Below are 56,894 nucleotides of genomic sequence, written 5' to 3' on the forward strand. Positions count from 1 at the left end.
ATGACCGATGAATGAATTCTGGCAGTCCTGCGTTCAGAAATTGGAGCAGGAGCTTCCCCCCCAACAAATAAGTGCGTGGATACGTCCACTGGTTCCCCTGGACTTCGACAGTGAAGCCGGGGTGTTGCGCGTTTCTGCTCCTAATCGTTTCAAACTGGATTGGGTCCGCAAGAATTTCGCCACTCGTATCGAGGAACTGGCTTCGGATTTCTACGAATGTCCCGTTACGGTTCAGTTCGAGCTGCCTTCGGCCAGCGCGGCGCCACGTCGCGCCCTGGCCGATCGTGCCGCTCCTGTGCCTGCAGGCAGCCCGGCCGGTGAAAACCTGGCCCCGCCCGTTGCCAACCCGGCCATGACGGCGGTGGTGGATGCGGTACAGGATCGTTCGCGCCTGAATGCCGAACTGACCTTCGACAATTTCGTGACGGGTAAAGCCAACCAGCTGGCACGCGCAGCGGCCTTGCAGGTGGCCGAGAACCCCGGTGTCTCCTATAACCCACTCTTTCTGTATGGCGGCGTGGGTTTGGGCAAGACCCACCTGATTCATGCGATCGGCAATGCGCTGGTCGCCAATGGCAATGGTGTGCGGGTCCGCTATGTCCATGCCGACCAATACGTGTCGGACGTGGTCAAGGCTTACCAGCGCAAGGCGTTTGACGAGTTCAAGCGCTACTACCATTCGCTGGACTTGCTGCTGATTGACGATATTCAGTTTTTCGCTGGCAAGAACCGTACGCAGGAAGAGTTTTTCTACGCCTTTGAAGCGATGGTGGCTCAGCGCAAGCAGATCATCATCACCTCGGATACCTATCCCAAAGAGCTGGCCAATATTGATAGCCGCCTGATCTCGCGCTTTGACTCCGGCCTGACTGTGGCGATCGAGCCGCCCGAGCTGGAAATGCGCGTGGCGATCTTGCTGCGCAAAGCCCAGGCTGAAGGCATTGCCATGCCCGAAGAAGTGGCCTTCTTTATTGCCAAGCATCTGCGCAGCAACGTGCGCGAGCTGGAAGGGGCGCTGCGCAAGGTTTCGGCCTACGCGCGTTTCCATGGCCGCGACGTCCTGACGGTGGAAGTGTGCAAGGACGCACTGAAGGATTTACTGTCGGTCTCCAATGGGCAGATCACAGTGGAAAATATTCAGAAAACCGTGGCCGATTTTTATAAAATCAAGGTCGCGGATATGTACTCCAAGCGCCGCCCCGCCAATATCGCCATGCCGCGCCAGGTGGCCATGTATCTGGCCAAGGAACTGACCCAAAAGAGTTTGCCGGAAATTGGCGATCTTTTCGGTGGTAGGGACCACACTACGGTGCTGCACGCGGTGCGCAAAATCTCGGATGCACGCACCAAGCAAGCCGAACTGAATCACGCATTACACGTACTGGAACAAACTCTCAAAGGATGACCATGCAACTCGTTCAAGCTACCCGCGACGCATTGCTAAAGCCCTTATCCACAGTAGTTGGCATTGTGGAGCGCCGCCATACTTTGCCGATTCTGGCCAACATCCTGCTGCGTAAAAACGGCTCTGATGTCTCTTTCCTGGCAACTGACCTGGAAGTGCAGATCACCACCAATGCCGATTTTGGCGTGGGTGAGGACAATGCAGCCACCACCGTGGCGGCCCGCAAGCTGCTGGACATTCTGAAAGCCCTGCCCGACTTTGGCGATGTGCGCCTGGGCCTGGATAGCGGCAAGCTGACCATCCAGTCCGGCAAGAGCCGCTTTCAGTTGCAGACTCTGGAAGCCGCTGATTTTCCAGTGCTGAACCTGCCCGAGCAATGGGACGTGTCCCTGAGCCTGCCTCAGCGCACGCTCAAGCACCTGTTCAACACGGTGCATTTTGCCATGGCCCAGCAAGACATCCGCTACTACCTGAACGGTATGTTGCTGGTGTTTGAGCCCGGTCTGGTACGTACGGTTACCACGGACGGTCACCGTCTGGCCCATAATGCCACCGCGATTGAAGGTGTGCAGGAACGTCACGACATCATCGTGCCCCGCAAGACCGTGCTGGAAATGCAGCGCCTGCTGGGTGATACCGACGATCTGGTCAATATTGACGTGTCCAGCCGTCAGATCCGTTTCCGTTTTGGCGATGTGGAGCTGGTCTCCAAACTGGTTGAAGGCAAATTCCCCGACTTTGCGCGTGTGATTCCTTCCAACTACACCCGCCACTTTGATGTGAGCCGTGAAGTGCTGCAAGGCAGCCTGCAACGTGCTGCCATTCTGACCACCGACAAACTGCGTGGCGTGCGACTGCAACTGTCGCAAAACCAGCTGAAGATTTCTGCTTCCAACGCTGAACAGGAAGAAGCCGTCGAAGAGCTGGATATTGATTATGAACACGAAAGTCTGGACGTTGGCTTTAACGTCAGCTACCTGCTCGATGTGTTGGCCAGCATCAAGGACGAAACTGTCCGCTGGTCTGTGCAGCCCGATGCCAACGCTTCTGTGTTGATGACGCTGCCCGAGCAAGAAGACTTCAAGTACGTGGTCATGCCGATGCGCATTTAATGCGGCATGTTCGACCGGTATGGCCCGCCGGGCCATACCCGCTTGAAGCAGACAGGCTATTACAAGGTTTTATGCTATGACCGATCAAACCACGACCACCCAGCCAGCCGATTACGGCGCTGATTCCATCAAAATGCTCAAAGGCCTGGAGGCCGTGCGCAAGCGTCCAGGCATGTACATCGGGGATACCTCCGACGGTACCGGCCTGCACCACATGGTTTTCGAGGTGGTGGATAACGCGATTGATGAGGCGCTGGCCGGTCATTGCGACGATATCGTCGTCACCATCCACTCCGACAACAGCATTTCGGTGTGCGATAACGGCCGCGGTATTCCAACCGATATCCACAAGGACGACGAACACCAGCGCAGCGCCGCTGAAATCGTCATGACCGAACTGCACGCCGGCGGTAAATTCGACCAGAACTCCTACAAGGTGTCTGGCGGTTTGCACGGTGTGGGTGTGTCTTGTGTGAACGCCCTGTCCGAATGGCTGTTGCTGACCATCTGGCGCAATGGCAACGAACACCAGGTCGAGTTCCGCCGTGGCGAGCGCACTGCGCCCCTGGCCGTGACTGGCAAGGCAGAAGGTCGCACCGGCACCTGCGTGCGTTACCTGGCTGACCTGGAGATTTTCAATAATATTGAATATCACCACGAGATCCTGGCCAAGCGCCTGCGTGAGCTGTCCTTCCTGAACAATGGCGTGAAGATCCGTCTGGTTGACGAAATTCAGGGCAAGGAAGAAGACTTTGCCTTCCTGGGTGGCGTCAAAGGCTTTGTGGATTTCATTAACCGCAACAAGACTCCGCTGCACCCTAACGTGTTTAGCGTGGCGACCGAGTCCAGTGCCGGTGGCACCCCCGTGTCGGTTGAAGTAGCCATGCAATGGAACGACAGCTACGCCGAAACCGTGCTGTGTTTCACCAACAATATTCCCCAACGTGACGGTGGCTCCCACCTGACCGGTCTGCGTGCGGCCATGACCCGCGTGCTGAACAAATACATCGCCGACAACGAACTGGCCAAAAAAGCCAAAGTCGATACGTCCGGTGATGACATGCGCGAAGGTCTGGTCTGCGTCTTGTCGGTCAAGGTGCCTGAGCCCAAGTTCAGCAGCCAGACCAAAGACAAGCTGGTTTCCAGCGAAGTTCGCCCTGCGGTTGAAGACGCCGTCGCCCGTACGCTGGAAACCTGGTTGCTGGAGAACCCGAACGACGCCAAAGCGCTGTGCGGCAAGATCGTGGAAGCAGCTCGTGCCCGTGAAGCGGCTCGTAAAGCCCGCGAAATGACACGTCGCAAGAGCGTGCTGGAAGGCGCTGGCCTGCCCGGCAAGCTGGCCGACTGCCAGGAAAAAGATCCCGCCCTGTGCGAACTGTACATTGTGGAGGGTGACTCCGCAGGCGGCTCGGCCAAGCAAGGCCGAGACCGTAAGTTCCAGGCCATCCTGCCGCTGCGCGGCAAGGTGCTGAACGTAGAAAAAGCCCGTTTCGACCGTCTGATTTCCAGCGAGCAGATCACGACCCTGATCACCGCCCTGGGTACCAGCATCGGCCCGGATTTCGATATCGACAAACTGCGCTACCACCGCATCATCATCATGACTGACGCGGACGTGGACGGTGCTCACATTCGTACCCTGCTGCTGACGCTGTTGTACCGTCAGATGCCCGAGCTGATTGAGCGTGGCTATGTCTACATTGCTCAGCCGCCTTTGTTCAAGGTTAAGGTTGGGCGTGAAGAGATGTACCTGAAGGACGAGGCCGAGGAAGCGGAATTCATGTTGAAGCTGGCATTGCGCGATGCAGTGCTGACACCCTCTGAAGGCGGTGCTCCTATCACTGGCGAAGCCCTGTCCGACTACGCCCATCGCTACGTGAAGGCCAAGGCCGTGATCGAGCGTCTGTCGCGTCATATGGACGGTGATGCCCTGTCAGCGTTGGCTGAAGGCGTGAAGCTGAACCTGGACACCCAGGAAGCAGCCGAGAAAAGCGCGCAAGAACTGCAAGACGTGCTGTTTGACGAAGCAGCTCCCAATGCTGTGAAGGTCTTTGCGGCTTACGACGAAACCAGCGAATCCTGGCGCGTTGTGGTGCAGCGTCTGCATCACGGCAATATCCGCGTAACCGTGTTCGACCGCAACTTCATGCGTGGCGGCGATCACCAAACCCTGGCCCGCGCTGGCGAGACCTTTGCCGGTTTGATCGGTGATGGTGCCATGATTGCCCGCGGTGAAGGCGAGAAGCGTCGTGAAACCGCCGTGGATGACTTCCGTGAAGTCATGCAATGGCTGTTGACTGAAGCCGAACGCGGGCTTAGCAAGCAGCGCTACAAAGGTCTGGGTGAGATGAACCCCAGCCAGCTGTGGGAAACCACCATGGACCCCACAGTACGTCGCCTGCTGCGTGTGCAGATCGCTGATGCTATCGATGCGGATCAGATCTTCACCACGCTGATGGGTGATCATGTTGAGCCACGTCGTGCCTTTATCGAATCCCATGCCTTGCAGGCGGGGAACCTGGATATTTAAGGCTGTCGGTGTTCACAATTCCTGAAAGCTTTTCGGGCTGATGAAAACCGATTTCAGGAATTCGTGAAAGACCTTGCAGTGATGTGGATACACAAAATGGGCTCCGGCGTTCTTGCTGGGGCTCATTTTTTTGATGATGACTGATGCGCTTTGAGCCCTAAAGATTCAGCGTTTTCGGGCAGGCTCAATTAATCTTTGACAGCAAACACTGGCTGATCAATTACTAGGTAGGTTAGTGGCTATGAAGTCACGCGCTCTAGGAATGGAAAGGCGTGGAATCAAGCTGATGTGGTCTACTTGCAGTAATTCACCCCGCTTCAGAATGAACTAAAAGAAGGGGCGTGGGGATCTGGTGGTGAAACGAGGCCTTGGTCTTGCAAGGCACCTTGATCGATAGCAATGACGCTGTAAATTGTTCAATAACTCTTTGTTTGGAAATGAAATGCGACTGGACAAGTTTCTTGGTGAGAGTACGGATCTGAGTCGCTCAGACGCACGTAAAGTCCTTAAAAGCGGGGAAATCACGGTTAACGGCGAGGTGGTGACCAAGGGCACCCACGTTATACAAGAGGGCGACGTAGTGTGCTGGGACGACGAGCCGCTTGCCCTGGTTGGTCTGCGTTACATCATGCTCAATAAGCCTGCTGGTTACGAGTGCAGCCTTAAAAATAGCGCCTACCCGTCCGTGATGATGCTGATTGATGTGGACAAGCGTGAGCGTTTGCACACCGTCGGTCGCTTGGACGTGGATACCACCGGCCTGATTTTGATTACAGATGATGGCCAGTGGACGCATCGTATTATCTCGCCCCGCCATCAGTGCGATAAGGTCTACGTGGCCACACTGGCAGAGCCTTTGCCTGACAATGCAGAAGAACTGTTCAAGGCCGGTATCTTGTTGAATGGCGAGGACAAGCCAACGTTGCCAGCTGTGCTGGAACGCATTGATGAACGCACCGCAAGGCTGACCATTCAGGAAGGGAAATACCATCAGGTGAAGCGTATGTTTGCCTCCTTGGGGAATCTGGTTCAGACCTTGCATCGTGAGCGCATAGGCTCGCTTTCCCTGGACGATAGTCTGGAGCCGGGAGAGTCGCGCTACTTAACTCCTGCCGAGGTGCAGCAGTTTGTAGAAGAAGGCTAAACTCCTGGCCCTTGGTTCTGGCTTTGATAAGTCAAAGGTGTATCAAACCCAAGGCTTTGAGGTCCTGACTTTGGAAACCAGCCAAAAAAAGCGCTCAAACAGAATGTTTTTGAGCGCTTTTTTGTACCTGCATCAATCGTCAAAGGGGCTGGTGGCGCGGTGTCCTGCCTTATGTCAGCGTCTTGCGCATGATGCTGGTGTTGTGTTCATAGCCCAGCTGCTCATACAGAGCGATAGCGCCCAGATTATTGCTCAAGACTCCCAGCTCGATGTAGTCCAGTCCACGCACTTGTGCCCACTCCTGGGCGGTCTGCATCAGCAGTTTGCCCAGCCCCATGCCTCGTGCCGATTCTGTCACGACAAGGTCAATCACATAAGCAAAGTCATGCGGCGTGATGCAGTTGTACGGCGGGGTCTTTTGCTGCTGAACAATAATGAAACCCAGCGCCTGATCGTTCTTCTCGGCCACAAACAAGGCTGCCTGATCCGACTCGATCATGGACTGAATAAAGCCTTCGTCCTGCCGTGCTTGCAGGTAGTAGTGCGGCTGCAAATGATGCATGTGGGCGAATAGCTCGGCGTACATATCTCCAATCGTGCCAATGTCAGCAAGTTGGGCGGGACGTAGGGTGGGCATGGTTCGGGCTCTTGGTCAGTAATAAAGCGGAAGCGAAAACAGAAGCGTCTTGATGGTAGGCCGGGCACGGGGAGGAGGCAAATCTTCTGTTCAGAATATTCCTTCAATAACAAGGGGTAATCCACTTTCATGCACGCCTGAAGCCTGGGTCCGGCGTCGTTCTCTGTACACCTTTTCCCCCTGAAAGCCGCTTCTGTACATTTATCCCTGTTTTTGTAAAGTATTTGTGCACGTACTTTACGACCGTCTTTTTCCTGCAAGCTCTTTCCCTCTGTTTCGTCTTGAGGCTCTGAAACCCTTATGTTTTCAGGTTTTTTGTGGATATTTAATGGAAAACCCCAAGCTTATTTTTTTCAAAAAAATAGAGGTTTAAAGTAATATCACACTGTTTTTGGGCAAATTTTGTGTACATTTAATGCACGAAATTTACACGAGGCGCTGAAATTTACACGCAATGCCTATAGAGGGGAGGAGATTGATGCAGACCCGTTTCTTGCGTCATGTTTGTAGTTGGATGTTCGGGCTGTCCGCACTGGCCATTCTGGCCTTGATGGCGGTGGCCTTTGCCGATGTCATGATGCGCAGTTTTGTGCGGCCGCTGTCTGGCGCTTTTGAATTAACCGAGGTGCTGGTCGGGGTGATGGTGTTTGCTGCCCTGCCCTTTGTCACCTTGAGTGGCAAGCACGTCAAAGTGTCCTTGCTGCGCTCCCTGGTGGGCAAGAACGTGCTGGTGCAAGGTTTGTTGCGCTGGTGCAGCCGTGTGGCGACGGGCGTGCTGATGGGCTTTCTGGCTTATCACCTGTGGGCCCTGGGTGTGCAGTTTGCACAGACCAATTCCCGCGCTGTTTTTGCGGACCTGCCCCTGGCGCCTTTTGCCTACTTTGCAGCGGCAATGTGCGCCCTGTCCACGCTGGCCGCACTGTTCAGTGCCGACGGCGACGAGCTCGCTGAGGAAAAATAATGACTGTCGTTGTCACTGGCATGATCATCCTGATCGTGCTCATGATTCTGGAAGTACCCATCGCTGTGGCGATGGCTCTGGTTGGTATTGGTGGCTTTGCCTATGTGGTCGATTGGGGCCCGGCCGCCTATATGGCTGCGGAAACCTCGTATCGCCTGGTTCATAACTACAACTTGTCCGTTATCCCGCTGTTCATCCTGATGGGCAATCTGGTGACACGGGCGGATGTCTCTAAAGATCTGTTCGATCTGGCCTATCGCTTTGTCGGTCATCGTCGCGGCGGTCTGGCCATTGCAACGGTGCTGTCAGGCGGCATGTTCTCGGCTGTATGCGGCTCCAGCTTTGCGACGACGGCCACCATGGCTCGGGTCGCTTACCCCTCCATGAAGCGCTATGGCTATGCCGATTCCCTGGCAGGTGGAGCTATTGCATCGGCCGGCACCCTGGGTGCCATGATCCCGCCCAGCGTGCCCCTGATTGTCTATGGCGTGCTGACCAGCAATGACATCGGCAAGCTGTTCATTGCAGCCGTCTTGCCCGGCATTCTGGGCATGGTGCTGTACATAGCTGCGGTCATGGTGGCCACTCGCATGACACCCGGTTTGGCCGGTGCGGGCGAGCGCAGCTCCTGGATGGAACGAATCCGCGGTTTGAAGAGTGTTGGCTCGGTCTTGCTGCTGTTCCTGCTGGTCATCGGCGGGATTTACGGCAACTTGTTCACGCCAACTGAAGCGGCTGGTATCGGTGCGGTCGGTGCCCTGCTCATCATGATCGCGCGCCGCAAGTTCTCCTGGCAGAGCTTGATGGGTGCCCTGCGTGAAACCGCCATGACCAGTGCCGCCATCTTCGTGATTATGGTGGGCGCACAAATCTTCACCACCTTTGTAAACGTGGCCGGCTTTACCGCCATGTTGTCTGACGCGGTCCAGCAATGGGACTTGCCGGGTTGGGGGATTTTGCTGGGCATCGTGGTGCTGTACCTGGTCCTGGGCTGCATGCTGGAAGGCATGTCCATGCTCTTGCTGACACTGCCCATTGTTTACCCGCTGATCATCAACCAGGGTCTGGACCCGATCTGGTTCGGCATTCTGGTGGTGACCTTGATCGAAGTGGGCCTGATCACACCGCCCTTGGGGATGAACGTGTTTGTGCTCAATTCAGTGGTGCCGTCCATGTCGCTGGGCACCATTTACCGAGGCGTTATCTATTTTGTATTGGCTGATCTGTTGCGCCTGGCGCTCTTGATTGGCATCCCTGGCATTGCTTTGTTTCTGCCCTCATTGATGTAAGCCATTTTTATTGAATCTGATTTTCTCGAAGGAATAAGCATGATTAAGCAAGTTAGCAAATGGGTGGGGGTAGCTGCAGTCGCCCTGGCAGCCAGCACCAGCGTGCAGGCACAAAACGTCACGCTGCGTTTTTCCAACTGGTTGCCACCTACCCATCCCATGGTGACCGAGATGTTGAACCCCTGGGCCAAGGATGTGGAACAGGCCACGGAAGGACGGGTGAAGATTCAGGTTCTGCCACCCCTGGGCACCCCTGCTTCGCACTACGATCTGGTGCGCAATGGCGTGGCGGACATGACGATTGGCGTGCACTCCTATACCCCGGAGCGTTTCAAGCTGACGGAAATGGTTGAACTGCCCATGACGGCCGAGAACGCTCAGGTGAATTCGCTGGCCTACTGGCGCACCTACCAGAAGTACTTCATGGGCAAGAACGAGCACGCTGGCACCAAGTTGCTGGGCGCGTGGGTTCCCGGTTCTTACCAGTTGTGGACGGCTGCCAAGGTGGACAGCCTGGACAAGCTGGATGGCACCAAGATCCGTATTCCCGGCGTGCTGGTGGAGCGTATCGCCAAGCTGCTGGGTCTGGTGTCGATTTCCTCGACGCTGACCGAAGCCTATGACCAGATTTCGCGCGGCATTATTGATGGCATGTTCCAGAACTACACCACGGTGATCGACTTCAATCTGGCGCGCTTCATGCCGAATCTGTTTGTCCTGCCCGGTGGTTTCTCCGCTTCCAGCCAGTTCATGGTGGTTAACGAGCGCAGCTGGCAGCGTATCAGCGAGGCCGACCGTGCCGCGATTGATGCCTTGTCGGGTGAAGCACTGGTCAAGCGTTTCTCGGGTATCTGGCAAAAGAACAATATGGCGGCTTTTGATCGCTTGAGCGCTGAAGGCATCAAGGTGCATCGCATTGAAGGCGAGCAGCTGGAAGCCATGAAGACCAAGCTGGCGGTGATTGAGCAGCAATGGTTGAGCGAAGCCAAGGGTGTGGAGGCTCAGGAAGCGCTGAACTTCTACCGTGCCGAACTGGATCGCGTGGCTGCTGAACTGGGCGTTTCCAAGGACTAAGCCCGTCATGACACAGCATCTGGAAAGTGAATACAACGCCAGTTGGCATGTGCCCGATCATAAGGAGATTGTGGCCTCGTGGTCGGGGCTGGCCGAGCAGTTTCGGGCTGGTTCACGCCATGAAGCCAATCAGCCCTATGGCCCGGAAACGCGTAATGTCATGGACATTCACTTTCCGGCTGTGGAGCGTCCGGATGCGGCGGTGCTGATGTTTATTCATGGTGGCTATTGGCAATCCATGGACCAGCGTCGTTTCAGCCATCTGGCACAAGGCAGCGTGGATAACGGCCTGATTACGGTCTTGCCCACTTATACCTTGTGTCCCCAGGCCAGCATGGCGCAGATCATTGATGAACTGCGCCTGGCTTGTGCGACGGTCTGGCGACGTTTCAAGCGCCCGATCGTGGTGGCAGGACACTCGGCAGGAGGGCATTTGGCAGCCTGCCTGCTAGCCACCGACTGGCCCGGTTTTGCCCCGGACCTGCCCGGCGATATGTTGCAGGCGGGCCTGGGCTTGTCCGGCCTGTATGACTTGGAACCGCTGACGCATATCGGCATTAATGATGCCTTGCAGCTCAATGCCGAAACCGCCCGAGCCTCCAGCCCCTTGTTTTGGCCTGCCCCTGCACATGGCCAGCCTTTCGAGGCCTGGGTAGGGGGGGATGAAACCTCGGAGTTTCATCGTCAAAGCCAGGAACTGGCCAAGGCCTGGTCCAGGCAAGGAGTGGATGCGGTGTACCGCAGCTTGCCGGGAACGAATCACTACAACGTGATCGCGGCCTTGGCCGATAAAGAATCCGTACTGTCAGCGCGTCTGGTTGCGCTGGCAAGGAATTGAGTTATCTCTGTCTTTCATTAGACACACCACTTTTACCGGGCCTTTGGCCCGGTTTTTTTGTGCCTCCTGCTTAACAGTCTTTAGTTGAGCCTTGTTGTTCAGTGCTGTGTTCCAGCTTAGGGGGGACATTCATGTCACGCTGAGCCGTGACACACCACGTATTTGGCGAAGATACTGATGTTTCGGATATGGGGAGTGTGCAGAGGCATCATGGTCTTTGTACAAGTGCCCAAGTTTTTGCCTTCTTCTACTATTGCTTTGTATTCGTCTATAAACGAAAATGACTCAATATCGTATTGAACATTACTTGACGGCTGGTACGCAGGAAGATGTGTACATGAAGTGGCTTGGCCGTTTACGTGATCGGAAAACGCAGGTGGCCTTGATCCGACGTGTGAACCGGATGGAACATGGCAATTTTGGCGATCACAGGTTTTGTCGGGACGGTGTTTGGGAGCTTCGCCTGGATGTAGGGCCAGGGCTGCGTGTCTATTACGCTCAAGCCGGACAGCGGATTGTGCTGTTGCTGTGTGGTGGCAGCAAACGAACGCAGCAGGCGGATATTGATCGGGCGCTTATTTATTGGCAGGACTGGCAGGAGAGAAAAGACCATGAGAAGCAGATCACATGATGAGGCTATGGCCGATCTGTATCGCAGTGATCCGGCCTTGGCATTAGAGACTATCAATCAGATTTTGGAGGACGGGGATCAGGCCGAACTCCTGATCGTGTTGCGTCAATTGGCACAGGCTTTTGGTGGTGTGCAGGCAGTTGCCGAGCAGGCGCAGTTAAATCCGACGCAGCTTTACAGGACCTTGTCACCCAAGGGGAATCCGGCCTTGAGCAGCCTGACGGCCATTTTGAAGGCAATGGGCCTGCGTCTTGCGGTGCAGCCTTTGTAGGCTTCTGGCGGATCATGATTTAGCATGACATTTCCCGCCCTGGACTTATTGTGATTCAAAGCCATTCATGACTGAAAACACCCCTGATACTCGCCCTGTGCATAAAGCGGCCTGCCATTGCGGAGCCGTTCGTTTCAATGTGAAGCTGACAGACGGCCTGCGTTCGGCGCGCCGTTGCAATTGCTCGTATTGCCGCATGCGCGGGGCGGTGGCGGTGTCGGCCAACCTGGCAGATATTCAGGTAGAGCAAGGGCAGGATGCTCTGACCCTTTATCAGTTCAACACCGGGCAGGCCCGGCATTATTTCTGTTCGCATTGCGGGATTTATACCTTCCATCAGCGCCGCTCCAACCCGGAGCAGTATGGTGTGAATGTGGCCTGTATTGAAGGCATGAGCCCCTTTGATTTTGAAGAGGTGCCAGTCAGTGAAGGCCGCAGTCATCCCAAGGATCGTCCAGGTGGTGGCAGTGTGATTGCCGGTTGGGTGCGCTATCAGGCAAATCCCCAGGCGCAGGGTGACTGACGTTACCTGCCTGCTTTGTGCTACGACCAATAAGAAATACCCCCAAGCTGTACCTTCGGCTTGCAGCCCCCTCGAGAGGAGTTTTTTTTAACCACCGAGTCTTGGGACGGTCAGGCGGTAAAAAAACGCCCCTTACGGCTAGCGTAGAGGGGCGTATAAAAACAGATATCGCGGAACAGAATCGCGTATCTACGGAAAAACAGTACAGCGAGTTACGGCATGGCCCCCGAGGGGGCATCCCGCTTTAGAACTTGTGGTTAAAGGCCACGTACAGCTGCGTAGCACGTGCGTCTGGCAAGAAGGTCAGGTTCTGTGCATAGCCGCCGTATACGTACACCATGGTGCGCTTGGACAGGTCGTACTGGTAACCCACCGAGTACACGTGCTGACGTTTGGTTTGCGCATTGGGGCCGGTAATGCTCTCTGGCAAGCTGCGTGGATCAGCCATGTTCCAGCCCAGCGAGAAGCGCCCACCGGCCAGGGGTGTGGTCACCCCAAAGGAGTAGGAGTTGATCCGCAAGCCTGGAACGGCCGCAAAGGATGGCAGCGGGTTGGTGACGTTGCTCAGGCCAAAGACCTGGGTGGCGAACAGACCATCGCGAGTCTGGCCGATACCGGCAAACACTTTGACGACATCAAAGTCGTAGCTGGCCGCACCCGCCCAGGCGCTGACACGGGTGGAGTCGGCAGCAGGACGTGCACCGCTGGCAGACTGTTTATTGATGTGCAGTTGGTCGTACACCAGAGCGGCACTCAAGGGGCCGTTGTTGTAGCGCAGGCCGGTGGTCACTGCACGGATATTGTTGTCCTTGCTGTTGGTGCCATCCGGGTGCTCGCTATCCCAGTGCTGCTTGCCGTTGATGTTGAAGGAATAGCCAATACCGAACTGAAAGCCGTTCAGCGTGGGCGATTGGTATTGGATCTGGTTGTCGTAACGCACCGTGTTGGCCACGCTGAAGGTCGATCCAAAGCCTACAATCCCGCCGCCGCCACCCAAGGGGTGAGCCATGCTGAAGTATTCGGTCGGCATATTGTTTTTCAGGCCGAAATCCACCTGCCCCCAGTCCTCGCCTGCCAGACCCAGTGTGGCCTGACGGCCGAACAGGCGACCACCCTGGATGGATTGGCCGGTGGGCACATCAAAGCCGCTTTCCAGCACAAACTTGGCTTGCAGCCCGTTGCCCAGATCTTCCGTGCCACGGATACCCCAGCGGCTGCCAAAGTGCACCCCGCTGTTGGGGCCCAGACGCGAGGTCTTGAACTCGGTAGCATCGGTTCGATCACGGCTGTAGCTGCTATTGCCTTTGTTCATGTCGTAGCCAACACCCGTGTCCAGAATCCCGTACAGGGTGATGGATGCGTGGGCTGCCGAGCTGGCCATCAGTAAAAACAGGGCCGTACCGACAGCGGTTTTATTTCTTGTTTTCAATTCCTCTTCTCCTTCGTGGTAGATAAAAAAAGCGTGCAGCAATCCCCCTACCGCAAGTGATGCAGCAAGAAACAGGCGCAACAAAGCAGGCAGGGCAAAGTGCCTGCGCCGTGTATCAGCGAAGGGGGTGTGGGGGCGAGTACCGGCGGTACTCGCAACAGGGGTCTTAGATCAGCTCAAGCTCGACCAAAGTTTGGCGTATCACTTCTATCTCGGTGTCCTCGACCTCCAGAATGGGGCGGCGTACATAGGGCTGCACGGGTACGCCGCGCATCTTGAATGCAACTTTCAGCACCGAAGGTGAAGAGCCGTAGCGGCCGATCAGCTCGGGTGTGTACCAGCGTTGCAGAATCTGTATGTCTTTCTGGCCGCAGGCGCGGGCAGCGTCTATATCGCCGCGCCAGATGTGGTTGTAAAAATCGGGCTGATAACGGCCCAGCACACCGCCTGCGCCAATCGTGCCATCGCCATCCACACTTTGCAGCAGGGACAGGCCGTGCTCATCCATGCGAAAGCCGTACACGCGGACCTTGTCTTTCAGGCGGAACAGCGTCTTGATGAATTGTTCAATGCTGGGGCTGGATTGCTTGATGCCGACGACACCATCGATATCGCTTAACTGCTCCAGCAAATCAACGGACAGGTCGATCCCGGTTCCGGCAGGCCAGTTGTAAATCACGATAGGCAGGGTGATTTCTTTGGCGATCTGCTGGTAAAAGGCCAGGATTTCCTTGTCATTGGGGCGTACATACGGGGGCGGCGCAATCACGACCCCTTCATAGCCCAGTGCCTGGGCCTCTTGAGCAAGAGCGACCACTTCGGCGGGTGTGTAGCCGGTACAGCCCGCCAGCAAAGGCAGCTTGCCGCGCATGGCGTCGGCACTGGCGCGGAACAGGTCTACTCGCTCCTGGTTGGACAGGCTGGTCCATTCGCTGGTGGTGCCGCCTACAAACAGACCGTGCATGCCCTCGGCATGCAGCCATTCCAGCATGCTGTGCAGTGCCGGTACATCCAGCTGTCGTGCTTCATCAAAAGGGGTGATGATGGTCGGGATATAGCCCTTCCAGTTCACCCTGTGTTTCTTGCTCATGTGTGTCACTTGTATGGGTTGAAGAAAAGAGGAGGCCTCTGGCTCAGGGCAGACGTGCAGTGGCTTCGATCTCGACCAGCATGTCTGGCAGCGCCAGATTGGCGACTCCCAGCAAGGTGTTGGCAGCCGGTTCGGCCCCCTCGTAAAACTCGTTGATCAGTGCGCAGATCGGGCCCAGCTCTTCAGGTGTGTGGCCGACCAGGTAGGTGCGCAAACGCACGACATCGCGCGGGCTGGCACCGGCTTCTTTCAGGACGGTTTTCAGGTTCTGCAAAGCCTGGCGGGTTTGTGCGATGCGATCGCCTGCGCCCACCAACTGCCCTTCACCGTTCCAGGCGACTTGTCCGGCCAGATGCACGGTGCGGCTGTTGTCCTGCACGACCGCGTGCGAGAAACCGAAGTTGGTGCTGTTGTAGAGCGATGCCGGATTCACGCACTCACGGCCCTGGGGGGCGTTCAGTGGCTGACTGCGTTGGACCAGTTCAAAAATATTGCCCCAGGGGTCGGTGAAGTACTGGAATTGAGCCCCGGCGGTCGGGCCGGTATCAAAGGCGATGCGGTCCAATACTGTGCAGCCGTGCTGTTCAAGTTGTGCAACTGCCTGATCCAGATCGGCCACCAGAAAACCCAGGTGATGTGCACCCACATGGTTGGACTTCAAGGCTTTTTGGGTGTCGCTGGCAGGTTGCGCGTAGGCAAACAGTTCGATATGAAAGCCATTGGGCAGCACCATAAAGGCCAATTCCAGCTTGGCATCAGGTACGTCCAGGTGGGCGTGGGTCCAGTCTTTGCCTTGAGCAGAACGGGGCAGCTCGGCACTGTTGATGGGCCCCAGACGGTAGAGCTGGCGGGCACCAAACAGGCGTTCATAAAAAGCAATGGCCGCATCCAGATCGGGTACGGTCCAGGCGGCGTGATCAATTTGTTCAATAGCCAATGGCAAAACAGGCGATGTCATGAAGTCTCCGTTTATGCCCGTACAGGGGCTGTATACAAGATTGTGCAATAAAACTGCACATAATTTACGGTTAAATAATACTTTAGGCCTGTAGTTTTTTGTTGAAAAACCGGACTACGTATTTTCCCTAGGTTAAATATTGTTTAAAAACAATAGCTTGTGATTGCCATTTGTGGCGTTCATATCGGTGCTGCGTGTAAAGTGCTTGTGCACACGTGTAAAGTCTGGAAGAATTCAGCACTGAAACTGCACGGTTTGTGCAGTTTCGGAACATGCATTTGCACACCATTAGGCTGCCTCTCTTACCCTATAATTCGTGAAGTTCGGCTACACATAACTACACGAACATAGGACTTCAGAATGATAGGCAAACGACTTCATGAGCTGCGCGTGGCCAAGGGTCTGTCCCTGCGGGAGCTGGGTCAGATGGTCAAGCTCTCGCCCACGCTGCTCAGTCAGGTAGAACGCGGTGTCACCACACCCAGTTTGACGACCCTGCGCAAGCTCAGCGGGATCTTTGGGGAATCCATGTCTTCCTTGTTCATGGATACCAGCAAGGGGCCGTCGGTATGGATCAGCCGCCCAGGTGAACGCATGTTGTTGCGTGGCCCGCGTGGGGGCGTCGTCTATGAACGGCTCACCCGTGGCAATGGCGAGATGGAAGTGTTCCGGGCTGTTTACGAAGTTGGTCAACAGTCCATGGACGATATGTCGCACCCGTCCCTGGAAAGTGTCTATGTGGTCCGGGGTGTCATTACTGCAGAGATTGATAAGGTAAGTTTTGACGTCAAAGCTGGCGAGAACATCAGCTTTGATGCACGCCAAAGCCACCGTTACCTGAACCGGGGAACGGAGGAAGCGGAAATCATCATGTCGATTACCCCGCCCGTCCCCTGATTTGTCTTGATCCGGGGCGAACGGTGTACCGCATCACTACACTATGAGCCCCAAGCCTGATTCTCTTTCCCCCCTACCTGCCTGTGCCCCTGGCTCCCTGCCCGCCCGGACGGATGTCCTGATCATTGGCGGCGGGCTGCTGGGCTGTGCCGCTGCCTATTATCTGAGCCTGGCAGGGGTGCCTGTGACCTTGATCGAACAAGGTGAGCTGGGCCTGCAGGCATCCAGCCAGAATGCGGGCAGCCTGCATTTCCAGATGGAATACCGCATGATCGAGGCGGGCCTGGAGGCCAGCAAACGCGCCTTGCAAGCCATGCCCTTGCATGTGGACGCCATTGCCCGCTGGCGGGCTCTGGAAGATCAGTTGGGTGTGTCGGTGGGTGTGCGCCAGAAAGGTGGTTTCATGCTGGCGGAAACGGCACAGCAAGCCCAGGTTCTGGAACAAAAAAGCCGTCTGGAAAACCAGGCCGGGCTGAAGGTGGAGCTACTGGACCGGGCCGCATTACAAGCCAAAGCGCCCTATTTGTCGGACTCCGTGCTGATGGGGGCTTTTTGTGCTGACGAAGGCAAGGCCGACCCGCGCCGTGCCAGTCTGGCCCTGGCCGCCGCCGCACGTGCTCTGGGGGCACAGATCGTCAGCCAATGCCAGGTTGTGGACTTGAAGCGTGTGGGTTCTGACTGGCAGGCCCAAGTGCTCAGTGGCGAGCAATGTCGCAGCAAGCAGGTTCTGATTGCTGCCGGTGTCTGGTCCGGGCGCATTGCGCAAATGACAGGTTCGCAGTTACCCGTCAGCCCGATTGCTCTGACCATGACGGCCACCGCGCGCACCGCTCCCTTCATGGATTACCTGTTCCAGCACGTGGGGCGACGCCTCTCCTTGAAGCAAACGGCAGAAGGCACGGTGCTGATTGGCGGCGGTTGGCCTTCCAAACTGCATCATCGTAATGGGATCGCGGATCTGGAACGCAAACCCAGCCTGAACCTGGATTCTTTGCAACGCAGCGTGCATACCGCCTGCAGCGTGGTCCCCCAACTGGCCTCCTTGCCCGTGTTGCGCTCCTGGACCGGGGTGACCTCTTTGGTGTCGGACCAATTGCCTTTGCTAGGTCAGGTGCCGCACCGCCCCGGTTTGTTCATTGCCACCGGCGGAGCCGCATTCACCCTGGGTTTGACCTACGCCCATTTGCTGGTGGCGCAGATGCTGGGCCAGCCGCCCAGTCTGGATATCTCTGCCTATGATCCTGATCGCTTTAGGAGTTTGACCTTTGCCTGACGCACAACGCTTGCTGCACAAACGCCAGCGCTTCGAGCCTGCCGTGGTGACTATTAATGGTCATGAGACCGCCTGTTATCTCGGTGAAACGGTGGCGACAGTCTTGCTGGCGGCTGGAGTCGGTGCCTTTCGCCGTACCGCCAGTGGTGCACCCCGTCGCCCGGTGTGCAATATGGGTGTGTGCTTTGACTGCATTGTGACCATTGACGGTATGCAGGGGCAGCGCAGTTGCATGACCACGGTGCGTAGCGGTATGCAGATCGAGGTAGCCGACCATGTCTGACATTCTGGATTTATTGATTGTGGGGGCAGGTCCGGCAGGACTGTCTGCGGCCCGTATTGCCAGCTCACAGGGTTTAAGCGTGGCCGTGCTGGACGAGCAGCCGCGCTTTGGCGGGCAGGTGTTCAGGCAGGCGCCCGAGGAGTTTGCAGCGGCGGATCCGGACTCCATGCACACCTATCCTTTTTCACACAGCTTGTTTGAATGGGCGCGTGGTACCACGGCCGTGCAGTGGCATTCCAGTACCCTGGTGTGGGGGATTTTTGACGATCCGCAGGATGAGCATGTGCGTCAGATCGGCATTGCTGGCCCACAGGGGGCTTCCGTGCTGAAAGCCCGCCGAGTGCTGATTGCGACCGGGGCCTATGACTTGCCCGTGGCCTTTCCCGGCTGGACCTTGCCGGGCGTGCTGAGCGCGGGTGGGGTGCAAACCATGATCAAGAGCCAAAGCCTGATGCCGGGGCAACGTTTTTTGCTGGTGGGCGGCCATCCCTTGCTGCTTTTGGTCGCAGAGCTGTTGCTGGATGCCGGTGCACAGATTGCCGAAGTTGCCATTGCTCGCAGCTTGCCGTCCATGAAGGAAATGCTGCGCGCTACACGTGCTCTACCGGGACAGTCCAGACTGGTTAAGCAACTGCTGGCGATTTTGCTGAAACTGCGTCGTCATGGCGTGCCTTTGCGCTTTGCAACGGGTATAGAGCGTGCCCATGGGGACGAGTCCGTTCAGGCTGCCACGCTATGTAAAGTGGATCAAAACTGGCACGCCATCGCGGGTACACAAAGACGTGTAGAGGTAGACACGGTGGTCGTGGGTTATGGCCTGCTCGCCAGTACGGAACTGGCACGTCAGGCTGGCTGTGCCGTGAGGTGGGACAGCGCTGCTGGCGGCTGGCTGGTACAGCATGATGACAGGCTGCACAGTACTCAGTCAGGCGTGCTGGTTGCTGGAGAGCAGACGGGCATTGCAGGGGCATTCAATGCTCATCTGCAAGGTGAACTGGCCGCGTGGCAATGTGTGCTGGAATTGCAGCCGCCAACTGCCGTGACAGAGATAGAAAAAACCATTGCTGACCTGCAACTGCGCCTGGGTCGTAATCGTCGTTTTACTGACACCGTTATTACCTTGTCGGCCCCCAAGCTGGAGGCATTGGCCCAGGCGATCACCCCGGATACCGTGGTGTGCCGCTGCGAGGAAGTCACGGCACAGGAGGTGAACCAGTTTCTGGACGCCCATCCTTATGTGGCGGACATCAACAGCATCAAACTGGCCTGCCGTACCGGAATGGGGATGTGTCAGGGGCGCTATTGCCAGCACACCGTGGCGCAGATGCTGGCCAGCCGTTTGGGTAGGGGCATAGATCAGGTTGGAATTTACAAGGCCCAGGCGCCTGTGAAGCCTGTGCCGGTAGCGGCGCTGGCGGGAATGGAGTAAGGGGAGTCCTCCTGATAAAGGACGTACAGTGGAATGAAGAACGCCCCTTTAACAGGGGCGTTCTTTTGTATTGTCCTCAGGCCGGCTGTTCCAGTATTTCCTGCAGGCGGCTCAGCAGTTTTTCACTGGCGTTGTGCATATGTCGCTCGCAGATGGCGAGTGCCCCAGCTTCGTCGCCAGAGGAAATGGCCGCAGCCAGTTCTTCATGTTCGTCCCAGATGGACAGACGCTGTTCTGCCGATTGCAGTACCGCCCCCATGACACGCCGCAGGTGTACCCAATGAACCTGTGCACTCTCGGCGATCATGGGGTTGCCCGACGCTTCGTAAATCGCTTTGTGAAAGGCTTCATCGGCTTCGATCATGGCGCGTACGTCATGACCACGAGCAACCTTGCGACCCAGACGGATCAGGTCCGGGTCCAGTACGGCACTTTGGCGTGCCGCCAGCTTGGTTGCCAACGCTTCCAAGGCGCCCCGCACCTGGTACAGATGCCCGATATGTTCCAGATCCAGCGGGGCCACCATGACGCCCCGCCCTTCGGCGTCTTGCAGCAATCCATCTTTCTTCAGGAGCTGGATGGCTTGCAACACGGGCGAGCGTGACACTTTGAGCTGCTCGGCAATGTCTTCCTGAGTGATTCGCGAGCCGGGGGCCAGGGAGCCGTCGCTGATGGCATCGAGCAGGATGCGGTAGACCTCGTCTACATAGTGTGGACGGGCCTGCAACTTACCGGAAAGCTTGGCATGCATGAGGTCTGGAACTCCGCTACAAACAAAAAACAAGTTAAGGCCGCAGCCTGACTGCGGCCCTGGGTTTACATCAGGGCGTGGTCCGCATGGATTGCAAGAGCGCCGCCATGGGGTCCTGGTCTGACGTCGCTTGTACCTCGAACGGGTTGCTTAGCGGGTCGTCTGCCTGTATTGCTCCTGGGCTGAGCATGGGGGCGGGACGGTTCAGCTGGAGCAGGATTTCTTCATCGCTCAGGCTGACTGTTTTATGCAAGCCTCCCGTTACCAGTTGCGGATAGGCAATCACAATACCCACCACCAGCAATTGTAGTACGACGAAGTAGGCTGAGCCCTTCCAGATCTGCTGGGTACGAACCCTTGGAATAGTTTGCTGGCTAACGGAATCTACATAGTCGGATCGAGGTGCCACGCTGCGCAAATACAACAAGGCAAAACCGAACGGGGGTGTCAGAAAGGAGGTTTGCAGGACCAGAGCAATCACGATACCGAACCAGATCAGATCAATGCCCAGGCTGTTGGCGACGGGTGCCAGTAAGGGGACCACAATGAATGCAATTTCAAAAAAGTCCAGGAACATGCCCAGCACAAAGATGATGGCGCTGACGGCAATGACAAAACCCAGTTCGCCGCCGGGAATGGCATCAAACAGGTGCTCTACCCACAAGTGGCCGTCTGCGGCACTGAATGTGAAGCTGAAGACGGTGGAGCCGATTAGGATGAACATCACGAAAATAGCCAGCTTGGCGGTATTTTCCAGAGCTTGATTGAGCAAGGACCAGTTCAGGCGTTTGCGTATCAAGGCCAGTATCAGCGCGCCAATTGCACCCATGGCCCCGCCTTCTGTTGGTGTGGCAATTCCCAGGAATATGGTGCCAAGGACCAGAAAGATCAGGATGACTGGTGGGATCAGGGCGAAGACAAAGCGTTCGGCCAGTTGCGAGAGCAGTCCCCAGCCTGTCACGCGATTTACCGTCGCAAACAGCAGCGCACTCAGGGAGGCGACAACCAGGGCGGTGATGGCCACTTGATCCGTGGGGGCCTGAGCCGGCTGGGAAAAGACCTGGGCCATGACTTCGTTGTGCAGGCCTGCCCAGGTAAACCCGATGAAGGCGCACAGCAGGACCAACATGCCCAGCGACCGTCGTCCGCTTGCACCAGTGGCCGTCACCTGACTTCTGGCCTGTTCTGGCAGTGCTGGCATCCAGGAGGGGCGGAACAAGGCCAGAACAATGACGAATGTAATGTAGATCACCAGCAGCAAGAGACCGGGGCCCAGTGCCGCTGCGTACATGTCTCCGACTGATCGACCCAATTGATCGGCCATCACAATCAGGACCAGAGACGGCGGCAACGCCTGTACCAGAGCACCGGAGGCGGTGATGACGCCCGTAGCAATTTCCGGCTTGTAGCCGTAGCGCAGCATGACGGGCAAGGAGATCAGGCCCATGGAGATCACCACCGCCGATGTGACGCCGGTGGAGGCGGCCAGCAGGGCCCCTACCAGGACAACCGAAACGGCCAGGCCACCACGGACAGCACCAAAGAGCTGGCCCATGGTTTCAAGCAGGTCTTCTGCCATGCCCGACCGTTCCAGGATGATGCCCATTAGCGTGAAAAAGGGGATGGCCAGCATGGTTTCGTTTTGCATGATGCCAAAGATGCGCAGCGGCAAAACCTGGAACAGATTGGTCGGAAACAGGTCCAGTGCAATGCCTAGTACGCCAAATACCAGGCCGGTGGCGGCCAGCCCGAAGGCCACAGGAAAGCCGGTCAGCAAGAGCACGATCAGGCTCAGGAACATGATGGGGACGAAGTAGTCCGTGATAAAGGTGGCAATCATCGTGCACCCTCCTGTGCGGTCGATAGTGCTTGGGCGGGCACCTGAATAGGCGTGTCCTGGGCATTATCTTCAGCAATGCAGTCCGGCCCTTTGCCTGTCAGGAACAGAATACGTTTGACCAGCTCGGCCAAGCCCTGAAGCAACAGCAGGCTAAAGCCGGCAGGAATCAGCAGATAGGCGGGCCAGCGTACAAGCCCGCCGGCATTGCCGGACATTTCACCCGAATGCCAGGCGGCGGTGAAGAAGCCCCAGCTCAGGTTGATGACAAAAATACAGAACGGGATCAGGACGACAACAATCCCGGCGATGTCGACCAGGTTGCGTCCCCGCGCCCCCAGGCGGGTGGAAACAAAGTCGATACGCACATGGCTGTTATGCAGAAATGCGTAGCCTCCTCCCAAGAGAAAGACAGCCGCATACAGGTACCACTGAGCTTCCAGCATGCCGTTGGAGCTCAGGTCAAAGGCCTTGCGAGTGATGGCGTTGCTGGCGCTCAGAATGGTGGTGGCCAGCAATAGCCATTTGATGATGAATCCGATACAGCGGTTCAGGTGGTCTATTCCCCCCACCATGGTTTTCAATGCAGTCATGTTTGTCTCCGCGAATATTGTTGTGTTCGTCGTTGTGCTGCCGGGGAGTGTTTGATGGCGGCCGTGTGCCAGCCGCGTTGTAGCAGGTGCTGTGGTGACTCCTTGGGCCATGAGCGTGCCCGAAGTAAATGGGGTGTGCCCTGGCGGGAGCCAGGACCAGGAGATGGCCTTACAGGTCCAGAACCAGTACGCCCGAGCGTGCGCGCGAAACGCAGGCGGTCAGGCAATGGCTTTGCTCGTCGGGACTGAGGATGTAGTCCTGGTGATCAACATCCCCTTGCAGGTAGTTGATGCGGCATGTGCCACACAGGCCCGATACGCAGGAGGTGGCAATAGGCACACCGGCTTGCGTCAAGGCATCGCTCAGGGATTGATCGGGAGCAACCTCAATGCACTGGCCGGTACTGGCAATTTGCGCCACGAAGGCACCGGGAGGCAGGGTATTGGCATTAGGGGCAGGTTCAGGTGCCTTGAAGTGTTCGCAATGCACGGAACCGGCAGGCCAGTGCGAGCTGGCCTGCGCACAGGCCTGCATGAAGCCGGCTGGGCCGCAGTAATACACGTGGGTGCCTTCAGCTGCATTGGCAAGCAAGTCCTGCAGGTTCAGACCTTGTGCGGGATTGCCGTTGTCCAGATGCAGATGCAGGCGGCCTTGCTCTTGCCATGTGAGCAGTTCGGAGCCAAAGGCGGCCGTATCGTGGCTGCGAGTGCAGTAATGCAATTCAAAGGGCTGGCCCTGCGATTCCAGAAAGTGGGCCATCGCCTTGATGGGGGTGATGCCTATCCCCCCGGCCAGCAGGATCGAGCGGCGTGCGTTCGGGTCCAGTCGGAAATGATTTCGAGGCGTGCTGACGGTGACTTGCTGCTGGACCTGCAGGGCGTCGTGCAAGGTGCGTGAGCCGCCTCGTCCATTGACATCGCGCAGGACAGCAATGACGTAACGGTGACGCTCATGAGGCGGGTTGCACAGCGAGTATTGGCGGATCAAGCCGGGTTGAATATGTACGTCTATATGGGCACCGGCCTCGAAGGCGGGCAACTCGCCACCCTGAGGACAGCTGAGTTCATAAGAATTGATGCCTTGTGCTTCGTAGCGGATTTGCCGGATCCGCAGTGACAGCAGCCCGTCCGGGTTGGTAGCCGCCTGGACGGGAGTGGCGGGTTCTGCAATGGCGTTCATGGCGCTCTCCGTATGGGGCACCCGCCCCTTTGGAGCGGGTGCGACAGGCGATCAGGATTCAGCAGCAACAGCGCTGAGCGATTGTTGAAGTTCCTGCATGCTCTGTTTGACGAAAGCCTCGCGCTCCGAGCCTTTCAGATTGTCGGCCGAGGTCAGGATGCGCACGATTTCGCGCGTGGCATGTCGGCGGCGTGCGACTTCCTGGGCCAAATCCTCGGACTCGGGAATCGCCAGGACATTGCCGGAGCAATAGCTGTTGGGGGCGCCACCACAATCTTTCAGCCATTGGGCAAAGCCTTCGGGGGTCGCGGCAGGGTTGGAGCCACGCAAGGCATCGCGCAACATCTTGCGGAACATGTACAGCCCGGCGTCGAACTTGGTCGGGTTCTCCAGAGCATGGACGGCAATCGGGCGTTGGCTGATGATGGCCTCGTAATCGCCTGGTGCCTGTTGGCATTCCTTGTAGTTGTGGCGGGCACGATGGTCGGACGGGATGGGTGGCAGATCTTCCAGCTTGTATTGTCCAAAGCGCTCGGGACGGCGCATCGCAACCTGCCCTTCCAGAAAGTCGATGGTCTCGTAGCCCACCATCTCCTTGTTACCCACTCCGCGTGTATCAATGCCAGGGCCCATGACGCGCCAGCCAATCATCTTGCTGTTCTGGTCGTCCACGGGAACGGTCCAGCGCACGATGTGAAAGCGGCTGAAAAACTTTTGCTGGGCACCGTCTTCGGAGGTGTAGGCATGCAGGCTCAGATTGGGCAGGACCTGGTGCTGAACACGGATAAACAGATTGTCCTTGCTGGCACGACGTGCACCCGCGCAGGCCAGGCTGCGGCCATTGTGTACAGGGATGAACTGCATGTCGGGCGCCACTTCCATGGAGGCCGCGCCTACTTCGTCAAAGGTGGTGCCCTGGTAGTTGCCGCCTACCACGTTCTTGGCGGCATGCAAGGCAGTGGGGTGGAAGTTGTCAGCGGCATTATCTTGTACTTGCAGCCAGTTGCAGTGCTGGAAATTGCTGAAAGCCACCAGCTCATCGCCGGGCATGACGGTGAAGTTTTCCTCCCATTCGGGGAAAGGAGGTTCGGCATCGGGTGGGCCCATATAGGCAAAAATCAGGCCATGGCGCTCGAAGGCCTTGTAAGCACCCTGACGGATGGAGCAGGCGTATTTCTCGCCCTCGGCCTCTTCGCCTTTTGGATAAGGGACATGCAGACAGGTTCCGTCTACGTCGAACACCATGCCGTGATAGCAACACATAATGCCCTTTTCCTGGATGGCACCGTACTCCAGGGAGGCACCACGGTGGGCGCAATGGGCGTGCAGCAGGCCGATCTGACCGCTTTTGTCGCGGAAGGCGACCAGCTCTTCCCCCATGATTTTCAGAAAACGTGGGGTATCGGTCAGTTCCGCTGCCATGCAGACGGGATGCCAGAAGCGGCGCATGTACTCGCCCATGGGCGTGCCAGGACCGACTTCGGTCAATTCAGGGTCGTGATCAGGAATGCGGTTGGTGTAATAGCCGCCGTAGGGAATCAGTTTCTTTTCGGTCATGTCGTCCTCGTGTACAGATCAATGGTGGAAAGGGTCAGGCTACTTTTCGGTCGACCAGCGCCTGGGCGCTGATCCAGGGCATCATGGCGCGCAGCTGCTCGCCGACGATTTCAAGGCGGTGGCGCTGGTTCAGGCGTCGATGGGCATTCAAGGAAGGTTGGCCGGCACGGCTTTCCAGGATGAAATTCTTGGCATAGGTGCCGTCCTGGATGTCGCGCAGCAAGGCTTTCATGGCCTGGCGTGTGTTTTCGGTCACGATGCGTGGACCGGCCTGGTATTCGCCAAACTCGGCATTGTTGGAGATGCTGTAGTTCAGGTTGGCGATGCCGCCCTCGTAGAGCAGGTCCACAATCAGTTTCAGTTCATGCAGGCATTCGAAATAGGCCATTTCTTCGGCATAGCCCGCCTCGACCAAGGTTTCGAAGCCACACTTGACCAGATCCACCATGCCGCCACAGAGCACCGCCTGTTCGCCAAATAAATCTGTTTCAGTTTCTTCACGAAAATCGGTTTCGATGACACCAGAGCGCCCGCCGCCATTGGCGATGGCGTAGGACAAGGCCAAGTCACGAGCCTGGCCGGAGCGGTCGGCCTGAATGGCGATCAGGTGTGGAACCCCGCCGCCTTCCACATAGGTGGAGCGCACCGTATGGCCGGGTGCCTTGGGGGCGACCATGATGACGTCCAGATCGTCGCGGGGCTGGATCTGGCCGTAATGGATGTTGAAACCGTGGGCAAAGCCCAGTGTGGCGCCGGGGCGGATGTGGGGGGCGACTTCCTGCTCGTAGACTCGGGCAATGTCCTCGTCAGGCAGCAGCATCATCACGATGTCGGCTTGTTGAACGGCAGACGGGATATCAGCCACAGCCAGACGGGCAATGGCGGCCTTTTGACGCGATGCACTGTTGGGGCGCAAACCCACGACCACTTCCACGCCAGAATCACGCAGATTCAATGCATGTGCGTGGCCTTGAGAGCCGTAGCCGATGATGGCAACCCGGCGTTGCTGCACCAGGGCCAGATCGCCGTCCTTGTCATAAAACACCTTCATACTGCCTCCTTTTTGTGAGTTCTGTGTTCTGTATACAGAGTTCAGTATTGTGGGGCGATATTCGAGGTGTCAAGGAAAAATTGGCAGGTCGGGGGAAATCCCTAGGGCAGAAATTTTGCTTAGCGCATCGGGGTCAGGCTGGCCTCGCGCAGCAGCCATTCACGCAGGTGTTCCACGCGTTTGAGCGTGTCGCGGTGATTGCGGTAGTAGAGAAAATGCATCTCGCGTTGCAGGCTGCGACCATTGGGGGCGGGCAAGACGATCAGTTCCCGATTATCCAGTTCGCGTTCGGCAAAGCGCTGTGTTTCCAGGCAGACACCCAACTGATCCACCGCTGCTGCAACTGCCATGGCACCGCGGTCAAAGGACAGACGTGGACCGGGGGAGGCCGCCATGCCATTGCTGCCAAACCAGTCGGCCCAACTGACCGGACTGATGGTGGAGTCGATCAAGGGCAAATGCAGGTACCAGGGCTGATGAAGAGCCAGACTGGCATAGAGTTTGGGCGAGCATAAAGGCAACAGGGGTTCAGGGTGCAGCGATTCCACCACTAGTCGAGGGTCGTGGCTGGGAGCATGTCCGTAGCTGATCACGCAGTCAATGTCGGTGGACTGATGCAGATCGGGTGGTGTGGCGTCCGTGCGTAGATGGATGGCCAGGCCGGGATGTTCCCGCATGAAGGCATGCAGACGCGGCCCCAGCCATTTCACCGCCAGGCTGGGTGCGCAATGCACAGTCAAGGCGTGCGCACTTGCGTTCTCGCCCTGCGTGTCCTCGCAAAGTCGGGCCAGCTTGTCCAGCAAGGGCGTCAGTTCCCGATAGAACTCCTGGCCCTGGCTGTTCAAGCTGACACGCCGGTTGTGACGTACGAACAGGCTACGTCCCAGATGAGTTTCCAGGCTTTTGACCTGATGGCTGATCGCAGAAGGAGTCAGGTGCAGCTCATCGGCCGCCAGGCTGAAACTCTCCAGCCGGGCGGCCGACTCAAAGGCTCGTAGCCAGGCGAAATTAGGGATGGCTCGCATAAGGGCGCCTTAAACAGGTGAATATTTTTAATCAATAGCTGAAAAAGCTTCGTTTGTCATTCATGGTTTTCGACCTCTACCATGGTTTTACGTTTCACCCGTACGCTGCGCTGGATGGGCTGGCGTGCGGGCAACGCAACATCTTGCCGAACCCGAAGGAGACCTTCCCATGAACGCTAAACCCGATATCAATGAAATTTTGGCCATGACGGGCCGAAAGTCGATTTATCAGCCCGAGCAGCAAGGCCTGATCTACCCGGAAGAGCCCCAGTTTGATTCTTTTGAAGAGGCGCGCACGCATTTGAAGCAGCGCCTGGTGGCCGCCTGCCGTGCCTTTGCCCTGCATGGTCTGGACTATGGTTTTGCAGGCCATCTGACCATTCGCGATCCCGAGCATCCCAGCCTGTACTGGACCAATCCCATGGCCGTGCACTTTGCTGACGTGAAGGTTTCGAACCTGATCCTGGCTGACCATGAAGGCAAGGTGGTGGAAGGGGATTACGCCCTGAACCGCGCAGGTTTCGTACTGCATGCCGCCGTGCACGAGGCTCATCCTGACATTGTGGCCATGTGTCATGCGCATACCGTCTATGGCACTGCCTTTGCCTCGCTGGGTCAGGAAATCCTGCCCATTACGCAGGATGCTGCCGCTTTTTTTGAAGACCATGTTGTCATTCGCGAAGAAGCCGGCCAGGTGGCGGTGGAAACCAAGGCCGGTCACAAAGTGGCTAACGCCTTTGCTGGCGTCAAGGCGGCGATCCACCAGAACCATGGCTTGCTGACGGCCAGCCGCCACAGCATTGAAGCCGCCGCTTTCTGGTTCATTGCGCTGGAACGCTGCTGCCAGCAGCAATTGATGATCGCTGCAACCGGCATGACGCCCACATTAGTGACCCCCGAACGTGCCCGTTACAGCCGTGAGCACGTAGGGAGCGAATACATTGGCTGGCTGCACTTTCAGCCTATCTGGGAAAACCTGTTGCGCACCCAGCCCGATATGTTTGATTGATCCGTCCCGCAGGCAGCTTGATCCGTTGGGGGCAAGCTGCTGACTTTGCATAAATAAAACGAGGAGAGACAAGCGTGGAACGACGAGCAATGCTGAAACTGACCGGCCTGGCCGGCATTGTGGCCAGTGGCATGGCCCCTGCGGTGGTCAAGGCGCAAGAGAATTTGCGCTGGCGACTGGCATCCAGCTTCCCCAAGCACCTGGATACGATTTATGGCGGAGGGGAAGTCTTTGCGCAGAAAGTGCGTGAGCTTAGCGATGGCAAGTTCAATATCTCCGTGCATGCGGGCGGGGAACTGATGCCGGCCATGGGTGTGGTCGATGCGCTGGAACAGAACTCGGTGGAGGCGGCCCACACAGCGCCCTACTATTTCTTTGGCAAGAATGAAGCGTTTGCCTTGAGCTGTGCCATTCCATTTGGCATGAACTCTCGTCAGCTGACGGCCTGGATGTACCACGGCAATGGTTTGAAGCTGACGCGCGACTTTTATGCCAACTACAACATCGTCAACTTCCCCTGTGGCAACAGCGGTGTGCAGATGGGCGGCTGGTTTCGCAAGCAGATCAATACCCCGGAAGATATACGGGGCCTGAAGATCCGGATTGGTGGTTTGCCCGGTAAAGTCATCGAGAAGCTGGGTGGCATTCCACAAAATATTGCCGGTGGCGAGGTGTACCAGGCACTGGAAAAAGGCGTTATTGATGCCGCCGAGTGGGTGGGGCCGTATGACGATTTGCGACTGGGCTTTCACAAGGTCGCACCCTATTACTATTACCCAGGATGGTGGGAAGGTTCAGTAGGGCTGGATCTGCTGGTCAACAAGAAAGCGTATGACGGTTTGTCGCAGCACTACAAAGATATTGTCTCGGCAGCCAGCACGTATGCGCATCTGGATATGCAGGCCAAATACGATGCCCGCAACCCAGGTGCCTTGAAAGAACTGGTCGGTCAGGGAGCCAAGGTCTTGCCTTTTTCCAAGGAAGTGCTGGATGCCTCATTCAAGGCGAGTGAGGAACTGTATGCCGAATTGAATGCAAGCAATCCGCAGTGGCGAACGATTTATGCGGATTACCGGGCGTTCCAAAAGGACGAGCTGCTGTGGTTCCGCTTCGCGGAAGCTCGCTTTGATCAGTACATGCAGTCCGTGTCTTTATGATCCGAAGGCGGGGGCTGAATCGATTTGCTGCCTACGCAAGAAATACGAAGCCTCCGCCAGCTTCAGGAACCCTACCATTTCAGTACGCGCATACTCCGGGTCTCCACTGGTCAGGGCCTTGCCCAGCTTTTCCAGTGCCTCTACCGTGACCTGGTAGTTATCGGTGTCGCTGGTATTGGCAAAGCGAACCTGGTTGGCGTGGTCGGCGGACATGGCGATGGCGTCCAGCAGGCGCTCGTTGTGTACGCATTGCAGCCAGGCCTGACGAAAGCTGGCGTTGGCGCTGAACATCAGGGCGGCGTCTTTGTGCACCATGGCCACTTTGGCCAGATCAATGGCTTTGCTAAGACCGGCATGTAACTGATCGCGGTCGGCAATGTTGACGGCCAGGGCGGCGGCAGCCGGTTCCAGAATGCGGCGTAATTCAAAGATGTCGCGCACCATGGCGTCGGTCAGCACGGGGACCTGAAATCCCCGTGTGGTGCTGTTCAATAAACCTTCGTTGACCAGTCGCAGCAGGGCCTGGCGTACGGGCATGCGGGTACAACCAAAGCGCTCGGCCAATTCGTAATCCAGCAGGCGGTCGCCGGGGTGCCAGTCGCCCGCGTTCAAACGCTTGCGAGTGTCCCGGTAAATGGTGTCTACCAGCGTTTCTGCTTTGCTTGCCTGTGTGGATTTACCAGTCGAAGTCGCCATACGAAACCGATCAGAAAAGAATGGATGATTGTATCGTACAGACCCCGCTGCGCTGATCGGGTTTGTGCCTAGAACTTGGTTCGTATCCCCACCCTGAACAAGGTCTGGTTACGCCCCGTGGAGCTGGGCATGCTGATCACGTTGGCCGTTGCGCCCTCGCCTTGCGCGTGCTGGATGATGGCCTGAGTATAGATATCCGTGCGCTTGGACAGGAAGTAGTCGGCCGTCAGGTTCAGCTGATGGTATTTGTTCGATCCCAGGGTGGTCAGCCCATAGCCCGGTCCCAGTACCAGATTGGGTGCTGCGCGCCAGGCAAAACCCAGCTGGTAGTTGCGGAAGGTATGGTTCTTTTGCTGGCCATCGGGAGCCACGTACAGGGCTTGTGAAAACACACCGTAGATGGTCACTTTATCGAAGGCGTAGTTTGCTCCTATACCCCAGTCGCGCAGGTAACGGCCACCGACTCGATTGGCTGCGCCACCGCCAGTCAGTGGGCTGATGTCCAGGCTGGCTTCCTGCACTTCGGTATAAGCAGCACCCGTCGCAAAATTGCCGTTTTTATAGTTGGCCGTAAAGCTGATGGTGCGCCCGGTTTGGGCCTGCCCTTCGCGCCGTTCCGGAAAGCCGTACATGGCACCCAGCTCAACACCGGCAAAGGATGGCGTCACGTATTTCACCGACTGATTGACCCGCTGGCCGCTCATGCGGTCGTTGTCCAAGGGGCTGTTGGAATAGCCGCCCGCCGACCAGGTGGGGGTGTAGAACGCCTGCAAGGTGTCGGTGAAGAAATCGTATTGTCTGCCCAGCTTGATGCTGCCCAGATAATCGGATTTCAGGCCCACCCAGGCCTGGCGGCCCCACAGTGCGCCGCCCTGTCCCATTTCGCCGGTCGCCATGGAGAAACCGTTTTCCAGCTGGAAGATGGCGCTCATGCCATTACCCAGGGATTCCGAGCCGCGCAGACCCAGACGGTTGCCCTGCATGACGCCGGTATCTAGCGTGGTTTTGGAGGGGCCGTTGGCGTTGCTGATCCAGGTCAGGCCCGCATCCAGAATGCCGTACAAGGTGACGTTGTTGCCGGTTTGCGCTGTGGCGCTGGAGCTGGCGATCAGCGTGGCCAGCCCAACACAGCCAGCCAACGCGATTTTTACGTGACGGCGCATCATTGGGCACCGCCTTTGCTGGGAACAGCGTGCAATTTGGCGGCCTGATCCAGGGCGTTTTGCTGGCGGGCAGATGGCAGGGCAAAGACGCACAAACCACCCAGCACAGCCAGGCCGGCAATGGTCAGCACAGCAGTGCTGGTGTTGCCGCTCATCTCTTGTGCCAGACCCATGGCGTAGGGGCCAAACAAGCCACCCAACGCGGCTACCGCATTGATCAGGGCATAGCCGGTTGCAGCGGCGCGGCCACTCATGAAATTACCGCCCAAGGCCCAGACCAGTGGCGTGCCACCAATGAACATGGCGGTGGCGATGATGACGCCAATAATGCGCACGGTTGGGTCCGGTGCCAAGGCCGTCATCAGTAGGCCGATAGCACCACCTGCGCAAGCAATGGCTAAGTGCCAGCGACGTTCCCCAAAGTAGTCGGAGGAGCGGCCCAGAATCAGCATGGCCAGAGCCGATGCGGCATAGGGCAAGGCGGCAATATAGCCAATGTGCGTCAGGTTCTTGATACCGGCTTCCTGAATGATGGTGGGCGTCCAGAAGATCACCGCATAAATGCCCAGGTTCAGGGACAGCAGCACGCAGGCTAGCCACCACACATTGGGTTTGCCCAGCACTTCAGCAATTTTGTCCTTGCGCGGCAGCTCGCGTTGCGCGTCCTGGTTCAGGGTGTGCAGCAAGGTTTTTTCTTCCTGACTCAGCCATTTGGCGTCTTCAGGACGGTTGGGCAAGGTCGCCCACAGCAAGGCGGCCACGAACACAGCAGGCAGACCCTGCAAGAGGAACAGCCATTGCCAGTTATGCAGGTGCTGGGATTCGGAAAATACATCCATGATCCAGCCCGACAGCGGGCCCACGATCATGCCACCTGCGGCAGCGGCGGTGACCAAAGTCGCCATGACGCGGCCCTGGCGTTGTGGGGGGAACCATTGCGCCAGGTAATACACCACGCCAGGCAGAAAACCGGCTTCAGCCACGCCCAGCAGGAAGCGGACGATATAGAACTGTGTGGGGGTGGTGACGAACATGGTCATCACGGACAGGATGCCCCAGGTGACCATGATGCGTGTCAGCCAGGCGCGTGCGCCAAAGCGGTACAGCAAGAGGTTGCTGGGGATCTCGAACAACAAAAAGCCCACGAAGAAAATGCCCGAACCCAGGCCATAGACCTCGGCCGAAAAATTCAGGTCTTGCAGCATTTGCAGCTTGGCAAAGCCCACATTGACGCGGTCGATGTAGGCAACGATGTAGCTGATGAACAGGATGGGCATCAGCCGCCAGAGGATTTTGCCGAAAAGCAGATCCTCGGCCTTGGAGGGGACCGAGTCTGCGGGGCGCGATTGTTGTCTCATGATAGTCCTTATTGGTAATCGCAGTAAGTGAATTCAGTTGAACTCATTTTTTGTGAATATATTCATTTTCATACTTGATGGTCAATAAGTGCTATAGGTATAAAACAACTTTGTAATTCATTAATTTATTGAAATTAAACAGATTTATAAAAAACAAAAAGCGAATTTCTAGTACAAACACCTAGACTCGTTGACAGCGATATACCTGCTATATAAACTGAATTCAGTTTTTAATAATAGCAATAAGGAGCTGGCATATGAGCAGGCAGGAGGCCCCTTCGGCCCAGGTGATCGAGCATGTTTCGTCCCTGATTGGCTTTGATACGGTAAGCAGAAACTCCAATCTGGCATTGATTGAATGGGCCGCCAACCGGCTCGAATCGGCGGGCGCCCAAGTGCGTTTTGATTACAACGAATCGCGCTCCAAAGCCAATCTGCTGGCGACCTTCGGGCAGGGGCCGGGGGGCGTGGTTTTGTCTGGCCATACAGACGTGGTGCCGGTGGATGGGCAGGCGTGGTCCAGCGATCCTTTTCAGGCTCAGATTCGTGATGGCCGCTTGTTTGGTCGTGGCGCTTGCGACATGAAAGGGTTTATCGGCGTGGCCATGGCACAGGCGCAACGCCTGGGTTCCATGACACTGCGCGAGCCCGTGCATCTGGCCTTGAGCTACGACGAAGAAGTGGGCTGTCTGGGCATTCCCGGCCTGATCGAGGAAATGCGTAAAGCCGGTATTCAGCCCAGCGGCTGCATTGTGGGTGAACCCACCAGCATGCGCGTTGTGGCGGCCCATAAAGGCGGCCGCATTTATCGCTGCCGCGTCAAAGGCTGCGCCGCCCATTCGTCTTTGACACCACACGGTCTGAACGCAATCGAGTACGCCGCCAATCTGGTTTCGCACATTCAGCATCTGGCGGATGAAGAGGCCCAGGTCGGCAAGCGCATTGAAGGCTTTGATGTGCCCTTTTCCACCATTTCCACCAACACGATTTCCGGTGGCAATGGCATGAATATTATCCCGGCCCATTGCGAGTTCTCCTTTGAATACCGCTATCTGCCTGGCGTGGACCCGGATGGCTTCATCGGCAATTTGCGCCGCTTTGCCTATGAGCAGGTCTTGCCGCGCATGCAGGCACGCCATGGTGATGCGGCTATCGAATTCGAATGTCTGGGCAGCATCCCTGCCCTGGATGATGAAGACAGCCAGGAGCTGAAAAAAATGGCGTTGGCCTTGCTGGGTGAGTCCGCCGCACAACGTGTGGCCTATGGCACCGAAGCCTCGTTTTTCCAGGAAGCGGGCGTGCCCAGCATTGTCTGCGGGCCTGGCTCCATCACCGTGGCGCACAAGGCCGATGAGTACGTCAGCCTGGAGCAGTTGGCCGCCTGCGAGTCCTTTCTGGGCAAAGTGATCCAGTCCTTGGCTGCTTAGGGCGGGATGGTTTCCGGCAGGTCTTGGGGCCTGTCTTATTCTGAAGGAACAATTTTTCATGAAGCTAGCAAAACGCATTACCGGTACCTCCCAAAAATCCTTTGGCATGTACGAGCAGGCGGCTCGTTTGCAAGGCGATACCTCCGATCTGATTCATCTGGAAGTCGGCCGCCCGGACGCGGATACGCCGGTGGCGATCAAGCAGGCGGCAGCCGATGCCCTGATGCGCGGCGAGGTGCACTATAGCGATCTGCGTGGTGTGCCCGCCTTGCGCGAGGCCCTGGCCGCCAAGCTGCGCAAGCAAAACAAGCTGGATGTCGGGCCGGATGATGTGCTGGTTACCAATGGGCTGACGCACGCCTCCTTTGCCGCTTTCTTCGCCATTCTGGACGAGGGTGATGAGGTGATTCTGCTCTCGCCACACTACCCGCAGCACATAGGCAAAATCGAGCTGGCCGGGGCGCATCCGGTGCTGGTGCCGCTGAACAAGGAACAGGGTTTCGCCATTGATGCGCAGGCCATCGAAGCGGCGATTACGCCCCGTACTCGTATGGTGGTGCTGGTGAATCCGGCCAATCCTACGGGCCGTGTGTACCGCCGCAGCGAGCTGGAAGCATTGGCGCAATTGGCCATCAAGCATGACCTTGTCGTGGTCTCGGACGAAGTCTACGAGGACATTACCTACGACGATGCCGAGCACATCAGCATTGCCTCCCTGCCCGGCATGCAGGAGCGTACCGTGTCCATGTTTGCCTTCACCAAGTCCTACGCCATGGACGGCTGGCGCATTGGTTATCTGGCCGCGCCTGCCTGGTTGATGCCCGGCTTGTTGAAGATCACTGCCAACGATGTCACCCATGTGAATACCTTTATTCAGGCGGGCGCGCTGGAAGCGGTGGTCGGGCAGCAAGAAGCCCTGCGCGAGATGATCGCAGACGACGACGCCAAGCGCCGCCTGATGCTGCAACGCCTGAATGCCATGGCGAATGTCAGTTGCGCCCATGTGGAAGGCACGATTTACGCCTTTGCCGATGTGCGCGCCACGGGTGTGCCTTCGCAGGAACTGGCCGAGCGCTTGCTGAACGAGGCCCGCGTGGTGGTGGAGGCAGGCAGCTTCTACGGCCCGCAGGGGGAAGGCTTCTTGCGCCTGTGTTTTGGTTCTGCCTCGTATGAGCAGATCGAGCAGGCCATGGATCGCTTGCAGCTGTTCTTTGCTCAATTGGAGGCTCAGGCCAGCCAAACCGCCGCCTGATGGCGTGAACCGGCAGGACCTCAAGGCCGCTTTCTGTCATGGAAAGCGGCCTGTTTGTGTCTGTCAGCAGGTAGTTTCAACCCGGCTATCTAGCGAAATACATGCCCAGGCCATGACTTTTCCATATAAATATATAGACTAAAGTCCGTACAAATAAACCGACAATCCACGTCGGTGTTTTCCCTTAAATTGGTGCGTATCCCCCTGTAGGTGCTGGTTATAAGGTCATTATCAATCCATATTTCCATAGACAAGTATCGGCTCCTTATTATATTGTTCGTATCAAACAACAATTATGTCCGGTCAATTAATAGGAGCAGGTCCATGAAAAACGGGATACGGGGTGTACTGGCAGCAGCAGGGATGGTGGCTGCGCTGGGCGCGCAGGCTCAAACGCTCAAGCTGGGTGTGGTAGGAGGCATGACAGGTCCAGGCGCGCCCTGGGGTCTGGCTATTGATGGTGGCGTGAAAATCGCCGTGGATGAAATCAATCAGGCCGGTGGCCTGGAAGTGGGCGACAAGAAGTACAAGGTTGAAGTGCTGACCTACGACGACCACTACAAGGCAGCGGATGCAGTAACCGCCACCAATCGTCTGATCGATCAGGACGAAGTGAAATACATCATCGGTCCTATTGGCTCGGCTTCGGTCATGGCCATGAAGCCGATTACCGAGCGCAACAAGGTCATCATGCTGTCCAACAGCTACTCGACCGAAGTGCTGGATGCGAACACGCAATACATGTTCCGCGTGCTGCCTACGCAGTACGAATACAACCGTCAGTTGATCGGCTGGTTGAAGCAGGAACGCCCCGAGCTGAAGCGTCTGGCGATCTTGTCGCCTAACGATGCGACCGGCTGGAGCACGCAGAAGATCCAGACCGCTGCTTACAAGGACGCCGGTTACGACGTGGCTGAAACCAAGTTCTTCGAGCGCTCGCAAAACGATTTCCGCACCTTGCTGACCAGCATTCTGGCCAAGAACGTGGACTTCATCGAACTGGATACGGTGCCACCTGGCCCGGCCGGTATTGTGATACGTCAGGCACGTGAAATGGGCTTCAAAGGCCAGTTCACCAAGTTTGGCGGCAATAACGTGGCTGAAACCGTGAAGTCTGCCGGTGCAGAAAACGCTCAGGGCACCCTGGTGTACCTGTCGGCCGACCCATCCAGTGAGCCCTACCAGAAGCTGAGCCAGGCTTACGCCAAGGTCCACAGCAACAGCATGGATGACTTCGTTTTCTACTTCTACGATGCCACCCGCCTGCTGTTCAAAGCCATTAACGAAGCTGGCACCGTGGACGATACCGATGCCGTGCGTGCCCGCATTGAAGCCAATAGCAGCTTTGACGGCATTCAAGGCGCGATTGTCTGGGGCGGCAAGGATGTCTATGGCGTGAACCACCAGATCGCAACCCCGGCCTACCTGGGCGTGATCGAGGATGGCAAGGCCAAGGTCATCAACAAGTTCGACGCCCGCTAATTACCGGTTTTGTTTCAGTACGCACTCCGCCACGGCGGTGGAGTGCACCTTGATACGGTTAGCAATTATGCAGATCGCAATGCAAATCGCCATCATCGCCCTGATGTCCACTTTCGTGTACGCCCTGGTAGCCCTGGGTTTCACGCTGGTGTTTGGCATCTTGCGGGTGGTGAACTTCGCTCACGGCGAGTTCTACATGCTGGGCGCTTACGCCATGTATGTGTTTTATGGTCAGTTTGGCTGGCCCTACCTGCCCTCTATCGCGGCCGCTGCCGTGCTGGTGGGATTCCTGGGTTTACTGGCTGAACGTGGCCTGTTCCGTCGCTTTGTGGGCGACGAGATGGGCGGCATGATCATGTCCCTGGCTTTGGCGATTACCTTGCAGGCCGGGATCTCGCTGCTGTTCTCGGTGGACGAGCAATCGGTACGCCGTCCGGTGGAAGGTGCCTGGCAAATTGGCCAAGCCTTTTTCGCCAAGGACCAATTGCTGATCGTAGGCATGAGTGTGCTGGCGCTGGCTGCCTTCTATTTTCTGATCGAGCGTACCCGTATCGGCATGACGATACGTGCGGTGGCGCAGGACCGGGAAGTGGCACGTCTGCAAGGCGTCAGTTCCTGGAAGATCATGGCCTTCACCTTTGCCTTGAGCTGCGGCCTGGCCGGTTTGTCGGGTGCCCTGATGGCGCCGGTCTACACCGTGCACCCCTATATGGGCGAAGCCGTGGTGGTGAAAGCCTTCATTATTGTGGTTCTGGGTGGTCTGGGCAGCTTGCCCGGTGCAGTGGTTGCCGCCCTGATTCTGAGTGTCACCGAGGCCGTGGCGTCCACCTTCTATAACGCGACCGTAGCCACCATGTTGTCCTTCCTGATCGTGATGGCCGTGTTGCTGGTCAAACCCAGCGGTTTGATGGGGAAATCGTCATGAGCGCGATCAAAACTGCTTCTTTCTATCCGCGCGATGGCGCCCTGCAATGGGTCTGGCATGCCGTCGTGGTCGCGGTGCTGCTGGGCTGGCCCGTGTGGGCCGGACAGCCTCGCTTTGCCCTGCATCTGGCCATCATGGTGTCGCTGTACGCCTGCCTGGCCATGAGCATGAATCTGGTTTTGCGTATCGGCCAGCTCTCGCTGGCGCATGGTGCCTTGTTCGGGCTGGGGGCGTATGCCTCGGCCATTTTGAGTCGAGATTATGGCTGGTCCTTTCCAGCCGCGTTTTTGGGCGCCGGAGTACTGACGGCAGCATTAGCTGTGATCACCGGTCCCATTTTTATGCGTATCAAGGGTGTGCATTTCGCGCTCTTGACCTTCGCTCTGGGCGAAGCCGTGGTGCTGTGCTTTATCGAGTTCCACGAACTGTTTGGCGGCAATAACGGCTTTGGGCAGATTCCGTCCCTGCAAGCCAGCTTGCCGATTCCTGAAGGGCGTTACGGCGTTTATCTGGTGACGGTCAGCTTTGCCTTGGTGGTGTATTTCGTGCTGCGGGCCTTGTATCGCCGCGAATGGGGCATGGTGGCGGACTCCCTGCATCAGAACGAGCAACTGGTGCGTTCCGGTGGTTTGAATGTGCTGCGCTTTCGGGTCAGTGTGTTTGTCCTCAGTGCCTTGATTGCCGGTTGGACGGGCAGCTTGTACGCCCACTATCAAGGCTATATCTCGCCCGATTCCTTCGGGTTCTGGACAGCGGTGAACGCCGTCATCATGAATGTGCTGGGTGGCGTGGGTGCCCTGGCTGGAGCCGTGGTGGGGGCTGCCATCCTGATCCCTTTGCCCGAATTACTGCGCGACTTGCAGCAGTACCAGCGCCTGATCTATGGCCTGACGTTGATTCTGCTGCTCTTGTTCATGCCGCAAGGTTTGGCGGGTCTGTGGCGTAAGTGGCGCGGCGCGCGCAAGGAGGCAGCATGAGCGTGCAATTGAATGTTCAGGGTCTTAGCCGACATTTTGGTGGTATCCGTGCGGTGGACGAGGTGTCCTTCAGCACGGCTCCCGGCCAGATTACCGGCGTGATTGGCCCCAACGGCGCCGGTAAAACCACGCTGTTCAATCTGATTGCCGGTACGACCAAGCCCAGCGCGGGTGCTGTCACCATGGATGGTGCCGCCATTACGGGTCGCCCGGCCGCGGCCTTGGCGCGCCAGGGTCTGGTGCGTACCTTCCAGATGACGCATGTATTTGCAGGCCACACGGTCTTTGAAAACCTGTACCGTGCGGCCCTGTTCCGTCAGTTTCCTTCACCCTGGTCGCTGTTCAACCCCTGGGGTGTGCGCCGTGGCCGCCAGGAAGCGGCGCGACAGGCAGAACACGCTTTGGCCTTGATTGGCCTGGAGTCTGTAGCCAATGAGCAGGCCGATTCGCTGGCCTACGGCTTACAGAAGATTTTGGGTGTGGGCATGGCCCTGACAGCCATGCCCCGCCTTCTTTTAATGGATGAGCCCGCTGCTGGCCTGAACCCGGTGGAAACCGTGGCCATGGCTGACCTGATTGAACGCATCCACGCCAGTGGCATTGATGTGGTGGTGGTCGAGCACGATATGGGCCTGGTGATGCGTCTGTGCCAAAAGCTGGTGGTGCTGGTCAACGGTCGTTTGCTGGCCGAAGGCCCGACCGCGCAAGTGCGTCAGGACCCGCGGGTGATTGAAGCTTATCTGGGTGCGGATCTGGACAAGGAACCTGGGCTGGAACCGCCTGTGGATGCCCGCGCATTGCAAAATGGCATGGGCCGCCCGGCCTCGGTCTCTACAGCTGCTCAGGGAGCGCCCAAGGCCAGCAAGCCTGCTCCCATGCTGGAAATCAAGGATTTGAGTGTGTCCTATGGCGCAGTGCGAGCCTTGGACAAGGTCAGTTTTGCGGTGGAAGAAGCCAGTGTGTGCGCCGTGATCGGGGCTAATGGCGCGGGTAAATCTACCCTGATGAAAGCCATTAGCGGTCTGGTACCGGTTGCCGGAGGAGAAATCCTGCTGGAAGGCCAGCCTATCCAGAACCTGAGCGCAGAGCGCCGTGTGAATCTGGGTATCGCCCTGTCGCCGGAAGGCCGTCGCTTGTTCCCTGAACTGACCGTGCGCGAGAACCTCTTGATGGGGGCGTATCTGCGCCGCGATCAGGCCGACATTACGGTGGATCTGGAACGTATTTACGGTTACTTCCCGCGCCTGCTGGAGCGTGAGCAAAGCCAGGGGCGTCACCTCTCGGGTGGCGAGCAGCAAATGTGCGCGATTGGCCGTGCCCTGATGTCCCGGCCTCGTCTGCTCTTGCTGGATGAGCCCTCTTTGGGTCTGGCCCCGGCGGTCACGTTGGAAGTGGCCCGCGCGATTCGCCAGATCAGCCAGGACGGCACCACGATTGTGCTGGTGGAGCAAAACGCTCGTCTGGCCTTGAAGCTGTCCAACCATGCCGTTGTGCTGGAAACCGGGCGCTTGAGCCTGGCGGGCGACAGCAAAGACATCATGAATAACCCACAAATTGCAGCGGCCTATCTGGGTCACGCTGCAGAGGCTTCGCATCATGCCTAATATTTACCAGGTCGCCATGTTTAATGCCGAGCGCTACCCAGACAAGGTAGCGGTCTCGGACGAGCGCCAGGCCCTGTCCTTTGGCCAGTTTTGCGCCCGTGCGCGCGCCTTGTCGGCCTATTTGAAAGGCTTGGGTGTACAGCCAGGGGATCGGGTGGCCATCATGACGCCCAATTCCATCGACTACCTGGCCTTGCTGCATGCCACGGCCGTAGGCGGTTTTTCTCTGGTGCCGGTGAACACCCGTTATGGCGCTGCCGAACTGCGTTACTTGCTGGACGATGCCCAGCCTACCGTGTGCATTGTGGACCCGGCCTACCGTCCCTTGCGCGAGCAGATCGAGGCTGAAGGCGGCTTGAACAGTGCCGTGCAGTGGCTGGAACACCTGCCTGAGTCCTTGCCCGATCACCGTGCGGATGACCCGGTGCAGCATCGCTTTGGCCGTGTGGGGGATGAGGATGTTGCCATCATCATGTACACCTCCGGTACGACCTCGGCACCCAAGGGAGCCATGCTGACGCACGGCAATTTGTCGGCCAATGCCGTGAACTACATCATGGAGCTGGGCATTGATGCCAACAGCCGCTCCTTGCTGGCGACGCCCTTGTTTCACATTGGTGGTTTCGGGGTGGTGAATGGCCCCATTTTGTATGCCGGTGGCAGCTTGCATGTGGTGCCGCGCTTCGAGGCCGATGCGGTCATGGACGCGCTGCGTCTGTACCAGCCTACGCATGTGTTTTTGTTGTCGGCCATGTGGGTGGGTTTGACCGATCACCCTGAGTTCAAAGCGCTGTCCCTGCCCGGTGCCCAGTTTGTGCAAACCGCGGCTGCGCCTTTGGGTCAGTGGCGTCAGGATTTGATCCGTACCGTGTTTCCCAATGCTGAATTCAGCTGGGGCTTTGGCATGACGGAAAGCTGTGTCACCACCATCAAGAATCGCTACACGCAGGAGATTCTGGAGCACCCTGGTTCCATCGGTTACCTGTGGCGGCATGTGCAGTATCGACTGGTCGATGCCGACGGCAAGGTGCTGCCCGATCAGCGCGGACCGGGCGAAATGCAGGTGCGTGGCCCGACTGTGTTTAAAGGCTATTGGCGGCAGCCCGAGCTGACCGCCCAGGTGCTGGATGCGGATGGCTGGTTGCACACGGGTGATTTGATTCGGGTGGACGATGAAGGCTTTGCCTATTTCATGGGCCGCAGCAAAGATATGATCAAGACAGGTGGCGAAAACGTGGCCGCGCTGGAAGTGGAAAACTGTCTGGCCAGCCACACCGATGTACGCGAGGCCGCCGCCTTTGGCCTGCCCCACGAGTATTGGGGCGAAGAGCTGGTTGCTGCGATTGTGCCTGCCAATGGCCGTGAGCCGGATGTGGAAGTCTTGCGCGAGTTTTGCCGGGAAAAACTGTCCAGCTTTAAAGTACCCAAACGCATCTTTATTGTGGATTCCCTGCCCCAGTCCTCTTCGGGCAAAGTGCAGAAGTTCCTTCTTCGACAAAGGTATGTCTGATGCTGACTTCTTTATCTCTGTTTGACCCTGTTGTGCTGGCTGCATGGGCCAAGCGCGCCCGCGCCGATGATTTTGTACGGCAGCACAGTGTTCTGGCCGATGTTTGCGTGGCGCTGCGCAATACCGACACCGGCGAGCATATTTGGCTGGCCGTGTCAGAACAGGATGTGCAGGTGGGCACAGGCCCGCGCGAGGTGCCGTTCTGGCTGGAAGGCGATAGTGCCGCCTTTGCGGATCTGGCCCAGGGCTTTCCATTTAACCGGCTGGTGCGTCAGCACCGACTGGTTGTGGGCGGCGATTTGCGCGCCTGCGTGCAGAACTGGATGTTGTTGTACGCCCTGACCCGTCTGACGGGCGAGCTGGAGGTCTGATCATGCCTTATGTGACAACTGCGGACGGTATCCGCGCTTATTACGATCTGGCCGGTTCCGGTCCGGCCTTGGTGATGGTGCATGGTGCCAGTCAGGACAGCCTGTCCTGGCAATATGTGCTGGACCACTTTGCGCCTTTTTACACGGTGTATGCCCTGGATTTGCCCGGTCACGGCAAGAGCGGCATGCCAGTGGGTGGCCCTCATACTGCCACCCCGCAAAACGCCCAGTATCTGCTGCAATTTCTGGATGCGGCGGGTATTCAGGACCCGGTCCTGATGGGCCATTCCATGGGCGGGGGCGTTGTCGCCCAGGCCGCTGCCCTGGCACCCGAGCGTATTCGTGGCCTGGTGCTGGTCGATGGCGCTTCAGTGAATGTGGTGAAGTCCTCCGGCTATAACCCGCGCATTCTGGAGATGGCGCGTATCAATCCGGGTGACTGGTTTGAAGTGACCTTCCGCACCTTGATGGGCACCCTGTCCGACCCGGCCCGCGCGCTGGAAGTGGTGACGGACGCCCGACGTTGCATTCCGGCGGTAGCCTTTGCGGATATCTGCGCCTTTGGCGGTTTCCGCATGGAGCAGATTCTGGACGATATTCGCTGCCCGGTGGTGATTGTGGAGGGGGGCGAGGACTGGTCCGTGCCGCCAGAGTCCGCCAGAGAGGTCGAACGCTTGCTGCGAGAAGGCAAAGTTCCGGTGGAATATATAGAATGGCCGGGCATCGGGCATTTTCCCCAAAGTGAATGTCCTGAGCAGTTCACCCGCGACACCCTGGCTGCGATGCGCCGCCTGTCTCTTTAAGCTGAAAACCGTATGGCAAACACCGAATCCCAGTCCAGCGCCAAGCCAACCCTGTATCAGAACATGAGCGATCGCTTGTTGGAGCTGATCCGTTCGGGCCATTATCCCGTCGGTTCCAAGCTGCCCACCGAGATGGAGTTGTGCGAGATGTACGGGGTAGGTCGGCACACGGCGCGTGAAGCCATACGCAAGCTGACCGATCTGGGTTTGATCGAGCGGCGTCGCCGTGCCGGTACGACCGTCATTCGCCAGCATCCCAAGCCGCAGTTTGGCCTGGCGCTGGACACCACGGACCAGTTGCAGCGCTATCTGGAATTTACCGATCTGCACGTGCATAAAAAGGCGGTCTGTTTGGACAAGCAGCCGCCTGAAACCGCGCTGGACGGTGATCCGGCGGATTGGGTGAAGGTGGAAACCTATCGCAGTGTGCCGGGCAGCAAGCGCGGTATTTCCTGGACAGATATTTATCTGCGCAAGGAATACCAGGCGGTGGCGGAGTTGATTTCGACTCAGCCCGGCGGTGTGTATCCGCTGCTGGAAGAGCATTGTGGCGAAGTGGTGGAGACCATCGAAATGGAAATTTCCGCTTCGCGTTTTCCGCCACATGTTGCCCGCTTTCTGGGTTACGAGGACTCCGATCCTGCGTTGCTGATTATCCGTACCTTCCGCAATCTGGCGGGCAAGGTCATGGAAGTGGCCGTCAGCTTTTACCCACCTTATGAATTCCGCTACGTCACGCGCTTGTCGCGCAGTGATGGGAGCCACCGCTCGCAGAGCTGATTTTTCCGAACCTTTGGGGAGACATTCATGAAACGCAAATATGGCCGCAGTGTGACGGTCAAGGTGACGGGCGACCATGCGCTGGTGCGCTTTGATCGCGGCGTTAATCGTAATGCTATTGATCAGGACACTTTGCTGGCCCTGACGCAGGTGGCGCAGGATCTGGCCTTGTCGCTGGAGATTCACACCGTGGTGCTGACCGGGGCCAAGGATATTTTCTCGGCCGGGATTGATCTGAAAGACCCGCAAAAGTGGAACGATGAGCAGGCTGGCTTGCTGGAGCGTCGGGATGTGGCCCAGCGTGGTGCGCGTTTGTGCCGTTTGTGGGAAGAGCTGCCACAGCTGACCATTGCCGCGATTGAAGGTGCCGCTGTAGGTGGCTCGGTGGCCTTGGCACTGGCTTGCGATTGGCGTGTGGCCTCGCAGACATCCTTCCTGTATCTGCCTGAAGCCAAGGTGGGCCTGAACATGGGCTGGGGTGCCATTCCACGCATGGTGAACATGCTGGGTGCGGCCCGTACCAAACGTGCCATCTTGCTGGCCGAACGCTTCGGTGCTGAACAGGCGCTGGACTGGGGCTTGCTGGATGAAGTCTGTGAACCCGGTCAGGCCGTGGCAGTGGCGCAGTCTTTGGCCGCGCGTGCTTCGGAGTCGCCTGCGGCGATTATTCGCATGACCAAAGAGTCGGTGAATCAGGTAGCCAATGCCATGAACCGTCTGGGCATTTATATGGATGCCGATCAGGCGCTGGTGTGTCGCGACAGCGTAGAGGGAGCCCAGGCGCGTGCGGGTTTTTTGTCCGCGGGTCGGGCCTAGATAAAACAGCCCCCCTTGGTAGTGTCCAGCGGGCCAGCGAGCATACCAGGAAACGGCATTTTGCCGGGCCGCGTTTGAGTGCGCTGCGGGCGCATCGTTTTTGATGTGTCAGAGAGTTCAATAAAAAGCCCCAGGACCGGAATAATGTGCCGGTCCTGGGGCTTTTGTTTTGTCGTGTGCTGTGATGCACAGGGCTTGCTTTACGCCGCCGAGCAGGTGCTGAAACTGACACCTGCTCGTGCCATGGTTGCCGCCTTCATCAGAAGATAAAGCGATACCCTCCATTCACGTTGACGGTATCGAAGTTGTGGCCACGGTTGGTATCCACTTCCAGATAGAAGTCGTGGCGCTGGTTGATACGGGCATTGATACCCAGGCCATTGTTCCACCAGTTACCGCGGAAATAATGGTTCTCTTTTTCGCCGTTCAGATAGTAGTGACCGCGCCCGGAAAATTCGCGTACAAAGGCGGTTTTCCAGTACAGGTTGTACTCGGTGCTGCCATTACTCATCTCGTAGCCTAGCGAGAAGCCGTAGCGCCCCACATTGGAGTTGTAGCTGTCCAGCCGGATGTTCAAACCGTTGGAGGCCGTGAACTCCGTGCTGCCTACGCGGCTGTAGGTGTGCTGCATTTGCGGCTGGATATACCAGCCCTGCTTGGGCTGCTGAAAATGGAAGCGCTTGCCCACTTCCAGCGAGGCGCTCATGCCGTTGTTATTGGTGTCGCCCTCCACCATGTTTTTCTGCGTGTCCTCCACCGTGAAGCTGTGCTTGTAGCGGTTGAACTTCAGCACGCCATCCACATAAATGCCGCTGTCCTCGTGGATATAGGTGGCGTACAAACCGCCGAAGTAGGACTTGGCCTTGGCGCTGCCGCCGGTGGGTTTGGGATCGCCATAGGTATGGCCAATAAACAGACCCGTGTAGATGGGCAGATCGCCCAGGCGACGGTCCAGACCCATTTGTGCGCCGTAGTACTTCATCTTGAAGCCATCCAGCTTTTCACGCGCAAAACCGCTGTAGCGGCCACCATAGCCACGTATCCAGAAGTTGTGCAGCTTCTCGCCGTTCAGGCGCAGGTCGCCCATGCGTTGCATCAGGGTTTGCTGCTCGGCAATGTTCATCAGGTAGCCAATGCTGAACATATTGGCGGCGGCCTTGGCGGTGGTGGTAATCGGTACGTGCGGGTCAGGGCCAGGCTTGGGGGTCACCTCGGGGTCCACAGGCGGGGTGACGGGCGGCTCGATGGGCGGCACAACCGGGGGTTCAACTGGCGGGTCCGGGTCTACCGGCGGTTCCACTGGAGGATCGACAGGTGGGTCGATCGGTGGCGGCTGCCAGGGGTCGATAGGTGGTTCCGGGTCCAGCGGTTCGTAGAAGGAATCTTCGTCCGGTTTGGGTGGTAATGGATCATCACCCAGCGACGTTACTTGCCAGTCCTTGCCATTGGCGTGCGGGGCAACTTTGTACAGATAACCGCCCAGCTCAATGGCGTAAGGGGTATAGAAGGACAGCTTGCTGGGTGGCTGGCCGCTTGTGTTCACAATGGTCCAGGCGGAGTTCGACTGCGCATCAAACGCGCCGTTATTGGCAATCTGTACCTGGAATACACCCTGGGAATTGCCAGCGCTATTGTCCACAAACAGGCGCGTGTCGAAGTTGCCGGAATCGCTTGGGCTGATGCGGGGGCGGAACAGTAAAACTGGGTCACCCGTTCCTTGCAAACGCCCTTCTACCGCCACAATGCTGTCAACAGGCAGCTCGCGCAGGTCCAGCGAGGCTCCATTGAGCATGGCCAGCTCGTTCAGGTTGGAACTGCGGCTGGGCGTCCAGCGGCTTTGTGCCATGGTCAGGTCGATCTTTCCCTGCGTGCTTTGCAGGGCCGCGCCGTTCCAGGTGGAACCGGGGACCATATCCAGTCGAATATGTCCGTTGCTTTGCGCAATGGCGGTGCCGTAAATCCCCATCAGGCCTTTGGCATTGATCAGGCTGTTCGTGCCTTGAGCGGTCAGCGCCGTGTCGGCGGTGTTGCTCATGATGGTGGAGAGCTCGCCTGTGGCGTCCACGCGTCCGCCGGAGGTGGCCACAATGCCGTTGATCTGTGCCTGATCGCTGCTGCCTACCGTATTCAAGGTGAAGTTGTGCAGGATGACCTGACCGTTGTTGGAATACACCCCGTAGTTGGGCTGGGCGCTTTCCTGGCTGTTGTAGAACACGGCGCTGTCTCTGGCCTCGATCCGTCCGCCTGACGTTGCCACCAGGGCGGCCGAAACGCCGGTGCTGGAACCTGCCGCCCGGTCAATCCCAATGCTGGTGTTATCCAGCTCGATCTTGCCTTTGTTGACGGCATAGGCGCCGATGCGCTCGCCCAGCAGGAAGTTGGCCTGGGTGTCGCTGCCCTTGAACAGGATCTGGCCGGAGTCATCCGCGTACAGCGCGATGCCCTGGTCCACTTGAACCCGGCTACCGGCATCGACACGGGCGGTCGCGTTACCGCGCACGTCCAGCCCCACCGTGCTGCTGCCTTTACCGCGTATATCCAGCTCCTTGGCCTGCATGGTGATGACAGAGCCAGAGTCCAGCCTGCGGTTGGAGATCAGCCAGATGCCCGCCATGCTATTGCTTTCAATCGTGGAGCCGGTACCCAGATCCAGATTCACCCGGCCTTGAATATTCAGGCCGTAGCTGCCGGATTTGATGTGAACCTGATCAAACTTCAGTTCGGTGGCGTTGCCCGCATAGGAGTTGCCGGTACGCACGCCATAAATGAAGCCGCCCATGCCAGTGCTGCTCAGGTGGGTAACGCCTTTGAACTCGGACCTGTTGTCCAGACCGTTCATGCGCAAGCCAATCCCGCTGGCATTGGTGGCGGGGGCGCGGCTTTCCATCGTCAGGTTATTGGCCGTGAATTGAGTTTGTCCGCTCAGGTTCAAGGCATAGGCAAAACCATTGCCCACGGCACTCAGGACACTGTTATTGCCCAGGTCGATATGGCTGTGCCCATTGGAGCTTTGTACATCCAGTGCCGAAGCTCCAGCTCCCTCTGCCTTGATGGTGAGCTGGTCGGCTTTCAGGCTGGGTTCTGCGGTGGTGGCATTGTTGATATTGCTCTCTATCCTCATGCCATAGGCCGCATTACCGGCTTTCACATCAATCCGGGATTTCGAGCCCAGGTCGATATTGTGAGTTCTATTATTTCCGACTGCCTTGCTGATGCCATAGGCATCGGAGTTTTTTGACTGGACGTCGATTTTCAATTCGCTGGCTTGCAGGCTGACATCTCGATTCCATAGCCCAATTCCCAGTGCGAAATTATTGTCGCCTGCAATATTGGGAATGGTGGAGCCGGGGGGATTATCCCCAGTGCCGCTGACATTGATTTGGCTACCCGTACCCAGATTCAGATTGACGGCGCCGGTGGTATTGGGGTTGCTGAGCGCGCCTTGGGAAATACCGGCGGCCTTACCCGTTTCTTGTCGATTAACGGTGATATTGACGGCCTGGCCGATAACGTTCAGGGCAGACTGATCAGCGGCAATACCGTAGGAGCGTTTGGAGACGGGATCGCTGTCAATCCTGATGTTGACGCCATTTTTCAGATCAAAGCTGGACGGATTATTAGGGTCGGCATGCAGACTGTAAAAAGTGCCACTGGGCGTAATGTCTGTTGCCCGAATGGTGTCACTATTATTCAGGATCAGTGCAGAACCATCTCCGAGATGACTATTTAATACCGCCGCAAAGGCGGCTGGCGGGCATGTCAGCGCATGTAAACCTAAAATGCTTACCCAGATTGAAAGCGGGTGTTTCGGCCTTGCCATTGGACTCCCCCTGCAAGTTTATAAAAATATAGTGTTGCGACTAATTTTTTATGACTGCATTTATTTCCAACTGTGCAAATCCTAACATTTTTTATGTTTTTTTCTATTTTCGTGAATTTTTTAATCTTCTTTTGTGATTTTTAAATCAATTATCACTTTTGATTTTTTGTTATTTATTTTGATTTATTTCGAAAATCGTTATGAAATTTAGTGCTTTCCTCTATGGCGGGGCAAAAAAAAAGAGCAGCTCAAAAGCTGCTCTTGAAAATCTGCGCGGGGAAATTTGGCAGCCGGTTCAGGGGCCGCCCTTTGCGCAGACCAATGCTCAGACCATTTGGCGCTCGCGTGCCAAACGGCCGGCTTGTTGTGGAAATAAATCCAGGCCAGCGGTTGCCACCAGATCCCAGAAACCGGCGGGGGAACTGGACACGACGGTGACACCCAACTTGTCCTCGACCTGACGCACAGCTTCCAGCGATACCAGACCACCGCAAGACAGCAGCAAACCTTGTGCCTGACCGGGAGCCTGCTCCTGGGCGATGTCCCAGGTTTTCAGGCACAGATCGACCAGCTCTTGCGTGCTGATTTTTGCCATGGCCGTGACGTCATTGACGCCCAAACCATAGGCGCAGACGGCCTGAATCTGGTTCTGGGCCAGAAAGCGGACCAGACGCTGGTTTACGTCATCAATATAGGAGGACGCGACCGCCACCCGTTCAATGCCGCTGACACGCAGGCCGCGCAAGATGGCATGGCTCATGGTGGAGCATGGCAGGCCCGTGGATTCACGCAGGCGGGCCACCAGTTCCTCGTTAAAGTCCGAGCCACGGTAAAAGCTCAGCGAGGTACCCATCAGGGACACGGCCTGGGCACCCCGGGCGGCCAGTTTCCGGGCGGCTTCCACCACCTGGTCGATGACCTGGTCATAGCCTTCCTTGTCCACCGAACTTAGGGCCAGACCTTGGGCGATGAAGTCAATTTCCGGGTACATTTCCGGGCCTTCCGGAGGCACCAGACCGGCGGCGGGAGGCACGATCAAGCCCAGAACGGGGCGCTGGGCGCCAGAGTTGTCAGTCGTCATAACAGTAGCTGCTTATTTCATTGTTTAAAGTCGAGTTGGGCGGTCTTGATGACGTTGGCCCAGCGTTCTGTTTCTTCACCCAGCCATTTTTCGGTGGCCTGGGCATCCTGATAGCCCGCTACCGAACCCTGGGCCAGGAAGGCCTCCTGCACCTGTTTTTGCTGCATGCTGTTTTCCAGCGCCTTGCTGACGGTGGCGATCAGGGCTGGGTCCACGTTTTGTGGGGCCAGCATGAATAGCGACGGTGTCACGCTATAGCCGGGCAGTGTTTCCGAGACGCTGGGCAGGTCGGGCATGCCGGGGAAGCGGCGCTCGGACAAGGTGGCCAGCAAGCGGATGCGGCCGGAGTTGGCCAGGCCAATCGAAGAGGCCAGGCTGGCAAAGGACATGGACACTTCACCTGCAGCCAGAGCCTGGCTGGCCGGTGCGCCACCGCGATACGGTACGTGAACCAGCTCGGTTTTGGTCTGCAAGGCAAACAGCTCGCCACCCAGATGGTGCACCGAGCCTACGCCCACCGAGGCAAAGGTTTCGGTTTGAGGAGGCGCCTTGCGGATGGCTTCGATCAATTCGGCCACGGTTTTGACAGGGCTGTCACCCGGAACGGCCAGAGCCAGATCAGACTGGCCCACCATGCCGATAGGGGCGAAGTCACGCTGCAAGTCGTAGCGCAGCGCCGGGTAAATATAAGGGGCGACCAGCAAGGAGGTATCGGCAAACAGCAGCGTGTTGCCATCGGCCTGGGATTTGGACACGTAGTCGGCCGAAATGGTGCCGCCTGCGCCGGATTTGTTTTCCACAATCACGGTGCGGTCCAGCTCTTTGCTCAAGGCCTGGGCGGTGACGCGGGCCAGGGTGTCGACCCCGCCGCCGGGCGCAAAACCCACGACCAGGCGAATGGGTTCGGCAGCGTGTAGGGCGGCCACAGGGCTTAATGTCAGGGCGAGCGCAGCCAGCGCACGCCGTGTGAAACGGCTTGCAAACATGAGAAAGTCTCCTCGGTATGAGTGGTAGTTTTTTAGCTAATTATTAATTCAGTGCCGCATATAAAACCCGGCTAAAGGGTTGAGCTGGGCATTTAGCCAGCTATAGCGCTCGCGCTTGTCGAACTCCCATTTCTCGGGATGGGCTTGGGCGACACGGCGCAGGGATTCGGCCCCGGACAGCACATGGCTGGCCGCTGCCTGCATGGCGCTGGGGCCGTCGCGCTGGGCCAGGGCCTGGGTCAGTGCCTGATGTTCATGCCAGGACTGCTCCATGCGGTTTTCCTGATCCAGATGGCGGTGGCGGTAAGGGTTGGTCAGACGGCGCAGGTGTTCAATTTGCTGCACCATGAAGGTATTGCCGGCAATGCTGTGAATCAGGGCGTGCAGTTCGGCGTTGTACGTGGCGTAGTCAGCCAGGCTTTTTTCCTGCAGGGCCTTGGCACCACGCTTTTGCAAACGCTCCAGTTCGCGAATCTGGGCATTGCTGATGCGGTAGGCCGCCAGCTGGGTACAGGCGCCTTCCAGCAAGGCCAGGGTTTCCAGCATTTCTTCCAGCTCTTCAATCGTGTGCTGGGTGACAAAAATCCCGGCACGCGGGGCGATGCGCACTTGCCCGGTAGCCGCCAGCTGCAGCAAGGCTTCGCGCACCGGGGTGCGTGATACCCGGAAAAACGTGCACAGCAAGGATTCATCAATGGCGCTGCCCGGCGGCAGATCACCGCTGGCAATGCGGTGCTCCAGTTCGATTCGTACCCGGTCGGTATTGCTAAGCGTCATGTCTGTCTCCCAAGCCCTTTCCTATTTTTTAGGCTTAAATGATTCTAGGGAGAGCTTTTTGATATATCAATTAAGGCTTATCCGAGGGTAAAGAAATTTCTGCCCCGTTTGGATTCGGGGAAATTTCACGGATAATCAATTTTTGCGACCCCCTCTGACCCTGTTCGGTCATAGGGGAACGCACGCTATTTTTCGGATAAAAAAACCATGAGCGAAGAACGTAAACCGCTGGATGCGCTGGCCAGCAGTGCCATGCTGGTCTTGTGCCTGATCTGGAGCTTTCAGCAGATCTTGCTCAAGGCCACGGCCAATGACATGGCACCTATTTTTCAGATCGGTTTGCGCTCGGGCGTGGCCTGTGTGCTGGTGGCCCTGCTGGTTCTGGTGCGCACGCACAAGCTGGCCTTTACGGAAGGGGCCTGGAAGCCGGGGCTGATGGCCGGTTTGCTGTTTGCGCTGGAGTATTTGCTGCTGGGTGAGAGCCTGCGCTTTACCTCGGCAGCGCACGTAGTGGTGTTTTTATATACCGCGCCCGTGTTTGCGGCTTTGGGCCTGCATATACTCCTGCCGTCCGAGCGTCTGGCCCGCCTGCAATGGGTGGGGATCGGGCTGGCGGTGGCCGGTATTGCCATTACTTTTTTGGGGCCGGCCAGTATGGATGGGGCCAATCTGGGCCGCATGTTGATTGGGGATTTGATGGCCTTGGCGGCCGGAGCCTTGTGGGGCTTTACTACCGTGCTGATCCGTAGCACGCGCCTGTCTGCCGTCCCGCCTTCGGAAGCCTTGCTCTATCAGCTGTTCAGCGCTTTTGTGATTCTGATGGTGGCCGCGGGCCTGACCGGGCAAACCGAGATACATTGGTCAGGTTTGCTGGGCGCCAGCCTGGTATTCCAGTCCGTGGTGGTGGCGTTCTTGAGCTTTCTGGTCTGGTTCTGGTTGCTGCGCCAGTATCAGGCATCGCGTCTGGGGGTGTTTTCCTTTGCCACTCCCCTGTTCGGGGTGCTGTTCGGTGCGTTCTTGCTGGGTGAAACAATCGAGCCGCGCTTTGTCACCGGGGCCTTGCTGGTGCTGATGGGCATTACGCTGGTCAGTGCTTATAGCTGGCTCAATCAATGGCGCAAACGCGTGCGTTGATCATGGGCGTTCATGTTTTACAGGTAGCAGGAGTATGAAAACGGGTGCCAAATCCGCGCCTATTCCGGTCACCTTGCTGACCGGTTTTCTAGGCAGCGGCAAAACCACGTTGCTGAACCGCGCTTTGCAAGAGGCGCAGATGGCCGAGACGCTGGTCATCATCAATGAGTTCGGGCAGACGGCGCTGGACCATCATCTGGTGGCGCACAGCCAGGAAAATGTGATCGAGGCCATGGGCAGTGGTTGCCTGTGCTGCACCATACGGCGCGATCTGGTGCAGACCTTGCGTGACATTACCTGGCGCTTTTCGCGTGCAGGTCAGCGGCAGTTTCGACGGGTACTGATTGAGACAACCGGGCTGGCCAACCCTGCGCCTATCTTGCATACCTTGTTAAGCGATCCGCAATTAGCCGGGAAGTACAGTCTGGCGGGTGTGGTGACGGTGGTGGATCTGGAACATGGGCTGGAAACCCTGGCCCGCCATGCCGAGGCGCAGCGACAGGTGGCCGTGGCGGATCTGCTGTTGTTCAGCAAGCGCGATCGGGTGGATGCAGGGACTGAAACGGCGCTGCGTGAATGCGTGCGTGGCTTGAATCCTTTGGCGCAGCAGCAGATCTTGACCGCCTCGCAGCCTGTTGCGCCCAGTCTCTTGGGCTTGGGCGAGCAAGCCGGGCAAGGACGGGCCTGGAGCCTGGAAGCTTTCGAGGTGCTGGGGCAAGATATTGGCGATCACGATCACGATCACGATCACGATCACGATCACGATCACGATCACGATCACGATTATGTGCATAGCCATAGCCATAGCCACGGCACGGGTACCATGGCTGGCAACAGCAACAGCAACAGCAACAGCAACAGCAACAGCAACAGCAACAGCAACAGCAACAGCAACAGCAACAGCAACAGCAACAGTCCTGGGTCCGCCCACCTCCATGGAAAGAGTCCAGAAACGCCTGCAGTCAGCACGCCGGATGTCTCCCGTCATGGAGACTCAATCTACTCGTTAAGCGCTCTGTTCCCTCAGCCTCTGCCTGCCGACAAGCTGCAATCCTGGCTATCGGATCTGTGCCAGTGGGCAGGCCCGCGTCTCTTGCGCCTGAAGGCGGTTCTGCCCGTACAAGGTATGGACCAGCCACAGGTAATTCATGCCGTTCAGCATCAGTCCTACCCTTGGCAGGCTGTGCCGCAGCGGCCGTGGCCGGATCAGCAAGGGCGCATGGTATTGATCACGCAGGATCTGGATTCCCAGGAGCTTTGGGCGCGATTGCAGGCTTTGGATGCGGCGGTTCGCAAGACGGATTAAAACTTGATGAGTCAGGGCCTCTCTTGGCCGGATTTTCTTGAGCCATTGAGTCAGAGCCTTTCTTGATCGGGCTCTCTTGAGTCGTCGGGAGCCTGACGAGGCATTATTTTTTCGTCATCCGAGCAGGCGACTCACTGCTACGACAGGCAATTCCGCTAGTCGAAAAAAAGGACGCCTAAGCGTCCTTTTCAAAAGCCTTTGGGCTAACAGGTTTTATTGGGGCTCTACGCCCACTTTCTTGAACAATGCGGCCCATTGGGGCACTTGTTGCTCCACCTTGGCCTGCAAGGCGGCCGGGTTGGCTTCTTTTTCCATGACCGTTGCTCCCAGGGTGGCCATGCGGCTCTGGAAGTCCTTGTCGGCCATGCCCGCTTGCAACGCTTTCACCAGGGTGTCCACGACAGGCTGGGGTGTGTCTTTCGGTGCCCACATGCCGTGCCAGATACCGACTTCAAAGTCCTTGAAACCGGACTCCTGCATGGTGGGTACGTCCGGGAAGGTCGGGACGCGTTCGCGGCTGGTCACCGCATAGACTTTGACCTTGCCGGATTTGATTTGCTGGGTGGTGTTGGTGGTTTGGTCACACATGATGTCCACCTGCTTGCCCATCAGATCCGCAATGGCCGGGGCCGTGCCTTTGTAGGGCACGGTCAGCAGTTCAATACCCAGTGCTTCGGTGAACATGGTGCCGCACAGGTGGCTGGCTGCGCCAATCCCGGCGTTAGCTAGCGAAACCTTGTCCTGGTTGTCCTTCAGGTACTGCACCAGTTCCTGGATGTTGTTGGGCGGGAAGTCCTCGCGGGCAATGATGGTCATGGGAACGTCCACCACCAGACCGATGGGGGACATGCCATTGATGGCGTCGTAGCCGGGCTTTTTGTACAGCGAAGGAGCGGTGGAAAAGCCGATGTGCATCAGCAGTATGTTGTAGCCATCCGGTTTGGCGCGGGCAACCTGGGCGGTGCCAATGGAGCCACCTGCCCCGCCCTTGTTTTCCACCACGATGGTCTCGCCCAAAACGGGACGCATGGCCTCGGCCAGCGCACGGGCCACGTTGTCCGTGGGGCCGCCTGCCGCAAAGGGCACAACCATATTGATGGGGTGATCCGGGTAATCTGCTGCCTGTGCGGTGACCGAGCAGGCCAGAGCCGCAGTAAGACTGACCAACAGCTTGTTTAATGCAACAGCCATGATGCCTCCTTGATAAGGATTACTTATTCTTGTGGGCAATACTTTGGTCCGGTCGCTAATTACTGCCAAGCGTGTGGAGCGGCTTTTATTCTACTGAGGGTAGGGGCGTTTCTTTTTCAGGTCTAACCCTAGTTCGGGGCTGAAATTGACTAGGGGAATATACGGGGACGGCAAGCCGCGGCCAGGGGCGGCGGCTTGCTGGAGAGTCTGCTCAGGCCGCGGTGGCGGGCTTGTGCAGGACGGGTGTCAGGTAGGCGATGATGGAAATTATCAGCGCGGCAGTGGCGATCAGGCTGCAGAAGATCATCAGGCCCTGGTCCAGACCCAAGTGGTCGGCCAGCCAGCCCAGGCCCAAAATAGGCAGAATGGCGCCCAGATAGCCGGTGATCAGGTAGGTGGACGTCAGACCGGCACGTTGATGCGGAGGTGAGACACGCTGCACGATGGACATGCCGCCGTACATGCACAGGCCATGACCAAAGGCGGTCAGCAGCACGCACAGAATGAACAGCAGCGAGGAGCTGGCCCACAGATTGATCAGCAAGGCGATACAGGCCAGGGTGAAGGACAGCAGCCCCACAATGACGCTACGCTTGGCGGGCCAGCGGCGGATCAGCAGTTGGAAGCCCGAGGACAGGAACAGAATGATCCCGATGGAAAAGCCGCTGGTGGCCGGGCCGTGCCAAGGCACCATTTGTGCCATGAAGCTGGGTGCCAGCGAGGCAAACAGACTGAACATGGCAAAGGCGCAACAGGCAGACAGACAGCCAATCAGATAGGGCCGGCGCAGATGGGTAGCCGGCAGCGTCAGGCGCGGCATCCAGGTGCGCCAGCTGGTCTTTTGTGGCACAGGCTGCTTGCTGGCAATGGGCTTGATCTGAAACAGGGCATAGATGGCCAGCACGCCCAGCGCCATGGAGGGGATGTAGCTGGAGAACAGCGGATTCGGGACCCATTGTGCAATCAGGCCGCCTACGACCGGGCCCAGGCCAAAACCAAAGGCCAGCATCAGCGAGGTGGTGGCCGCCGCGCGTTGTACGTCTCCGCCCCGGTTGAATTGCCCCAGGCCGATGGAGGCCGAGGTCACAATCATGCTGGAGGCCATCCCGATCATGATGCGGCTGAACAGGAAGCTGCCCACGTCCCAGGCAAAGGCGGACAGGGTCACGCCGCTGGTTACCAGAATCAGGCCGGTACGCAGCACGGGCATAAAGCCTTTCATGTCGCTCAGGCGGCCCAGGAACAGCAGGCCCGTCAAACCGGCGGCCATATAGGCTACATACAGCTGGGTGATATGGCTGGCGTTCAGTTCCCAACGGTCCTGGTACAACGGGTACAAGGGGCTGGCCAAGGCCGTGCCCATCACCCCGATACACATGGCGATACTGATCCACACGTACGGGTCCCACTTGCTTTTCTTGCCCGACGGGCGTGCAGCCGCCGGCTTGTCAGCGCCCGCTTGCTGGGCCGGATGGTTCAGATTTTGTTCGACCCGTGCTTT

General features: G+C 57.6%; 50 protein-coding genes. 30 read left to right on the plus strand and 20 right to left on the minus strand.

The features are described from left to right. Positions 1-7: 7 nt before the first annotated feature. From dnaA to DUD43_RS00020, 4 genes are all read left to right on the plus strand, one after another. Positions 8-1,405 carry a chromosomal replication initiator protein DnaA gene (gene dnaA / locus DUD43_RS00005; protein WP_063690079.1) on the plus strand — a complete coding sequence of 466 codons (1,398 nt, stop codon included), beginning with the start codon at positions 8-10 and terminating at the stop codon, positions 1,403-1,405. 2 nt (positions 1,406-1,407) lie between these two features. Next, positions 1,408-2,517: a DNA polymerase III subunit beta gene (gene dnaN / locus DUD43_RS00010; RefSeq protein ID WP_194273420.1), complete on the plus strand. Its 1,110-nt coding sequence runs from the start codon at positions 1,408-1,410 to the stop codon at positions 2,515-2,517. 76 nt (positions 2,518-2,593) lie between these two features. After that, positions 2,594-5,047 carry a DNA topoisomerase (ATP-hydrolyzing) subunit B gene (gyrB, locus tag DUD43_RS00015; RefSeq protein WP_153228627.1) on the plus strand — a complete coding sequence of 818 codons (2,454 nt, stop codon included), beginning with the start codon at positions 2,594-2,596 and terminating at the stop codon, positions 5,045-5,047. A 442-nt stretch (positions 5,048-5,489) separates the two neighbouring features. Continuing rightward, positions 5,490-6,191, plus strand: coding sequence for a pseudouridine synthase (locus tag DUD43_RS00020; protein WP_153228628.1), 702 nt, complete (start codon positions 5,490-5,492; stop codon positions 6,189-6,191). Between the two features lie 169 nt (positions 6,192-6,360). On the opposite strand, the gene DUD43_RS00025 is transcribed toward DUD43_RS00020, so the two are convergent. Next, positions 6,361-6,828: a GNAT family N-acetyltransferase gene (locus DUD43_RS00025; protein WP_153228629.1), complete on the minus strand. Its 468-nt coding sequence runs from the start codon at positions 6,826-6,828 to the stop codon at positions 6,361-6,363. Positions 6,829-7,306: 478 nt separating this feature from the next. Between DUD43_RS00025 and DUD43_RS00030 the strand changes: the two genes are divergently transcribed. From DUD43_RS00030 to DUD43_RS00060, 7 genes are all read left to right on the plus strand, one after another. After that, a complete protein-coding gene (locus tag DUD43_RS00030; RefSeq protein WP_194273421.1) occupies positions 7,307-7,789 on the plus strand; it encodes a TRAP transporter small permease in 483 nt (160 codons plus the stop codon). After that, positions 7,789-9,078 (plus strand): TRAP transporter large permease, encoded by a 1,290-nt coding sequence (locus tag DUD43_RS00035; protein ID WP_153228631.1) that lies wholly within the window; start codon positions 7,789-7,791, stop codon positions 9,076-9,078. The genes DUD43_RS00030 and DUD43_RS00035 overlap by 1 nt, the downstream gene beginning before the upstream one ends. A 39-nt stretch (positions 9,079-9,117) precedes the next feature. Continuing rightward, a complete protein-coding gene (locus DUD43_RS00040; RefSeq protein ID WP_153228632.1) occupies positions 9,118-10,152 on the plus strand; it encodes a TRAP transporter substrate-binding protein in 1,035 nt (344 codons plus the stop codon). 7 nt (positions 10,153-10,159) lie between these two features. Next, on the plus strand, positions 10,160-10,990 hold the full coding sequence (locus DUD43_RS00045) for an alpha/beta hydrolase (RefSeq protein WP_153228633.1): 831 nt from the start codon (positions 10,160-10,162) through the stop codon (positions 10,988-10,990). Positions 10,991-11,270: 280 nt separating this feature from the next. Then, entirely contained in the window at positions 11,271-11,621 is a 351-nt protein-coding gene (locus DUD43_RS00050) for a type II toxin-antitoxin system RelE/ParE family toxin (RefSeq protein ID WP_153228634.1), read from the plus strand. Beyond that, on the plus strand, positions 11,602-11,892 hold the full coding sequence (locus DUD43_RS00055) for a DNA-binding protein (RefSeq protein ID WP_042485083.1): 291 nt from the start codon (positions 11,602-11,604) through the stop codon (positions 11,890-11,892). The genes DUD43_RS00050 and DUD43_RS00055 overlap by 20 nt, the downstream gene beginning before the upstream one ends. A gap of 67 nt (positions 11,893-11,959) precedes the next feature. After that, positions 11,960-12,415, plus strand: a complete 456-nt coding sequence (locus DUD43_RS00060; protein WP_153228635.1) for a GFA family protein — start codon at positions 11,960-11,962, stop codon at positions 12,413-12,415. Between the two features lie 244 nt (positions 12,416-12,659). Here the strand turns inward: DUD43_RS00060 and DUD43_RS00065 are convergent, their stop codons facing one another. The 3 genes from DUD43_RS00065 to DUD43_RS19150 all read right to left on the minus strand — a co-directional run bounded on the left by DUD43_RS00065 (position 12,660) and on the right by DUD43_RS19150 (position 15,892). After that, entirely contained in the window at positions 12,660-13,844 is a 1,185-nt protein-coding gene (locus DUD43_RS00065; RefSeq protein ID WP_153228636.1) for a porin, read from the minus strand. Between the two features lie 166 nt (positions 13,845-14,010). Further along, the gene (locus DUD43_RS00070) at positions 14,011-14,934 is read right to left on the minus strand and encodes a dihydrodipicolinate synthase family protein (protein WP_153228637.1); all 924 of its coding nucleotides are present in this window, start codon (positions 14,932-14,934) and stop codon (positions 14,011-14,013) included. A 43-nt stretch (positions 14,935-14,977) separates the two neighbouring features. After that, entirely contained in the window at positions 14,978-15,892 is a 915-nt protein-coding gene (locus tag DUD43_RS19150) for a Rid family hydrolase (RefSeq protein WP_228125860.1), read from the minus strand. Positions 15,893-16,252: 360 nt separating this feature from the next. Between DUD43_RS19150 and DUD43_RS00085 the strand changes: the two genes are divergently transcribed. From DUD43_RS00085 to DUD43_RS00100, 4 genes are read left to right on the plus strand one after another with little or no spacing between them, the layout of a single operon-like run. After that, positions 16,253-16,789, plus strand: a complete 537-nt coding sequence (locus tag DUD43_RS00085) for a helix-turn-helix domain-containing protein (RefSeq protein WP_026483973.1) — start codon at positions 16,253-16,255, stop codon at positions 16,787-16,789. Positions 16,790-16,832: 43 nt separating this feature from the next. Then, a complete protein-coding gene (locus DUD43_RS00090) occupies positions 16,833-18,062 on the plus strand; it encodes an NAD(P)/FAD-dependent oxidoreductase (RefSeq protein ID WP_153228638.1) in 1,230 nt (409 codons plus the stop codon). Then, the gene (locus tag DUD43_RS00095) at positions 18,055-18,345 is read left to right on the plus strand and encodes a (2Fe-2S)-binding protein (protein ID WP_042485073.1); all 291 of its coding nucleotides are present in this window, start codon (positions 18,055-18,057) and stop codon (positions 18,343-18,345) included. The genes DUD43_RS00090 and DUD43_RS00095 overlap by 8 nt, the downstream gene beginning before the upstream one ends. Beyond that, positions 18,338-19,774 (plus strand): NAD(P)/FAD-dependent oxidoreductase, encoded by a 1,437-nt coding sequence (locus DUD43_RS00100; RefSeq protein WP_153228639.1) that lies wholly within the window; start codon positions 18,338-18,340, stop codon positions 19,772-19,774. The genes DUD43_RS00095 and DUD43_RS00100 overlap by 8 nt, the downstream gene beginning before the upstream one ends. Before the next feature lie 76 nt (positions 19,775-19,850). Here DUD43_RS00100 and DUD43_RS00105 read toward each other — a convergent pair whose 3' ends face one another. The 7 genes from DUD43_RS00105 to DUD43_RS00135 all read right to left on the minus strand — a co-directional run bounded on the left by DUD43_RS00105 (position 19,851) and on the right by DUD43_RS00135 (position 27,768). Then, the gene (locus DUD43_RS00105; protein ID WP_153228640.1) at positions 19,851-20,525 is read right to left on the minus strand and encodes a GntR family transcriptional regulator; all 675 of its coding nucleotides are present in this window, start codon (positions 20,523-20,525) and stop codon (positions 19,851-19,853) included. Positions 20,526-20,595: 70 nt separating this feature from the next. Continuing rightward, positions 20,596-22,365: a TRAP transporter large permease gene (locus tag DUD43_RS00110; RefSeq protein ID WP_109089816.1), complete on the minus strand. Its 1,770-nt coding sequence runs from the start codon at positions 22,363-22,365 to the stop codon at positions 20,596-20,598. Continuing rightward, the gene (locus DUD43_RS00115) at positions 22,362-22,955 is read right to left on the minus strand and encodes a TRAP transporter small permease subunit (protein ID WP_045930479.1); all 594 of its coding nucleotides are present in this window, start codon (positions 22,953-22,955) and stop codon (positions 22,362-22,364) included. Before DUD43_RS00115 ends, DUD43_RS00110 begins: the two co-directional genes overlap by 4 nt. 169 nt (positions 22,956-23,124) lie before the next feature. Beyond that, positions 23,125-24,135 (minus strand): PDR/VanB family oxidoreductase, encoded by a 1,011-nt coding sequence (locus DUD43_RS00120; RefSeq protein WP_153228641.1) that lies wholly within the window; start codon positions 24,133-24,135, stop codon positions 23,125-23,127. A 51-nt stretch (positions 24,136-24,186) separates the two neighbouring features. Further along, positions 24,187-25,692: a Rieske 2Fe-2S domain-containing protein gene (locus DUD43_RS00125; RefSeq protein ID WP_042485031.1), complete on the minus strand. Its 1,506-nt coding sequence runs from the start codon at positions 25,690-25,692 to the stop codon at positions 24,187-24,189. A gap of 34 nt (positions 25,693-25,726) precedes the next feature. Beyond that, on the minus strand, positions 25,727-26,788 hold the full coding sequence (gene ilvC, locus DUD43_RS00130) for a ketol-acid reductoisomerase (protein ID WP_416202953.1): 1,062 nt from the start codon (positions 26,786-26,788) through the stop codon (positions 25,727-25,729). Positions 26,789-26,862: 74 nt separating this feature from the next. Further along, positions 26,863-27,768, minus strand: coding sequence for a LysR substrate-binding domain-containing protein (locus DUD43_RS00135; RefSeq protein WP_153228643.1), 906 nt, complete (start codon positions 27,766-27,768; stop codon positions 26,863-26,865). A gap of 169 nt (positions 27,769-27,937) precedes the next feature. Here DUD43_RS00135 and DUD43_RS00140 point away from each other — a divergent pair, with 169 nt between their 5' ends. Together DUD43_RS00140 and DUD43_RS00145 are read left to right on the plus strand one after the other, a co-directional pair. Further along, entirely contained in the window at positions 27,938-28,777 is an 840-nt protein-coding gene (locus tag DUD43_RS00140) for a class II aldolase/adducin family protein (RefSeq protein ID WP_042485022.1), read from the plus strand. Between the two features lie 74 nt (positions 28,778-28,851). After that, entirely contained in the window at positions 28,852-29,934 is a 1,083-nt protein-coding gene (locus DUD43_RS00145; protein ID WP_026483962.1) for a TRAP transporter substrate-binding protein, read from the plus strand. Here DUD43_RS00145 and DUD43_RS00150 read toward each other — a convergent pair. From DUD43_RS00150 to DUD43_RS00160, 3 genes are all read right to left on the minus strand, one after another. Further along, positions 29,929-30,630 carry a GntR family transcriptional regulator gene (locus DUD43_RS00150; RefSeq protein WP_153228644.1) on the minus strand — a complete coding sequence of 234 codons (702 nt, stop codon included), beginning with the start codon at positions 30,628-30,630 and terminating at the stop codon, positions 29,929-29,931. The genes DUD43_RS00145 and DUD43_RS00150 overlap by 6 nt on opposite strands. A 68-nt stretch (positions 30,631-30,698) precedes the next feature. After that, positions 30,699-31,796, minus strand: a complete 1,098-nt coding sequence (locus DUD43_RS00155) for a porin (protein ID WP_153228645.1) — start codon at positions 31,794-31,796, stop codon at positions 30,699-30,701. Then, on the minus strand, positions 31,793-33,151 hold the full coding sequence (locus DUD43_RS00160) for an MFS transporter (RefSeq protein WP_153228646.1): 1,359 nt from the start codon (positions 33,149-33,151) through the stop codon (positions 31,793-31,795). The genes DUD43_RS00155 and DUD43_RS00160 overlap by 4 nt, the downstream gene beginning before the upstream one ends. A 257-nt stretch (positions 33,152-33,408) precedes the next feature. Between DUD43_RS00160 and argE the strand changes: the two genes are divergently transcribed. The 11 genes from argE to DUD43_RS00215 all read left to right on the plus strand — a co-directional run bounded on the left by argE (position 33,409) and on the right by DUD43_RS00215 (position 45,098). Next, positions 33,409-34,578: an acetylornithine deacetylase gene (gene argE / locus DUD43_RS00165; protein WP_153228647.1), complete on the plus strand. Its 1,170-nt coding sequence runs from the start codon at positions 33,409-33,411 to the stop codon at positions 34,576-34,578. A 58-nt stretch (positions 34,579-34,636) separates the two neighbouring features. Continuing rightward, a complete protein-coding gene (locus DUD43_RS00170) occupies positions 34,637-35,830 on the plus strand; it encodes a pyridoxal phosphate-dependent aminotransferase (protein WP_221080140.1) in 1,194 nt (397 codons plus the stop codon). 324 nt (positions 35,831-36,154) lie between these two features. Beyond that, a complete protein-coding gene (locus tag DUD43_RS00175) occupies positions 36,155-37,312 on the plus strand; it encodes an ABC transporter substrate-binding protein (RefSeq protein WP_153228648.1) in 1,158 nt (385 codons plus the stop codon). 79 nt (positions 37,313-37,391) lie between these two features. Continuing rightward, positions 37,392-38,237, plus strand: a complete 846-nt coding sequence (locus DUD43_RS00180; protein WP_021447158.1) for a branched-chain amino acid ABC transporter permease — start codon at positions 37,392-37,394, stop codon at positions 38,235-38,237. Further along, a complete protein-coding gene (locus DUD43_RS00185) occupies positions 38,234-39,214 on the plus strand; it encodes a branched-chain amino acid ABC transporter permease (RefSeq protein WP_026483959.1) in 981 nt (326 codons plus the stop codon). The genes DUD43_RS00180 and DUD43_RS00185 overlap by 4 nt, the downstream gene beginning before the upstream one ends. After that, entirely contained in the window at positions 39,211-40,818 is a 1,608-nt protein-coding gene (locus DUD43_RS00190; RefSeq protein ID WP_026483958.1) for an ATP-binding cassette domain-containing protein, read from the plus strand. The genes DUD43_RS00185 and DUD43_RS00190 overlap by 4 nt, the downstream gene beginning before the upstream one ends. Next, a complete protein-coding gene (locus tag DUD43_RS00195) occupies positions 40,811-42,328 on the plus strand; it encodes a class I adenylate-forming enzyme family protein (protein WP_153228649.1) in 1,518 nt (505 codons plus the stop codon). Before DUD43_RS00190 ends, DUD43_RS00195 begins: the two co-directional genes overlap by 8 nt. Then, on the plus strand, positions 42,328-42,699 hold the full coding sequence (locus DUD43_RS00200) for a hypothetical protein (RefSeq protein WP_153228650.1): 372 nt from the start codon (positions 42,328-42,330) through the stop codon (positions 42,697-42,699). Before DUD43_RS00195 ends, DUD43_RS00200 begins: the two co-directional genes overlap by 1 nt. A 2-nt stretch (positions 42,700-42,701) precedes the next feature. Continuing rightward, the gene (locus DUD43_RS00205; protein ID WP_153228651.1) at positions 42,702-43,502 is read left to right on the plus strand and encodes an alpha/beta fold hydrolase; all 801 of its coding nucleotides are present in this window, start codon (positions 42,702-42,704) and stop codon (positions 43,500-43,502) included. A 12-nt stretch (positions 43,503-43,514) separates the two neighbouring features. Next, positions 43,515-44,282 (plus strand): GntR family transcriptional regulator, encoded by a 768-nt coding sequence (locus tag DUD43_RS00210; RefSeq protein WP_153228652.1) that lies wholly within the window; start codon positions 43,515-43,517, stop codon positions 44,280-44,282. A 27-nt stretch (positions 44,283-44,309) separates the two neighbouring features. Then, positions 44,310-45,098 (plus strand): enoyl-CoA hydratase/isomerase family protein, encoded by a 789-nt coding sequence (locus DUD43_RS00215; protein WP_153228653.1) that lies wholly within the window; start codon positions 44,310-44,312, stop codon positions 45,096-45,098. A 259-nt stretch (positions 45,099-45,357) separates the two neighbouring features. On the opposite strand, the gene DUD43_RS00220 is transcribed toward DUD43_RS00215, so the two are convergent. From DUD43_RS00220 to DUD43_RS00235, 4 genes are all read right to left on the minus strand, one after another. After that, positions 45,358-48,918: an autotransporter outer membrane beta-barrel domain-containing protein gene (locus DUD43_RS00220; protein ID WP_153228654.1), complete on the minus strand. Its 3,561-nt coding sequence runs from the start codon at positions 48,916-48,918 to the stop codon at positions 45,358-45,360. Between the two features lie 325 nt (positions 48,919-49,243). Continuing rightward, the gene (locus DUD43_RS00225) at positions 49,244-49,999 is read right to left on the minus strand and encodes an arylmalonate decarboxylase (protein ID WP_153228655.1); all 756 of its coding nucleotides are present in this window, start codon (positions 49,997-49,999) and stop codon (positions 49,244-49,246) included. 17 nt (positions 50,000-50,016) lie between these two features. Then, positions 50,017-50,985: a Bug family tripartite tricarboxylate transporter substrate binding protein gene (locus tag DUD43_RS00230; protein WP_153228656.1), complete on the minus strand. Its 969-nt coding sequence runs from the start codon at positions 50,983-50,985 to the stop codon at positions 50,017-50,019. Positions 50,986-51,033: 48 nt separating this feature from the next. Further along, positions 51,034-51,762: a GntR family transcriptional regulator gene (locus DUD43_RS00235; protein ID WP_026483950.1), complete on the minus strand. Its 729-nt coding sequence runs from the start codon at positions 51,760-51,762 to the stop codon at positions 51,034-51,036. Between the two features lie 207 nt (positions 51,763-51,969). On the opposite strand from DUD43_RS00235, the gene DUD43_RS00240 reads away from it, so the two are divergent. Both DUD43_RS00240 and DUD43_RS00245 read left to right on the plus strand, forming a co-directional pair. Further along, complete coding sequence (locus DUD43_RS00240; protein WP_153228657.1) at positions 51,970-52,896, plus strand: DMT family transporter; 927 nt, start codon at positions 51,970-51,972, stop codon at positions 52,894-52,896. 34 nt (positions 52,897-52,930) lie between these two features. After that, entirely contained in the window at positions 52,931-54,202 is a 1,272-nt protein-coding gene (locus tag DUD43_RS00245; RefSeq protein ID WP_153228658.1) for a CobW family GTP-binding protein, read from the plus strand. Between the two features lie 213 nt (positions 54,203-54,415). Here DUD43_RS00245 and DUD43_RS00250 read toward each other — a convergent pair whose 3' ends face one another. After that, positions 54,416-55,393, minus strand: a complete 978-nt coding sequence (locus tag DUD43_RS00250) for a tripartite tricarboxylate transporter substrate binding protein BugD (RefSeq protein WP_153228659.1) — start codon at positions 55,391-55,393, stop codon at positions 54,416-54,418. A gap of 211 nt (positions 55,394-55,604) precedes the next feature. Then, positions 55,605-56,771 carry an MFS transporter gene (locus DUD43_RS00255; RefSeq protein WP_035274944.1) on the minus strand — a complete coding sequence of 389 codons (1,167 nt, stop codon included), beginning with the start codon at positions 56,769-56,771 and terminating at the stop codon, positions 55,605-55,607. Positions 56,772-56,894 lie beyond the last annotated feature (123 nt).

This window comes from Alcaligenes faecalis (assembly GCF_009497775.1).
Lineage (GTDB): Bacteria > Pseudomonadota > Gammaproteobacteria > Burkholderiales > Burkholderiaceae_B > Alcaligenes > Alcaligenes faecalis_D.

What these genes read in the sequence shown, in the direction of transcription:
- dnaA (WP_063690079.1), top strand. Translation starts at nt 8, where the DNA reads ATGAATGAATTCTGGCAGTCCTGCGTTCAGAAATTGGAGCAGGAGCTT.
- dnaN (WP_194273420.1), top strand. Translation starts at nt 1,408, where the DNA reads ATGCAACTCGTTCAAGCTACCCGCGACGCATTGCTAAAGCCCTTATCC.
- gyrB (WP_153228627.1), top strand. Translation starts at nt 2,594, where the DNA reads ATGACCGATCAAACCACGACCACCCAGCCAGCCGATTACGGCGCTGAT.
- DUD43_RS00020 (WP_153228628.1), top strand. Translation starts at nt 5,490, where the DNA reads ATGCGACTGGACAAGTTTCTTGGTGAGAGTACGGATCTGAGTCGCTCA.
- DUD43_RS00025 (WP_153228629.1), bottom strand. Translation starts at nt 6,828, where the DNA reads ATGCCCACCCTACGTCCCGCCCAACTTGCTGACATTGGCACGATTGGA.
- DUD43_RS00030 (WP_194273421.1), top strand. Translation starts at nt 7,307, where the DNA reads ATGCAGACCCGTTTCTTGCGTCATGTTTGTAGTTGGATGTTCGGGCTG.
- DUD43_RS00035 (WP_153228631.1), top strand. Translation starts at nt 7,789, where the DNA reads ATGACTGTCGTTGTCACTGGCATGATCATCCTGATCGTGCTCATGATT.
- DUD43_RS00040 (WP_153228632.1), top strand. Translation starts at nt 9,118, where the DNA reads ATGATTAAGCAAGTTAGCAAATGGGTGGGGGTAGCTGCAGTCGCCCTG.
- DUD43_RS00045 (WP_153228633.1), top strand. Translation starts at nt 10,160, where the DNA reads ATGACACAGCATCTGGAAAGTGAATACAACGCCAGTTGGCATGTGCCC.
- DUD43_RS00050 (WP_153228634.1), top strand. Translation starts at nt 11,271, where the DNA reads ATGACTCAATATCGTATTGAACATTACTTGACGGCTGGTACGCAGGAA.
- DUD43_RS00055 (WP_042485083.1), top strand. Translation starts at nt 11,602, where the DNA reads ATGAGAAGCAGATCACATGATGAGGCTATGGCCGATCTGTATCGCAGT.
- DUD43_RS00060 (WP_153228635.1), top strand. Translation starts at nt 11,960, where the DNA reads ATGACTGAAAACACCCCTGATACTCGCCCTGTGCATAAAGCGGCCTGC.
- DUD43_RS00070 (WP_153228637.1), bottom strand. Translation starts at nt 14,934, where the DNA reads ATGAGCAAGAAACACAGGGTGAACTGGAAGGGCTATATCCCGACCATC.
- DUD43_RS19150 (WP_228125860.1), bottom strand. Translation starts at nt 15,892, where the DNA reads ATGACATCGCCTGTTTTGCCATTGGCTATTGAACAAATTGATCACGCC.
- DUD43_RS00085 (WP_026483973.1), top strand. Translation starts at nt 16,253, where the DNA reads ATGATAGGCAAACGACTTCATGAGCTGCGCGTGGCCAAGGGTCTGTCC.
- DUD43_RS00090 (WP_153228638.1), top strand. Translation starts at nt 16,833, where the DNA reads ATGAGCCCCAAGCCTGATTCTCTTTCCCCCCTACCTGCCTGTGCCCCT.
- DUD43_RS00100 (WP_153228639.1), top strand. Translation starts at nt 18,338, where the DNA reads ATGTCTGACATTCTGGATTTATTGATTGTGGGGGCAGGTCCGGCAGGA.
- DUD43_RS00105 (WP_153228640.1), bottom strand. Translation starts at nt 20,525, where the DNA reads ATGCATGCCAAGCTTTCCGGTAAGTTGCAGGCCCGTCCACACTATGTA.
- DUD43_RS00110 (WP_109089816.1), bottom strand. Translation starts at nt 22,365, where the DNA reads ATGATTGCCACCTTTATCACGGACTACTTCGTCCCCATCATGTTCCTG.
- DUD43_RS00115 (WP_045930479.1), bottom strand. Translation starts at nt 22,955, where the DNA reads ATGACTGCATTGAAAACCATGGTGGGGGGAATAGACCACCTGAACCGC.
- DUD43_RS00120 (WP_153228641.1), bottom strand. Translation starts at nt 24,135, where the DNA reads ATGAACGCCATTGCAGAACCCGCCACTCCCGTCCAGGCGGCTACCAAC.
- DUD43_RS00125 (WP_042485031.1), bottom strand. Translation starts at nt 25,692, where the DNA reads ATGACCGAAAAGAAACTGATTCCCTACGGCGGCTATTACACCAACCGC.
- DUD43_RS00135 (WP_153228643.1), bottom strand. Translation starts at nt 27,768, where the DNA reads ATGCGAGCCATCCCTAATTTCGCCTGGCTACGAGCCTTTGAGTCGGCC.
- DUD43_RS00140 (WP_042485022.1), top strand. Translation starts at nt 27,938, where the DNA reads ATGAACGCTAAACCCGATATCAATGAAATTTTGGCCATGACGGGCCGA.
- DUD43_RS00150 (WP_153228644.1), bottom strand. Translation starts at nt 30,630, where the DNA reads ATGGCGACTTCGACTGGTAAATCCACACAGGCAAGCAAAGCAGAAACG.
- DUD43_RS00155 (WP_153228645.1), bottom strand. Translation starts at nt 31,796, where the DNA reads ATGATGCGCCGTCACGTAAAAATCGCGTTGGCTGGCTGTGTTGGGCTG.
- DUD43_RS00160 (WP_153228646.1), bottom strand. Translation starts at nt 33,151, where the DNA reads ATGAGACAACAATCGCGCCCCGCAGACTCGGTCCCCTCCAAGGCCGAG.
- argE (WP_153228647.1), top strand. Translation starts at nt 33,409, where the DNA reads ATGAGCAGGCAGGAGGCCCCTTCGGCCCAGGTGATCGAGCATGTTTCG.
- DUD43_RS00170 (WP_221080140.1), top strand. Translation starts at nt 34,637, where the DNA reads ATGAAGCTAGCAAAACGCATTACCGGTACCTCCCAAAAATCCTTTGGC.
- DUD43_RS00175 (WP_153228648.1), top strand. Translation starts at nt 36,155, where the DNA reads ATGAAAAACGGGATACGGGGTGTACTGGCAGCAGCAGGGATGGTGGCT.
- DUD43_RS00180 (WP_021447158.1), top strand. Translation starts at nt 37,392, where the DNA reads ATGCAAATCGCCATCATCGCCCTGATGTCCACTTTCGTGTACGCCCTG.
- DUD43_RS00185 (WP_026483959.1), top strand. Translation starts at nt 38,234, where the DNA reads ATGAGCGCGATCAAAACTGCTTCTTTCTATCCGCGCGATGGCGCCCTG.
- DUD43_RS00190 (WP_026483958.1), top strand. Translation starts at nt 39,211, where the DNA reads ATGAGCGTGCAATTGAATGTTCAGGGTCTTAGCCGACATTTTGGTGGT.
- DUD43_RS00195 (WP_153228649.1), top strand. Translation starts at nt 40,811, where the DNA reads ATGCCTAATATTTACCAGGTCGCCATGTTTAATGCCGAGCGCTACCCA.
- DUD43_RS00200 (WP_153228650.1), top strand. Translation starts at nt 42,328, where the DNA reads ATGCTGACTTCTTTATCTCTGTTTGACCCTGTTGTGCTGGCTGCATGG.
- DUD43_RS00205 (WP_153228651.1), top strand. Translation starts at nt 42,702, where the DNA reads ATGCCTTATGTGACAACTGCGGACGGTATCCGCGCTTATTACGATCTG.
- DUD43_RS00210 (WP_153228652.1), top strand. Translation starts at nt 43,515, where the DNA reads ATGGCAAACACCGAATCCCAGTCCAGCGCCAAGCCAACCCTGTATCAG.
- DUD43_RS00215 (WP_153228653.1), top strand. Translation starts at nt 44,310, where the DNA reads ATGAAACGCAAATATGGCCGCAGTGTGACGGTCAAGGTGACGGGCGAC.
- DUD43_RS00220 (WP_153228654.1), bottom strand. Translation starts at nt 48,918, where the DNA reads ATGGCAAGGCCGAAACACCCGCTTTCAATCTGGGTAAGCATTTTAGGT.
- DUD43_RS00225 (WP_153228655.1), bottom strand. Translation starts at nt 49,999, where the DNA reads ATGACGACTGACAACTCTGGCGCCCAGCGCCCCGTTCTGGGCTTGATC.
- DUD43_RS00230 (WP_153228656.1), bottom strand. Translation starts at nt 50,985, where the DNA reads ATGTTTGCAAGCCGTTTCACACGGCGTGCGCTGGCTGCGCTCGCCCTG.
- DUD43_RS00235 (WP_026483950.1), bottom strand. Translation starts at nt 51,762, where the DNA reads ATGACGCTTAGCAATACCGACCGGGTACGAATCGAACTGGAGCACCGC.
- DUD43_RS00240 (WP_153228657.1), top strand. Translation starts at nt 51,970, where the DNA reads ATGAGCGAAGAACGTAAACCGCTGGATGCGCTGGCCAGCAGTGCCATG.
- DUD43_RS00245 (WP_153228658.1), top strand. Translation starts at nt 52,931, where the DNA reads ATGAAAACGGGTGCCAAATCCGCGCCTATTCCGGTCACCTTGCTGACC.
- DUD43_RS00250 (WP_153228659.1), bottom strand. Translation starts at nt 55,393, where the DNA reads ATGGCTGTTGCATTAAACAAGCTGTTGGTCAGTCTTACTGCGGCTCTG.
- DUD43_RS00255 (WP_035274944.1), bottom strand. Translation starts at nt 56,771, where the DNA reads ATGTGTATCGGGGTGATGGGCACGGCCTTGGCCAGCCCCTTGTACCCG.